The 43,966-nt window shown below is 70.6% G+C and carries 41 protein-coding genes (1 of these 41 only partly in view); 18 read left to right on the forward strand and 23 right to left on the reverse strand.

What is annotated here, in order from left to right; translation table 11 throughout:
• From AB0F17_RS48145 to AB0F17_RS48165, 5 genes are all read right to left on the reverse strand, one after another.
• Nucleotides 1-281 carry the 5' portion of a response regulator transcription factor gene (locus tag AB0F17_RS48145; RefSeq protein WP_246650632.1) on the reverse strand. It extends 376 nt beyond the left edge of the window, so the window shows 281 of its 657 coding nt (coding positions 1-281); the start codon lies at nt 279-281; the stop codon falls past the left edge of the window.
• Between the two features lie 65 nt (nt 282-346).
• Nucleotides 347-1,768: a HAMP domain-containing sensor histidine kinase gene (locus tag AB0F17_RS48150; protein WP_358037876.1), complete on the reverse strand. Its 1,422-nt coding sequence runs from the start codon at nt 1,766-1,768 to the stop codon at nt 347-349.
• Entirely contained in the window at nt 1,768-2,463 is a 696-nt protein-coding gene (locus tag AB0F17_RS48155) for a response regulator transcription factor (RefSeq protein WP_358037998.1), read from the reverse strand. Before AB0F17_RS48155 ends, AB0F17_RS48150 begins: the two co-directional genes overlap by 1 nt.
• 14 nt (nt 2,464-2,477) lie before the next feature.
• Nucleotides 2,478-3,668 carry an L-2-hydroxyglutarate oxidase gene (gene lhgO, locus AB0F17_RS48160; RefSeq protein WP_358037879.1) on the reverse strand — a complete coding sequence of 397 codons (1,191 nt, stop codon included), beginning with the start codon at nt 3,666-3,668 and terminating at the stop codon, nt 2,478-2,480.
• Nucleotides 3,665-4,654 carry an NAD-dependent epimerase/dehydratase family protein gene (locus AB0F17_RS48165; RefSeq protein ID WP_358037882.1) on the reverse strand — a complete coding sequence of 330 codons (990 nt, stop codon included), beginning with the start codon at nt 4,652-4,654 and terminating at the stop codon, nt 3,665-3,667. Before AB0F17_RS48165 ends, lhgO begins: the two co-directional genes overlap by 4 nt.
• Before the next feature lie 72 nt (nt 4,655-4,726).
• On the opposite strand from AB0F17_RS48165, the gene AB0F17_RS48170 reads away from it, so the two are divergent.
• The gene (locus tag AB0F17_RS48170) at nt 4,727-5,224 is read left to right on the forward strand and encodes a GNAT family N-acetyltransferase (RefSeq protein ID WP_358037885.1); all 498 of its coding nucleotides are present in this window, start codon (nt 4,727-4,729) and stop codon (nt 5,222-5,224) included.
• Between the two features lie 91 nt (nt 5,225-5,315).
• Here the strand turns inward: AB0F17_RS48170 and AB0F17_RS48175 are convergent, their stop codons facing one another.
• Both AB0F17_RS48175 and AB0F17_RS48180 read right to left on the reverse strand, forming a co-directional pair.
• Nucleotides 5,316-6,143: an NAD(P)H-binding protein gene (locus AB0F17_RS48175; RefSeq protein ID WP_358037888.1), complete on the reverse strand. Its 828-nt coding sequence runs from the start codon at nt 6,141-6,143 to the stop codon at nt 5,316-5,318.
• Between the two features lie 45 nt (nt 6,144-6,188).
• Nucleotides 6,189-7,007, reverse strand: a complete 819-nt coding sequence (locus AB0F17_RS48180; RefSeq protein ID WP_358037891.1) for an NAD(P)H-binding protein — start codon at nt 7,005-7,007, stop codon at nt 6,189-6,191.
• 91 nt (nt 7,008-7,098) lie between these two features.
• Between AB0F17_RS48180 and AB0F17_RS48185 the strand changes: the two genes are divergently transcribed.
• Together AB0F17_RS48185 and AB0F17_RS48190 are read left to right on the forward strand one after the other, a co-directional pair.
• A complete protein-coding gene (locus AB0F17_RS48185; protein ID WP_358037894.1) occupies nt 7,099-7,503 on the forward strand; it encodes a helix-turn-helix domain-containing protein in 405 nt (134 codons plus the stop codon).
• An 83-nt stretch (nt 7,504-7,586) separates the two neighbouring features.
• Nucleotides 7,587-7,961: a hypothetical protein gene (locus AB0F17_RS48190; protein WP_214644251.1), complete on the forward strand. Its 375-nt coding sequence runs from the start codon at nt 7,587-7,589 to the stop codon at nt 7,959-7,961.
• A 53-nt stretch (nt 7,962-8,014) separates the two neighbouring features.
• Here the strand turns inward: AB0F17_RS48190 and AB0F17_RS48195 are convergent, their stop codons facing one another.
• The gene (locus AB0F17_RS48195) at nt 8,015-11,242 is read right to left on the reverse strand and encodes a BTAD domain-containing putative transcriptional regulator (RefSeq protein ID WP_358037897.1); all 3,228 of its coding nucleotides are present in this window, start codon (nt 11,240-11,242) and stop codon (nt 8,015-8,017) included.
• A gap of 193 nt (nt 11,243-11,435) precedes the next feature.
• Between AB0F17_RS48195 and AB0F17_RS48200 the strand changes: the two genes are divergently transcribed.
• Nucleotides 11,436-11,996 (forward strand): hypothetical protein, encoded by a 561-nt coding sequence (locus tag AB0F17_RS48200; RefSeq protein WP_358037900.1) that lies wholly within the window; start codon nt 11,436-11,438, stop codon nt 11,994-11,996.
• A gap of 114 nt (nt 11,997-12,110) precedes the next feature.
• On the opposite strand, the gene AB0F17_RS48205 is transcribed toward AB0F17_RS48200, so the two are convergent.
• The gene (locus tag AB0F17_RS48205) at nt 12,111-12,968 is read right to left on the reverse strand and encodes a helix-turn-helix transcriptional regulator (protein WP_358037903.1); all 858 of its coding nucleotides are present in this window, start codon (nt 12,966-12,968) and stop codon (nt 12,111-12,113) included.
• Between the two features lie 162 nt (nt 12,969-13,130).
• On the opposite strand from AB0F17_RS48205, the gene AB0F17_RS48210 reads away from it, so the two are divergent.
• Nucleotides 13,131-14,054, forward strand: a complete 924-nt coding sequence (locus AB0F17_RS48210) for an NADP-dependent oxidoreductase (protein WP_358037906.1) — start codon at nt 13,131-13,133, stop codon at nt 14,052-14,054.
• An 11-nt stretch (nt 14,055-14,065) separates the two neighbouring features.
• Here AB0F17_RS48210 and AB0F17_RS48215 read toward each other — a convergent pair whose 3' ends face one another.
• Nucleotides 14,066-15,073 carry a hypothetical protein gene (locus AB0F17_RS48215; protein ID WP_358037909.1) on the reverse strand — a complete coding sequence of 336 codons (1,008 nt, stop codon included), beginning with the start codon at nt 15,071-15,073 and terminating at the stop codon, nt 14,066-14,068.
• A gap of 7 nt (nt 15,074-15,080) precedes the next feature.
• On the reverse strand, nt 15,081-16,355 hold the full coding sequence (locus AB0F17_RS48220; protein ID WP_358037912.1) for an MATE family efflux transporter: 1,275 nt from the start codon (nt 16,353-16,355) through the stop codon (nt 15,081-15,083).
• 52 nt (nt 16,356-16,407) lie between these two features.
• Between AB0F17_RS48220 and AB0F17_RS48225 the strand changes: the two genes are divergently transcribed.
• Complete coding sequence (locus AB0F17_RS48225) at nt 16,408-17,376, forward strand: aldo/keto reductase (RefSeq protein ID WP_358037915.1); 969 nt, start codon at nt 16,408-16,410, stop codon at nt 17,374-17,376.
• Nucleotides 17,377-17,471: 95 nt separating this feature from the next.
• Here the strand turns inward: AB0F17_RS48225 and thpR are convergent, their stop codons facing one another.
• The 4 genes from thpR to AB0F17_RS48245 form a co-directional block, all read right to left on the reverse strand.
• Nucleotides 17,472-18,029, reverse strand: a complete 558-nt coding sequence (gene thpR, locus AB0F17_RS48230; RefSeq protein ID WP_358037918.1) for an RNA 2',3'-cyclic phosphodiesterase — start codon at nt 18,027-18,029, stop codon at nt 17,472-17,474.
• Between the two features lie 22 nt (nt 18,030-18,051).
• Complete coding sequence (locus AB0F17_RS48235; protein WP_358037921.1) at nt 18,052-19,275, reverse strand: MFS transporter; 1,224 nt, start codon at nt 19,273-19,275, stop codon at nt 18,052-18,054.
• A gap of 23 nt (nt 19,276-19,298) precedes the next feature.
• Entirely contained in the window at nt 19,299-19,751 is a 453-nt protein-coding gene (locus AB0F17_RS48240) for a MarR family transcriptional regulator (RefSeq protein ID WP_358037924.1), read from the reverse strand.
• Nucleotides 19,752-19,866: 115 nt separating this feature from the next.
• Entirely contained in the window at nt 19,867-21,309 is a 1,443-nt protein-coding gene (locus tag AB0F17_RS48245; RefSeq protein WP_358037927.1) for an NCS2 family permease, read from the reverse strand.
• A gap of 82 nt (nt 21,310-21,391) precedes the next feature.
• Between AB0F17_RS48245 and AB0F17_RS48250 the strand changes: the two genes are divergently transcribed.
• Nucleotides 21,392-21,607 (forward strand): DUF2530 domain-containing protein, encoded by a 216-nt coding sequence (locus tag AB0F17_RS48250; RefSeq protein ID WP_358037930.1) that lies wholly within the window; start codon nt 21,392-21,394, stop codon nt 21,605-21,607.
• A 91-nt stretch (nt 21,608-21,698) separates the two neighbouring features.
• The gene (locus tag AB0F17_RS48255) at nt 21,699-23,201 is read left to right on the forward strand and encodes an alpha/beta hydrolase (RefSeq protein ID WP_358037934.1); all 1,503 of its coding nucleotides are present in this window, start codon (nt 21,699-21,701) and stop codon (nt 23,199-23,201) included.
• 12 nt (nt 23,202-23,213) lie between these two features.
• Here AB0F17_RS48255 and AB0F17_RS48260 read toward each other — a convergent pair whose 3' ends face one another.
• On the reverse strand, nt 23,214-26,270 hold the full coding sequence (locus tag AB0F17_RS48260) for a hypothetical protein (protein ID WP_358037937.1): 3,057 nt from the start codon (nt 26,268-26,270) through the stop codon (nt 23,214-23,216).
• A 101-nt stretch (nt 26,271-26,371) separates the two neighbouring features.
• Entirely contained in the window at nt 26,372-27,172 is an 801-nt protein-coding gene (locus tag AB0F17_RS48265) for a DUF3027 domain-containing protein (protein WP_358037939.1), read from the reverse strand.
• A 168-nt stretch (nt 27,173-27,340) separates the two neighbouring features.
• On the opposite strand from AB0F17_RS48265, the gene AB0F17_RS48270 reads away from it, so the two are divergent.
• Nucleotides 27,341-28,987, forward strand: a complete 1,647-nt coding sequence (locus AB0F17_RS48270; RefSeq protein WP_358037942.1) for an MFS transporter — start codon at nt 27,341-27,343, stop codon at nt 28,985-28,987.
• Here the strand turns inward: AB0F17_RS48270 and AB0F17_RS48275 are convergent.
• A complete protein-coding gene (locus tag AB0F17_RS48275) occupies nt 28,984-29,379 on the reverse strand; it encodes a cold-shock protein (RefSeq protein WP_358037945.1) in 396 nt (131 codons plus the stop codon). The two genes, AB0F17_RS48270 and AB0F17_RS48275, sit on opposite strands and share 4 nt — an antisense overlap.
• Before the next feature lie 91 nt (nt 29,380-29,470).
• Complete coding sequence (locus AB0F17_RS48280; protein WP_358037948.1) at nt 29,471-30,091, reverse strand: HAD hydrolase-like protein; 621 nt, start codon at nt 30,089-30,091, stop codon at nt 29,471-29,473.
• 102 nt (nt 30,092-30,193) lie between these two features.
• Here AB0F17_RS48280 and AB0F17_RS48285 point away from each other — a divergent pair, with 102 nt between their 5' ends.
• Both AB0F17_RS48285 and AB0F17_RS48290 read left to right on the forward strand, forming a co-directional pair.
• Complete coding sequence (locus tag AB0F17_RS48285) at nt 30,194-30,628, forward strand: hypothetical protein (protein ID WP_358037951.1); 435 nt, start codon at nt 30,194-30,196, stop codon at nt 30,626-30,628.
• 35 nt (nt 30,629-30,663) lie between these two features.
• Complete coding sequence (locus AB0F17_RS48290; protein ID WP_358037954.1) at nt 30,664-31,281, forward strand: helix-turn-helix domain-containing protein; 618 nt, start codon at nt 30,664-30,666, stop codon at nt 31,279-31,281.
• 108 nt (nt 31,282-31,389) lie between these two features.
• On the opposite strand, the gene AB0F17_RS48295 is transcribed toward AB0F17_RS48290, so the two are convergent.
• Nucleotides 31,390-32,502: a hypothetical protein gene (locus tag AB0F17_RS48295; RefSeq protein WP_358037957.1), complete on the reverse strand. Its 1,113-nt coding sequence runs from the start codon at nt 32,500-32,502 to the stop codon at nt 31,390-31,392.
• Between the two features lie 44 nt (nt 32,503-32,546).
• Between AB0F17_RS48295 and AB0F17_RS48300 the strand changes: the two genes are divergently transcribed.
• Both AB0F17_RS48300 and AB0F17_RS48305 read left to right on the forward strand, forming a co-directional pair.
• Nucleotides 32,547-34,928 carry a helicase-associated domain-containing protein gene (locus tag AB0F17_RS48300; RefSeq protein WP_358037960.1) on the forward strand — a complete coding sequence of 794 codons (2,382 nt, stop codon included), beginning with the start codon at nt 32,547-32,549 and terminating at the stop codon, nt 34,926-34,928.
• Nucleotides 34,929-34,959: 31 nt separating this feature from the next.
• Nucleotides 34,960-36,438, forward strand: a complete 1,479-nt coding sequence (locus AB0F17_RS48305) for an AMP-binding protein (protein ID WP_358037963.1) — start codon at nt 34,960-34,962, stop codon at nt 36,436-36,438.
• On the opposite strand, the gene AB0F17_RS48310 is transcribed toward AB0F17_RS48305, so the two are convergent.
• Nucleotides 36,435-37,361: a hypothetical protein gene (locus AB0F17_RS48310; RefSeq protein WP_358037966.1), complete on the reverse strand. Its 927-nt coding sequence runs from the start codon at nt 37,359-37,361 to the stop codon at nt 36,435-36,437. The genes AB0F17_RS48305 and AB0F17_RS48310 overlap by 4 nt on opposite strands.
• 1 nt (nt 37,362) lies before the next feature.
• Complete coding sequence (locus tag AB0F17_RS48315) at nt 37,363-37,863, reverse strand: SigE family RNA polymerase sigma factor (RefSeq protein WP_358037969.1); 501 nt, start codon at nt 37,861-37,863, stop codon at nt 37,363-37,365.
• Nucleotides 37,864-37,989: 126 nt separating this feature from the next.
• Here AB0F17_RS48315 and AB0F17_RS48320 point away from each other — a divergent pair, with 126 nt between their 5' ends.
• On the forward strand, nt 37,990-38,358 hold the full coding sequence (locus AB0F17_RS48320; RefSeq protein ID WP_358037972.1) for a hypothetical protein: 369 nt from the start codon (nt 37,990-37,992) through the stop codon (nt 38,356-38,358).
• 62 nt (nt 38,359-38,420) lie between these two features.
• On the forward strand, nt 38,421-40,073 hold the full coding sequence (locus AB0F17_RS48325; RefSeq protein ID WP_358037975.1) for a DNA repair helicase XPB: 1,653 nt from the start codon (nt 38,421-38,423) through the stop codon (nt 40,071-40,073).
• A 228-nt stretch (nt 40,074-40,301) separates the two neighbouring features.
• On the opposite strand, the gene AB0F17_RS48330 is transcribed toward AB0F17_RS48325, so the two are convergent.
• Entirely contained in the window at nt 40,302-40,637 is a 336-nt protein-coding gene (locus AB0F17_RS48330) for a hypothetical protein (RefSeq protein ID WP_358037978.1), read from the reverse strand.
• A 111-nt stretch (nt 40,638-40,748) separates the two neighbouring features.
• On the opposite strand from AB0F17_RS48330, the gene AB0F17_RS48335 reads away from it, so the two are divergent.
• From AB0F17_RS48335 to AB0F17_RS48345, 3 genes are all read left to right on the forward strand, one after another.
• On the forward strand, nt 40,749-42,749 hold the full coding sequence (locus tag AB0F17_RS48335) for an AAA family ATPase (protein WP_358037980.1): 2,001 nt from the start codon (nt 40,749-40,751) through the stop codon (nt 42,747-42,749).
• Between the two features lie 84 nt (nt 42,750-42,833).
• On the forward strand, nt 42,834-43,364 hold the full coding sequence (locus AB0F17_RS48340; RefSeq protein ID WP_358037983.1) for a YbhB/YbcL family Raf kinase inhibitor-like protein: 531 nt from the start codon (nt 42,834-42,836) through the stop codon (nt 43,362-43,364).
• On the forward strand, nt 43,364-43,807 hold the full coding sequence (locus AB0F17_RS48345; protein WP_358037986.1) for a GNAT family N-acetyltransferase: 444 nt from the start codon (nt 43,364-43,366) through the stop codon (nt 43,805-43,807). Before AB0F17_RS48340 ends, AB0F17_RS48345 begins: the two co-directional genes overlap by 1 nt.
• The last annotated feature ends 159 nt before the right edge of the window (nt 43,808-43,966 follow it).

Consider the following 43,966-nt stretch of genomic DNA (forward strand, 5'->3'; position numbering starts at 1 on the left):
AACGGCTTGGTCACGTAGTCGTCGCCCACACCCAGCCCGAGGATCTTGTCCTCGGTGGCGTCACGGGCGGTCAGGAAGAGCACCGGCACGCCGATCCGCTTGGCCACCTCGAACCCGTCGAGATCGGGCAGCATGACGTCGAGCACGACCAGGTCCGGCGTGGTCCGCTCGGCCACTTCGACGGCCTCGTAGCCGTCGGCGGCGGTCAGCACCTCGAAGCCGGAGAAGCGCAGGCTCGCGGACAGAAGGTCCCGGATGCTGGGCTCGTCGTCCACCACCATGATCAGCGCCTCGGGTTTAGTCACCTACCCAGAGTGACTCAGGAGGCTGAGGAATAGCTGAATGCTCACTCCAAGGCGAGTGGGAGTTCGACCCGGAACGTGGAGCCCGAGCCGGGCGCGCTGTCGAGCAGCACCGTGCCGCCGTGCGCCGTCACCAGCGCCTGCACGATGGCCAGGCCGAGCCCGCTGCCCCGGTCGTCGCCCGAACGATGCCGCGACCTGGCCGAGTCGGCCCGGTAGAACCGCTCGAACACCCGCTCGACCTGCTCGGGCGTCAGACCGGGCCCCTTGTCGGCCACTTCCAGGAACGCCGTGTCGTCGCCTGCCCCGACTCTTATCGCCACCGGGGTGGCCGGCTCGGTGTGGGTCAGGGCGTTGGTCATGAGGTTGGTGACCACCTGGCGCAGCCGTACCTCGTCGCCGGAGACGATCAGCGCCGCGCCGCCGACGACGTCCAGGCTGATCACCCGGTCGGGCGCCAGGATGCGCGCGTCGTGGACCGCGTCGGCGGCCAGCGCCAGCATGTCGACCGGCCGCATGCGCAGCGGGCGCTGCTGGTCGACGCGGGCGAGCAGCAGCAGATCGTCCACGAGCAGGCTCATCCGGCCCGCGGCCTTCTCCACGCGCTGCATCAGCTCGGCGGCGTCGGCCTTCTGGTTCTGCCTGGCGTACTCGGCGAAACCGCGGATCGAGGTGAGCGGGGTGCGCAGCTCGTGCGAGGCGTCGCCGATGAACTGGCGCATCCGGTCCTCGGAGCGGCGGGCGGCCGCCTCGGACGCGGACCTGGCGGCGAACGCGGCCTCGATCTGCGCGAGCATCCCGTTGAGCGACAGGGCCAGGCGGCCCACCTCCGTACGCGGGTCGCCGGCCGGCACCCGGCGGCCGAGCTCGCCGCCCGCGATGGCCTCGGCGGTGCTCTCGATCTCGGTCAGCGGGCGCATGCTGCGCCGGACCATCGCGACGCCCACGACGGCGAGGATGAGCAGGATGCCGCCGCCGCCCAGCAGCTCGATGAGGCCGAGCCGCCGGGTGATGTCCCTGACCTCCTCCAGGTCCGCCGCGATCACGTAGTCGCCCGCCGGTATCGAGGTGTGCAGCACCCGCCACTCGCCGTCGCCGCTGACCGCCCGCGTCGTGTAGAGGCTCGGTCCCGGCGACTGCGACAGCACCGGCCTGGGCCTGGCGTCCACGTCGCGGTCGCCGAACACCGGGGCCAGCGTCCCTCCCGGCGGCTGCACCAGCACGATCGTGTCGGACTCGATCAGCGCCATCTTGTCGTTGGTCTCTTTGCCCCGTTCCCGCTTCTCCTGGTCGTGCTTGAGTTTGTTCTCCACGCGTACGGCGAGCAGCTGGATCTGGCTGTCGACGCGGTTCATCAGGTAGCCGTGCAGCACGGAGACGCTCACCACGCCGATGAAGGTCAGCCCGAGGCCGAGCAGCGCCAGCATCGCGGCGATCAGCTTGATCCTGAGCGGCAGGCCGCGCATCACGGACTCGGCGGCAGCCGCAGGACGTATCCGACACCGCGCAACGTGTGAATGAGCCGCGGGTTGCGGTTGTCGATCTTACGGCGGAGCACCGACACGTAGGACTCGACGATTCCGACCTCGCCTCTGAAGTCGTAATCCCAGACGTGGTCGAGGATCTGCGGCTTCGACAGCACCCGGCCCGCGTTCGTCATGAAGTAACGCAGCAGCTTGAACTCGGTCGGCGACAACGACACGGCGTTGCCGCCGCGCCACACCTCGTGGCTCTCCTCGTCGAGCTCGATGTCGGCGAACGTCAGCCTGGGCGGCGGCGCCTGCAATTCTCCACTGGTACGGCGGAGCACCGCGTGGATCCTGGCGACCACCTCTTCGAGGCTGAACGGCTTGGTGACGTAGTCGTCGCCGCCGATCGTCAGCCCGCGGATCTTGTCCTCGGTCTCGTCGCGGGCGGTCAGGAAGACCACCGGCACGTACACGCCTCCGCCGCGCAGCCGCCGCACGATCTCGAAGCCGTCGAGGTCGGGCAGCATGACGTCGAGGACGACCAGGTCAGGACGGTGCCGTTGAACGGCGGTGACGGCGTCCAAGCCGTTCTTGACCGTGGACACGTCGAAACCCGCGAACCTCAGGCTCGCGGCGAGGAGTTCGAGGATGTTGGGGTCATCCTCGACGATCAGTAGTCGCGCTTCCATCATCTCCAAGCATGCACTCAACGGACGAGTGCTGGGACAATTCCGGCGATGTGCCTGGCAATCGCCAGGCTGGAGGTGGCCGCGGGAGACGGCGCGTTGCGTACCAGCACGACCCTGCCCTGTACGTCCACGGCGAAGTCGTCGACCAACCGGCCGTCCTTCGCCACGGCCTGGGCGCGTACCCCGCCCTCGGTTCGCCGCAGGTCGGAGGCGGTGAGCTCGGGCACATAGCGGCGCGCGGCCCGGACGAAGGCCCCCTTGACCAGCGAGCCGTGAACCTCCTTGAGCCCGGTGCGCCAGTGCTGCCGGGCCATGCGCAGCGTGCCCGGCCAGCGCAGAATCTGCCAGGAATTACGGAGGTTTAGTCCCCGATAGCCCTCGTATGCGAGCGCCAGCACCGCGTTCGGCCCGACCAGGACCTCACCGTCGATGTGCCTGGTCAGATGGACGCCGAGGAACGGGTATCGAGGGTCGGGCACCGGGTAGATCAGGCCGCGCACCAGGTCCCTGGCCGCGCCCTCGAGCGCGTAGTACTCGCCCCTGAACGGCACGATCCTGATGTCGCCCGGCCGTCCCGCCATCCTGGCCACCGCGTCGGTGCTCAGTCCCGCGCAGATCACCAGCCGGTCGAAGGCGAACCGCCGCCCGGCGGCCAGCACCTCGACGCCCCTGGAGGTCTCCCTGATCGCCCTGACCGGGTGCTCGAGCCGTACCGAACCGCCCAGCTCGGCCACGTCGAGCGCGAGCCGGCGCGCGACGGCGGGGAAGTCGGCGATCGCGGTGTGCGGCGAGTGGACCGCGCCGACGCCGACCGCGTGCGGCTCGATCTCGCGCAGGGCCAGCGCGTCCAGCTCGACGATGCCGGGGACGCCGTTCGCCCTGGCCCGCTCGGCCAGCGCCGCGAGCCGCGGCCGCTCGGCGCCGGTGCAGGCCACGACCAGCTTCCCGACCTCCTCGTACGGCAGGCGGTGGTGCGCGCAGTACTCCTTGAGCAAGGCGACGCCCTCCCGGCAGAGCCTGGCCTTGAGCGAACCCGGCGGGTAGTAGATGCCCGCGTGGACGACGCCGCTGTTGTGGCCGGTCTGGTGCGCGCCGACGCTGTTCTCCTTTTCGAGAACGGTCACCTCGGCACCCCTGGAGGTGGCGAGCTCGCGGGCGACCGCCAGGCCGACGATGCCGGCCCCGATGACGCCGATCTTCTCTGTCACGGCGCCAGTCTGCCGACTCTGCGCGAATCCAGGTGGCCTTCAGCGGCAAGCCACCGCAATGTATCCGAAACGGTGTCTTCCACCGGGCGCAGGGTGAGCTTGAGGTCCTTGAGCGCGGGGCCGTCGTCGGTGGGGACCAGGGTGAGCATGAAGTCGGCCGCGTCACGGGTGAGCGGGTAGTCGATGGGCACCAGCCGCTTGAGCCCGTCGAGCGTCGCGGCCATCCCGCGCAGCAGTCCACCGGGCATCCGGTAGGTCCGGCCCGCCCGCCCCGTCACCTCCGCGCATATTTCTGCCAACTCCCCCCAGGTACAGAAATGTCCCCCCAGCAGGTAGCGGCGATCCCGGCGGCCGGGTGTGAAACAGCGGGCCAGCGCGACGGCCAGATCCCGGACGTCCAGCACGCTCACGCCGCCCGGCACGACCGGCCACCCCCACCGCAGGCCGGCGCGGAGCCCCTCGTTGAGCGCGTCGAGCGTCGGCTGCCCCGGCCCGGCGATGCCGCCCGGGTACACGATGGTCACGCCGCCCAGCCCCCTGGCGTACCGCTCGCCCTCGACCTTGGACCGGCCGTAGGCGTTCCTGGGGCTGGTCAGCGGGCTGTCGGCGGTGATGAGCGGCTCTGCGGGCGGCACGAACACCGCGATCGTGGAAACGTGCACGATCGGATCCAGCCCCAGCTCGGCGGCCTGCCCGAGCACGTTGCGCAGCCCGACGACGTTGGACCCGTGCAGGTCGGTCCCGTGCCCGGTGACCCCCATGTCGGCGGCGGCGTGCAGCACCGCGTCACACCCGTCCAGAGCGGCTCGTACGGCCGGCGCGTCGCGGATGTCCCCCTGACGGACCACCCACTCCCCGACTCCCAGCACACGCCGCACTTTTTCCGGACTTCTCGCCAAAAGGCAGGGCTCATGTCCGGCAGCGACCAGGGCCGCGACCGCATGCGACCCGACGAACCCCGAGGCACCGCTCACCAGGACACGCATGCCAGGAAAGCTAGCGCTTACTTGGTATTACATCAACCGACCGAAGATCGAACCTCCCCTAAAATGGGCAGAGTGCAGGAAATCGTGACATACGTCGAGATGACCGCTGCCGATCAGCTGAATCCAGGCGCGGCCGTACCCGGTCTCGCCTTGGAGCCCTTGGACCGAGGCTCGCCGCTGGTCATCGACCTCCAGTCCCGGATCGGTGCGCCCTATGGCTGGCAGAGCACGCGACGGAGCGAACACCAATGGGCCACCTGGTTCGCTCAGCACCCTGCGCGGATGTTCTCGCTGCTGTCCCTGAACGATGAACCGATAGGCACGGCCGCCTACGACGGCCACCCCGGCGAGGAGGTCGAGATCGAGACCTTCGGGCTGCTGCCCGAGTTCACCGGCAAGGGCCTGGGCGGATACGCGCTGACGCTGACGGTCCAGCGCGCATGGCGGTCGACCCCCTCCGTGCGGCGGGTCTGGCTGCACACCTCCAACCTGGATCATCCCCACGCGCTGCCCAACTACCATCGGCGCGGCTTTCACACGTACAAGACCGAAATCGGCGAACGCGGCTGATCCACCCGAAATTGGTAGGTGGTGCGGGCCGGCCGACGTCGCGTTGTGCTCGCGGCCGGCCGTGCGAGAACGCCGTCCTCACCCGGACGCGTTATTTGAAGGCCGCGATGTTGCGCTCCGCCCACTCGGCGAAGGTGCGTGGCGAACGACCGAGGAGCCGCTCGACGTCGGGGCTCACCTGCTGTTCGGCTGCCTTCGGCTTGCCCAGGATATCGAGGGTGGACTCCACGATCGGCTCGGGCATGAACTGCAGCATCTGCGCCCGAGCCTCCGCCCGGCTCTGCTCGACGAACTGAACCGGCTCCCCCAGCACGTCGCCGATCGCCATCGCCTGCCGGCGAGGGGAGATCGGTTCCGGTCCGGTCAGCACATACGCCTTGCCGACATGACCGGCGTCCAGCAACACCGCTGCGGCGACCTCGGCGATGTCGGCCGGATCGATGGTCGGCAGTGCGACATCGCCGAACGGCGCGGTGACCATCCGCTGGGTGCGGACCATCTCGGACCACTGCAACGTGTTGGAGTCGAAACCCCCTGGCCGCAGCAGGGTCCATTCGAAATCCGACTGTGTCAGCGGGTCCTCCAGCGTCGAGGGGTGGCTTCCTGTGGCGACGCCCTGGGAGGACAGCAGGACGATCCGGCGAATTCCTCCCGCTTTCGCGACGTCGAGGACATCGCCCACGTTGCCACCGGCCGCCACGAAGTCGCCCGAGGTCAGCAGAAACAGCACTTCGGCACCATCGAGGGTGGGCGCGAGGCTTTCCGGCCGGGCCAGGTCGGCCTGCTGATGCCGTACTCCGGTCGGCACATCCTGCGGTGAGATTTTCCGCGACACGGCGGTCACCTGTTCACCGGCCCCAACCAGCGCCCGCACGAGCGGCTGTCCGACGTTGCCTGTGGCTCCCGTCACCACGATCATGTTCTCTCCTAGATGTCGATGTATGTGGACTCGATGAAGCTCGCGTTATTTGAAGGCCGCGATGTTGCGCGCCGCCCACTGGGCGAAGGTGTGAGGCGAACGACCGAGGAGCCGCTCGACGTCGGGGCTCACCTCCTGCTCGGCGGCGGACGGTGCGCCGAGGGCGCCGAGAGTGGCCTCCACGACCGGCTCGGGCATATATCGCAGCATCTGGCTCCGCGCCTCCTCGCGGCTCTGCTCGACGAACCGCACCGGCTCGCCCAGGGCGTCCCCGATCGCCGCGGCCTGCTGCCGGGGTGAGATCGGCACCGGTCCGGTCAGCGTGTAGACGTTGCCCTCGTGGCCCGGCTCGCGCAGTGCGACGGCGGCGACCTCGGCGATGTCGGCCGGATCGATGGCCGGCACCGCGACGTCGCCGAACGGCGCCCGGACCACCCGTTGCGCGCGGACCGAATCGGCCCACTGGAACGCGTTGGAGGCGAAGTTGCCCGGCCGCAGCATCGTCCATTCCAGCCCCGACTGCTTGACCGCGTCTTCCAGACGCGAGGGGTGGCGTTTCGTGCCCACGCCATGGGAGGACAGCAAGACGACCCGCCCGACGCCGGCCGCCCGCACGACGCTCATGACGTCACCGAGATCGCCGTTCGCCATGAAGTCGGGGGAGGTCAGCAAGAACAGCGCTTCGGCTCCTTGCAGGGCCGGCTTGAGGCTCGCCGGCTCAGCCAGGTCGGCCTGCTGGTGCCGCACCCCCTCCGGCACGTCCGAGATCTTTCGCGACACCGCCGTCACCTGCTCGCCGGCCGCGACAAGCGCCCGCACGAGCGGCTGCCCGACGTTACCCGTGGCTCCAGTCACCACAATCATGTTCACTCCCAGTTCCTTTGTGGACTCGATGGAAGCTACTAGCGCTGTGATAGTAGGTACCTAGACGAAAGTATTGGCAGGAAGGCTTATTGTGACCAACGACACAGCTTGGGCGACCCCGGTCGACGTCCTCCCGGAACAGGCGTGCCCGATCGCCCCGGTGGTCGACATCGTCTTCAGCCGCTGGACCACTCCGATTCTGTGGGTGCTCAACGAGTACGGGCGGCATCGGTTCGTAGAGCTGGAACGCCGGATCACCACCATCACCCCCAAGGTGCTGACCGAACGGCTGCGGCGACTGGAACGCGACGGGCTCGTCGTGCGCACCTACTACCCCGAGGTACCGCCGCGGGTGGAGTACGAGATCAGCGAACTGGGACGCAGCCTCGCGCCGCTGTTCGCAACACTCGCCGAGTGGTCGGTCAACCTGGGCCAGGTCGAGCAGGCTCGGCTGGACTACGACGCCAGGAAGCCGATCAACAGCCGTCGAACCTGACCCGAAGACCGCGGAAAGCCACGATCGCCACCGTGGTCGGGGCGTCCTCCCGACATGAAATCGAACGTGAGTACGATGGATTCATGTATCTCCCGCCGGAGTGGCCGCCCGAGGTCCGTCCGCCCAGCGTTCCAGAGTGGGAGACCTCGGCCGTGTCCTGGTTGCTCGACGCCGTCCCGCCCGACTATCGGGCGTATGAGGTGCTGCGGCGCCACCCGATAGCGCTGGCCAGAATGGCGCTTCATCACGTCAATTCGGCTATTGAGGCGGCCAGGGCGGGATACCGGGGTGCCGCCGTGGAACTCAAGCCCAGCCTCCCGCCCCATGCTGTTGAGGCAGTACTCGACGTCTATCGCCAGGAAGGTCCGCGGCTGGTCCGCTTGGCCCGCTCCATCGAAGTCGTCGAACGAGCTCTCCGCGGCGAGGGTTTCACCGCGTTGCTGCGCGATCCCCGCTAAGGAGATCGCAGGTCGTCAGCCCGGCGAGCGTCGGCGACGCCACCAAGCCCGGATCACCCTGTACGCACCGGCCGAGACCTGAGCAAGGGAGTGACGGCGCCTTGGCATCGGGTGAGCGATGAGGCCGCTCGTTCGAGCGCCATCGCTGCCTTGTCTGCCAGACCCGCATGGCGATAAGCGGGGACCGCGCAGGTCGCGGTCTCGGCGGCGAGCAGGTGGTGACCGAGCTGGGCGAGGGCCTCGGTGGCGGCCGAGAGTGCCGCGCCGTCGGCGTGTTCGAGCCCATGGGCCGCTCTCACCAGCACGTGGCTCATGGGTGTGTCGAGCTCGTCGAGCCGGTGGAGCTCGCCCTCTCCGCCGAGGCGGAGCACGTCGTAGCGGGCCATCGCCTCGACGCTGGGGAGTCCGATGCCGCGGGCCAGGCCGGCCGCGTACCGGGCGGTACTCACCGCGTCGGTGAGCCGGCCTTCCGCCGCCAGTGTCCAGGCGTTGCCGAGCACGATCCACGGGGAGAAGAGCCGGTTGGCCTCGTTGCCGGTTTGGTCGGCGCGGTCCATCCAGGCTCGCGCGCCGTCCGCCGCGCCGCCCAGAGCGGTGGCCATGGCCAGCCCGGCCAGGAAGAGATGGGTGAGCCGGAGGGTGTCGCGGCCGTCGAGCGCGTTGATCGCCTCCCTCAGGGATCGGCCGGCGTCGGCCGGTCTGCCCTGCGCGCATTCCACGAGCCCGCGGAAACCGAGGTGGCCGGCCGACATCATCGGGCTCTGCCCGGCCAGCACCTGCCGATATCCGTCGTCCGCGACGCTCCAGGCCGCGTCCAGCTCGCCCATGGCCAGGTACGCCAGAGACCGGGCGACACCGAGCTCGACCACGCCCCAGGGCAACTCCGCCTGGCGCGCCTCGGCCAGGGCCAGCCCCCGCTCGTGATAGCCGGTGGCGTCCACGACCCGCCCGAGGAAGCCCGCGGCCCCCGTGGCCGCCGCGGTGGCCCAGATCATGGCCTGCGCACTCGCCGAGTCCGAGGCCAGCAGCCGGTCGGCGACATCCAGCACGGCCGCGCAGCGCCCGTCGAACAGCAAGATCCATGTGCGGATCCCCTCGGCCAGATCCTCCCCCGGCCGGCCGCGCAGGAGATCCAGCGTCTGTTCGGCGGCGACGGCGTCGCCGTTGCCCCAGTACATGGTCTCGGCTCGGGCGAGGGCCCATGGGAGCAGTTCGTCGCCGGGCGGGGGCTGCTCCGGTAGCACGGCTGCCGCCTCGGCGCTGCGGCCACGGTATTCGAGCACCTCGGCAAGCAGCGCGTCGGCGTCCACGGAGGGCTCGGCGTCTCTGGCGGCTCGCGCGAGGCGTTCGGCCAGGGCGAGATCCGCCCGGTTGATGGCCTGGCGGGCGCCGGTCCGCACGATGTCGGCGCGTACCACCGCGCCGCCTTCGACCTGCCAGAGCGCGGCCCGCAGCAGGTCGTCGCGACGGCGCAGCGGGGTGTCCAGCAGCGCGCTCGCGAGCCGCCACCACAGTTGCCGGGCGCGGCCGGCCGATAATCGGGCACGCAGCACCTCACCGTAGAGCGGGTGTGCGAGTCGTACCTGGACGCGGTTGCCCGCGCGTCCGGACACGGCCAATCCGTGTGCCTCGGCCTCGTCGATCGACGCCGGATCCACCAGCCGTGCCAGCAGCGCCAGCGGGAGCGGCTCGCCACACGCCAGCAGCTCCAGCACCAGCGGGGTTCGCGAGCCGAGCGGGCGCAGGCGATCGGCGAGCAACTGCTGGATCGCGCCACGGGGACGGTAATCGCCCGCGAGGTGCCACACGCCATGCGTCTGGCGCAGTGCGTGGTCGGTGATGGCTGTCGACAGCAGCTCGCGCAGCGCGAGAGGGTTGCCCGCGGCGAGGTCGCCCAGCCGGCGCCGGGTGACCCCGTCGACGTCCCCCATGAGTGTGTGGTCGAGGAGCCGGTCCACGGCAGCCGCCGGCAGGCTCCCGAGATCGAGCCACGGCGCCTGGCCGTCCTTCCACAGCATCGTGAACGTGTCGGGGACGGGCGCTCCCGCGCGGCAGGTCGCCACCACGAAGGCCAGGTGCTGGGCCGCGAGATGGCCGATCAGGGCCGCCGATCCCGTGTCGAGCAGGTGCGCGTCGTCGACGCCGATGACCACGCGCTGATCCCGGCCGTACTCCCGTATCCGCGCGGCCGCCGCCGCCAGCACCGGCAACCCATGGCCTGCTGGAATCCGGTCGGCGGGAAGCAGGTTGGCCACCGCGCCGAACGGGATCGCGGCCAGCGAAGCCGTCGCCGCCACCCACTCGGTGCGGCAGCCCTGCGCCAGCGCCTGCTCCAGGATCTCCCGGGCCAGCCGGGTCTTGCCGATGCCCGCCTCGCCCGAGATCACCACGCCCTTCGCAGCACCCCGCCGCAGACACGACCGGATCGTGTCCAGCTCTTCGTCCCGCCCCACGAACGGCCAGCCCTCTGTGAGCCCCACCGTCGGCGCGGCCGGCAGCCGGCCCGGCACCGCCCGCGGCATGGCCGCTCTTCCCGCGATGGCCTCGTTCTCCATGAGGATCGCCTGCTGCAGCTCTCGCAGCCGCGGCCCCGGCTCCAGTCCCAGCTCGGTCCGCAGGACGCGACGCGCCCTCTGGTAGGCCTCCAGAGCCTCGGCGCGCCGCCCGCACCGGTCCAGGGCCGTCATCAGCAGGGCCCAGCGCCGTTCGCGCAGCGGATTCTCCCGCACCAGGCGATCCAGCTCCTCGACGATGTCGGCGTGCCGGCCCAGCCGCAGCCGGGCGTCGGCGTGCTCCTCGACCGCCCCCAGCCGCAGTTGCTCCAGCTGGGTCGCCCGCGCCTCCACCCATCGCGTAGGCGGCACATCCGCCAGCACCGGCTCGGGAGTGTGCCACACCGCCAGCGCCCGCCCCAGCCCTGCCACAGCGCTCTCGAGACGGCCCGCCTCCAGCTCGCGCCGCCCTGACGCCACGCCTCGTTCGAACACCACCGCGTCGATATCGCCATCGTCGTCGGCGAGGAGCTCGTAGCCGCGCCGTCGCCCGGCCAGGACGTCGCCGCCCACGAGCCGGCGCAACCGCGTGACGTACGCGGCGATCGTGTTGACCGCCGTTCTCGGCGGCCGCTCACCCCACACCGCGTCCACCAGCCTGTCCGTGCTCACCACTCGCCCGGCCTCGACCAGGAGCACCGCCAGGACCACCCGCTGCTGCTCGGCGGCCACCCGTGCCCATCTGTCGCCTGTGTGGACCTGTAACGGGCCCAGCATCCGAAACCGCATCGCCCCGCGCCTCCCCATCCGACACCGCCGCGGACATTTCGTCAGAAGAGGGCGTGCGGATGACGGGCGGAGTCATCGCCAGGTCATAGCCACGTCATGCCATCGCCGTAGCGTCCCCGGCAGTCAGGTGATCGCGCCACGTCGATCACCTGCCCGGTCGGCGACCCGCGCCGACTCGACCCAGGAGGGAAGAATGCTCATGAAGATCCGCCGGCAACACCGATCCCATGTAGTCATCGCCCGAGCCGCTCTGCTGCGTGTCCTGAGCGTGCTGGTGCTGGCCGTCGGCCTCGGGACGGCGGTGGCGGCCGAGACCTCCACGGCGGCCTCCGCAGCACGGTGCAACACGGCCGCGCACGTGTACATCAATGGGGGATACATCAAGTACGAGACCGACCCCATCGACGGCCCCATCGCCGACTTCACCGTCCGAAACGGCCAGAGCTACAACGTCGGCGGCAACGGCATCACCCCGGGTGAGGACCCCTTCTGGGCCTTCTACCGCGTGTCCGACGGTGCCCACGTGTCCACCATCATCGGTAACCGGACCAACGGCAACTGCGTGTCCAACCAGAAGACGTACATCTCCTCGCTGACGCCCGACACCTACATCATGCGGGCCTACTACTACGGCGGAAACAGCGGTAGGACCATCTCCGGTCAGGCCCAGCTCCGCATGATCGTGCTGCCCGCGCTCAGCGCCACCGCCCGGCAGTCCGGTACCGCGGAGCTCGACGGCAACGCCTCGCGATAGCCCACCACTCGCCAGTCCGCCGTCCCTCCCGTGGTTCGAGGGGCGGCGGTCTGACGTGCGTACACATCGCGAGGAGGGTCCGCGGCGAATGTCGCGTGATCCCCGACAGAGAGATCAGCGGCGTTCGGGGGCCGCGGGGGTGAAGTCGTCGTGGCCGAGGACGCGGAGCAGGCTCAGGTGGTCGATGTTGGGTGTGCCGGGCGGCGGGGTGAAGATGAGGAGTTTCTGGTCTTCGGCTGGGCTGAGGAGCGTTTCGCATTCGAGTTCGAGCGGCCCGATGGCGGCGTGGTTGACGCGCATGCGGCTGCTGCGCCGTACGGCGACCTCGTGCAGATCCCACAGATCGGCGAACTCGGAACTGGCGGCCCGCAGTCTGGTGACGAGCCCGGTGGAGGCGGCGTCGCTGCCGCGCCGGGCGACGGCGGCGCGCAGGTCCGCGACGTGGGCGCGGCTGTGCTGCCGGCGTTCGTCGGGTGAGTAGATCTGGCGGATCGTGGGGTCGGTGAACCAGCGCCACACGAAGTTGCGGTCTTGTTCGCGGACCGAGCAGACACAGCCGAGGAGCGCTTCGGCCATGGTGTTGTGCGCGAGGAGGTCACCGATGTCGTTGGTGATGTGCGCCGGGGTCTCCTTGAGCTGGTCGAGCAGATACAGCAGGCCGGGCCGTACATGGTCGCCCGCAAGCCGGCCGGCCGGCGGCCGGTGCCCCGCCAGCAGGTAGAGGTGGTCGCGCTCGTCCTCGGTCAGGCGTAGCGCACGGGCGAGCGAGGCGAGGATCTGGGTCGAGGGCTGGGGACTACGGGCCTGTTCGAGCCGCATGTAGTAGTCAGCGGACATCCCGGCGAGCTGGGAGAGCTCCTCACGCCGCAATCCGGGCGTGCGACGTCGTGGCCCGGCCGGCAGACCTACCTCCTGAGGGCGTAGCCGTTCCCTGGAACGACGCAGGAAATCGGCGAGCTCAGGGCGGTCCATGTCCATCTCACCATCATCGCCGAGACTTCCCCCAGGTCAGCATGGCCAGCCTGGGACTGCCGATCCTAGGGAAGACCGTCCGCTCGTGCCCGCCGCGGACCCCTGGCAACGTGGTCAGTACCGGCCCGAATGGGCGGAAGACACCAGTTCAGGGAGCATGGGATGTCCAAGGCAGTGAGATTTCAGGAGTACGGCGGCATCGAGGTTCTGCGGGTCGTCGAGGTGGACCGGCCGGTCCCCGGGCCCGGCCAGGTCCTGGTGCGGGTCGAGGCGGCGGCGATCAACCCGGGTGAGGCGATGATCCGTGAGGGAGTGATGCATGACCGTTGGCCGGCGACGTTCCCCTCCGGTGAAGGCAGCGATCTGGCCGGGGTGGTGGCGGAGGTCGGCTCGGGGGTCGAAGGGTTCATCAGCGGTGATGAGGTGATCGGGTTCACCCACAACCGGGCTAGCCACGCCGAGTTCGTCGTCGTGGAGGCCGCCGATCTCATCCACCGGCCCGCCGACGTTTCCTGGGAGCAGGCCGGATCGCTGTTCGTGTCGGGAACGACGGCCGTCGCGGCGGTACGGGCCGTAGCGGCAGGTCCGGGCGACACGGTGGTGATCTCCGGTGCCGCCGGTGGAGTGGGGTCGATCGCGGTCCAGCTCGCCCGTGACACCGGCGCCACCGTGATCGGGCTAGCGAGCGAGGCCAACCACCAGTGGCTCGCCGACCATGGCGCGATCCCCGTCGCCTATGGAGAGGGTGTCGCCGACCGCATCAGGGCCGCCGCCGGTGGCAGGAAGGTCGACGCCTTCATCGACACCTTCGGCGCCGACTATGTCGAGATCGCACTCGACCTCGGAGTGGCTCCTGAGCGGATCGACACGATCATCAACTTCCAGGCCGTCGAGAAGTACGGGGTCAAGGCCGAGGGGAACATGGCCGCGGCCAGCGCCGCGGTGCTCGCCGAGCTGGCCGCGCTGATCAGCGCGGGGCGGCTGGAGATCCCGATCGCCGGTACGTACGGCCTGGACGAGGTCCAGGACGCCTACCGCGAACTGGCGAAGCGCCACACCCGCGGCAAGATCGTCCTCAGGCCTTGAGCGGTGGCCGCCTACCGGGTGCGGCGGGCGACTAACGCGATGACGCCGGTGGCGCCCACGGCGGCGGCCAGCCAGATCAGCACGTCCCTCGGGCTGAGCCCCTTGGCCGGCGCCGGTCGGGCGGACGGCGAGGCGGCCGCCTCCGAACGGCGAGACGGCGAGCTGGAAGGCCGGGCGGACGGCAGCGCGGCCGCGGGCAGCGCCACCTGATAGACCGGGCTGCGGACGCCCTCCGAGCCGGTCAGCAGGCTCATGCCGTCGCGCGTGTAGGCGATGGACTCGGCCTGTTTCAGCTCCGGCATCGACATCTTGGCGATCGACTCACCCGTGGGCCGGTAGACCGTGGCCGAGAAGTACGTACGGATGACGTACGACGTGCCGTCAGGCGCGTACGCGGCGTCCGTCGCCATGATCGGGGCCGCGCCCACCTTGCGGAGCACGTTGACCCGGTCGGTTCTGAGCTTCTTGGGCGCCTGGTAGACCGACCCGGAGAACTCCTTCGACACCACGAAGAGCCGTCCGGTCAGCGGATTGACCATGATGCCTTCGGCGTTCCTGGCGCCGTCCGCGTACCGGAACCGGTAACGGACCGCCGGAAGGGTGGCATCCTTCAAGCTCGACGGCTCCATCACCTTATAGACGGAGACATCCGGCCAAGCCCCGTTCAGGTTGTCGCCGATGTCGGCGAACCACAGCACCCCGCGCCCCGTGGCGGGATCCTTGCTCGCGGCCATCGCCTCCCAGTCGCGAGCCTGCGCCCCCTGGAGACGGAACCTCGCCCGTGTCCGCCCATCGGCCCCGACCGCGTAGAACGTCGGCGACGCGGAGCTGTCGTTGTGCGTGTAGAAGACGCCCTCCAGCGTCGGCGACATGGCCAGCCCGCTCGACTCGGTGATCCGCGGATCCTTGAACGTGAACAGCTTCTTCTCGCCGTCATCGGCGAAGGCCGGACTCGCGGCCATGAAAACGGCGAACACCGCGATACCCCCGGCGGTCGTTCGCAGCAAAAGATCCCCCACCCCGCCATCATGCCCCAACGGAGGTCGCGACCACCCGCGCGCTGTGCCGGTGGAACCCGGTGCCCTGCAGCACCACCAGCACGCCGTTGGTCACCGCCATGAGCCACCACAGCCCCACGAGACCCCAGGCGGCGGCCACAGGTGCGGCGACGGCCACCATCACCCCGTAACCGGCGGCGAAGTAGATCAGACTCGCCCCCGACCGCTTGAGCGCGGTGAGCCCGATGCCCTGCACCGCCTGCGCCCCATCGGCCGTCGAGGCCAGCAGCATCAGCGGCAGCAGCGCCGCGGCCCGCTCCCGCACGCTCGGGTCATCGCTGAACAGCACCAGCACCGAGTCACCGGACCCGAGCAGCACGGCCGCGGCGACCGCCGTCCCCGCCAGGGCGAGCAGCGCCGCGGTCCGGTTGGCCCGGCGCGCCTCCGTCACGTCCCGGGCCCTGGCCACCTCGGGCACCGACGCCTGCGCCACGGAGATCGAGAACAGCATGATGAACGCGGTGAGCGTGCTCAGCACCGCGTGCGCGGCCACGTCACGCGTGCCGGTCGCGCTCGCGGCGAAGGTGACCACCCCGAGGCCACCGAACTTGATCAGGACGGTCCCGGCCAGCGGGATGCTCACCCGGCCGAGCCGGACGATCTCCTTGATCCGCGGCCGGGCCTGGCCGACGCGCGTGCCGAGGGCGCGGCGCAGGCAGAGGTTCGAGACGGCCACGCCCGCGACGCCCGACAGCAGCCAGGCGACGCCCACGCCGGTCAGGCCGAGCGGCGGCACCAGGGCGACCGTGCAACCGATCATCGCGGCCGTGGCCGCCAGACTGGACCAGAGCACCTGGCGGCTGTGGCCGAGCGCCACGAGCACGGTGTTGGCCCCGCCACCCGAGGCGAACACCAGCAGGTAGAGCGCGAGAAGCCAGGGCAGCGACCCCAGCTCGGCCACGACCTCGGCGGGCGCCCCGGTGGCGCGGGCGAGCACGGGCACGCAGAGCACCGCGAGCGCGCCGGCCGTACCCACCAACAGGGTGAGCCAGCGCGCGTCCCGCAGGATCGGCACGGCCGCCGCGGGCGAGTCCTTGTACGGCGCGACGAACGGCGCGAGCCCGCGCAGAGCGCCCACGACAGCGGCGGCGGCGGGGTTCAGCACGGCCGACATGACCGCGAAGGCAGCCAGCGTGACGGTGGCGTGCCTGCCGAGCACGGAGGTGACCACGAGCGTGCCGAGCGTGGTGGTGACCATGGAAAGGAACAGGGGCACCGCGGCGCGTAGGATGCCCGACCTCACCCGGCAGACCCTACTTGGCTGGAGTGCACTCCAGGTATTTAGGGTGGAGGTCATGGATTATGTGAACCTCGGACGCAGTGGCCTCCGGGTCAGTCCACTCTGCCTCGGCACCATGAACTTCGGCCCCGTGACCTCGGAGGAAGACTCCTTCGTCATCATGGACAGGGCCCATGAGCTGGGCATCAACTTCTTCGACACGGCCAATGTCTACGGCTGGAAGCAGGGCGAGGGGATCACCGAGCAGATCCTCGGCCGCTGGTTCGCCAAGGGCGAGGGCCGCCGGGAGAAGACGGTCATCGCGACCAAGCTCTACGGCTCGATGGGTGACTGGCCCAACGACAACCTGCTCTCCGCGCTGAACATCCGCCGCGCCTGCGACGCCTCGCTCAAGCGCATGCAGACCGACTACATCGACATCTACCAGGCCCACCACGTCGACCGGAACACGCCGTTCGACGAGTTCTGGGAGGCCATGGACGTGCTCAAGCAGCAGGGCAAGATCCTGTACGTGGGCTCGTCCAACTTCGCGGGCTGGCACATCGCCAAGGCCCAGGAGACCGCGGCGCGCCGCAACTCGATCGGGCTCGTCAGCGAGCAGAGCCACTACAACCTGCTCACCCGCGCGGTCGAGCTGGAGGTGCTGCCCGCCTGCCAGGACTACGGCCTCGGCGTGATCCCGTGGAGCCCGCTGGCCGGCGGCCTGCTGGGCGGCGTGCTTCGCAAGATCGACAAGGGCCGGTCGGCCGCCGACCGCATGGTCACGGAGCTCGAGAAGCACCGCGACAAGATCGAGCAGTACGAGAAGTTCTGCGACGAACTCGGCGAGGACCCCGCGCACGTGGCGCTCGCCTGGCTGCTGAAGCAGCCCGCGGTCACCGGACCGATCATCGGCCCGCGCACGCTGGAGCAGCTCGACGGCAGCCTGCGTACGCTGGAGATCGAACTGGACGAGCAGGCGCTGGCCCGCCTCGACGAGATCTTCCCCGGGCACAAGACGGCTCCTGAGGACTACGCCTGGTAGCTCAGGTCAGCAGGGCGCCGAGCACGACGATCAGCAGCAGGAGGCCGAGCACTACGGGCAGCAGCCATTGGCGAGGACGGTCCACATGGTGGAGCCTAATCCCGCTCGGCGAGTGCCAGGTCCCATGCGGCCAGTGACTCGTACCTCACCTGCGCGCCCTGATGGCTGCGTACGAGATGCACGGACCCCGCCCGCCAGGTCGAGCCACTGAACCCGGACAGTGACTCGACGAGCGGGCGGAGGTCCAGCTCCGTCTTCGCCCGCGCGAGCGTCAGGTGCGGGTGGAAGTGCTTCTCGTCGGTCTGTACGGCCCCCGCCCGGCGGGCGCCCGCCTTGACCGACTCCGACAGCCGGATCATCGGATCGCCGGAGAGCCCGGCCCAGAACACCCTGGCCCGGCGGGCGGACGAGAACGCCCCGAACCCGGTGAAGGCCAGGTCCAGGCTGGTATGCCGGCGCACGGCGCGGGCCAGTCGTTCCTCCAGCTCCGGCAGGACACCCTCGGGCACCTCGCCGAAGAAGGCCAGCGTGATGTGCCAGGTGGCGCGGTCCGGCCAGCGCAGGCCCGGCACCTGCCCGACATGCGGCTCGATGGCCCGCTCGATCTCGTCGAGCACCTCATCGGGCGGCATCAGCGCCGCGAATAACCTCATGCCACCCGATTCTGCATCCTTCTCAGGCGACAGCCAGCACCGGCTCGCTCACCCGGGCCGCGATCAGCTTCGTCAGCATCACCGCGACCCCGGTGCCGACCAGCACGAGCACCCCGGAGAGCATGACGCCCGCCCTGGGGCCGCCGAGCTCGGACAGCCAGCCGACCAGCGGGGCGCCGATGGGCGCGCCACCGGTGAAGACCAGCATGTAGATGCCCATGACGCGGCCGCGCATGTCCGGTGCGGTGGCGAGCTGGACGCTCGCGTTCGCGGCCGTGTTGATCGTGATCAGCGCGATGCCGGTGGGGATCAGCAGCAGCAGGTACACGGGGTAGAACGGGGCGAGCCCGGTCGCGATCTGGAACAGTCCGAACCCGATCGCACCGGCGATCAGCATCTTGCGTGACGGGCGGGCCCGGCGCGCGGCGAGCAACGCCCCGCCCAGCGCGCCGACGGCGAACATGCTGGAGGCCAGGCCGAACGACGAGGCGCCCGCCTTGAAGACCTCGCGGGCCATGAGCGCGATCGACATCGAGAACGACTGCGAGAACATCGACACGAATCCGATCAGCAGCACCGGCATCAGCAGCTCTTCGCGATGCAGCACGTAGCTCAGCCCCTCGCGGAGCTGGCCCTTGGCTCTGGGCACGGGAACGGAGAGGTTCAGTTCGGACTTCCGCATGAAGATCAGGCTAGAGATCACCCCGGCGAACGTGACCGCGTTGATCAGGAAGAGCGGTCCGGTGCCGCCGAACAGGAAGATGAGCACCCCGGCGATCGCCGGTCCCATGACGCGGGCCAGGTTGAAGATGGAGCTGTTGAGCGCGATCGCGTTCGACAGGTCCTGGCGGCCCACCATCTCGACCACGAACGCCTGCCTGGTCGGCACCTCAACGCAAGAAATCAGGCCCAGCGTGAACGCCATCAGGTAGACGTGCCATACCTGGGCGGCACCCGTCATCGTCAGGATGCCGATGACCAGGGCGAGCACGGCCATCAGCGACTGCGCCACGATGAGGATCGGGCGTTTGGGGTAGCGGTCGGCGAGTACGCCGCCGAAGAGGCCGAACAGCAGCATCGGCAGAAACTGCAGCGCGGTCGCCAGGCCGAGTGCCGCCGCGCTGCCGTGGGTCAGATCGAGCACCAGCCAGTCCTGGGCGGTGCGTTGCAGCCAGCCGCCGACGTTGGACACCGCGCCACCGGCTGCGAACATGCGATAGTTACGTACCTTGAGTGACCGGAACATCCCGGTCTTGGGTTCTTCAGGCTCTAGATCCTGCTGAGCTTCTCCAGAATCGGCGCCGCCTGGCGGAGTATTGACCGCTCCTCCGCCGTCAGCTCCTTCAACCGCTGGCTCAGCCAGGCTTCCTTGAGACGTCGTTCCTCCCTCAGCAGCTTCTGGGCGGGCTCGGTCACGGTCACGGTCACTTGTCGCCGGTCGGTCGGGTGCGGGGTACGCGTCACCAGACCGCGTTCCTCTAGCGCGGCGATCACGCGAGTCATCGAGGGGGGTTGCACCTTCTCGAGCTCGGCCAATTCGCCGGGGGTTATCGCGGAATGCCGTTCCACCGCGGCGAGCGTCGCGAACTGCGTGGGAGTCAGCGAGTGCGCCGCCGCTTGTCGTCGTAGCCGCCTGGTCAGCCGCGCCAGCGACACGCGCAGGGCTGTGGCCAGGCCTGCGTCGCTGCGCAGGTTTATCTGGGGCTGGTTCTTGGTTAGCATGAGTCATTACCTTTGCTAACTATACTGCATTCCACGTTATTTCCCTACCTCACGTTTCATCTCACTCCTTGATACCCCGAGGCCGCCCCTCATGCGACGGACGGCCTCACCAGCATCAGACCCCGAAAAGTACCCTGATCGGGCCGAGGGCGAAGTAGACCACGAACAGCGCCGCGACGACCCACAGCAGCGGGTGGATCTCCCGCGCCTTGCCCTTGACGATCTTGATCAGCACGTAGCTGAGGAAGCCGGCGCCGATGCCGTTCGAGATCGAGTACGTGAACGGCATGACGACGATCGTGAGGAACGCCGGGATGGCTATCTCGAAGTCAGTAAAATCGATCTCCCGGATCGAGGTCATCATCAGGAAGCCCACCACGATCAGCGCGGGCGCGGCCGCCTCGTACGGCACGATCTCGACCAGCGGCGCGAAGAAGATCGCCACCAGGAAGAGCAGCCCGGTGACCACGCTGGCCAGCCCGGTCCGCGCGCCCTCGCCGACCCCGGCGGCCGACTCGATGTAGGTGGTGTTCGAGGAGACCGAGCCCGCGCCGCCGGCCGCCGCGCCAAGTGAGTCGACGAGCAGGATCTCCCGGGTACGCGGCAGCATCCCGTCGGCGTCGACCAGACCGGCCTGGCGGCCGACCCCGACGATGGTGCCCATCGTGTCGAAGAAGTCGGTGATGAGCAGCGTGAAGACGAACAGCACGGCCAGGATCACCGAGATCCGGCTGAACGCGCCGAACGGGTCGAACTCCTTGAACAGCACCAGCGGGTTGTGGAAGCCGATGATCTGGTCCGGCAGGGCGGGCACGTTCAGCATCCAGCCGCCGGGGTTCTTGTCGGAGACCTGGCCGGCCTTCGCGATCGACTCCACGATGACCGCCAGCACGGTGGTGCCGACGATGCCGATCAGGATCGCGCCCTTGACCTTGCGGGCCACCAGCGCCGCCGTCGCGAGCAGCCCGACGACGAAGACGAAGATCGGCCAGGAGGTCAGGGTGTTGTGGATGCCCATCTCCAGCGGCGGACCCGCGGCCACGCGGCGGACGAAGCCCGCGTCCACGAAGCCGATCAGCGCGATGAACAGCCCGATGCCGACGCTGATGGCGGTCTTGAGCTGGCTCGGGATGGCGTTGAACACCGCCACCCGGAAGCCGGTCAGCACCAGGATGCCGATGATGACGCCCTCAAGGAAGACCAGCCCCATGGCCTCCTCCCAGCTCATCACCGAGGCGATGTTGAAGGTCACGAAGGCGTTGAGCCCCAGCCCGGCCGCCATGGCGAACGGCACCCGGCCGATCACTCCCATGAGGATGGTCAGAACGCCCGCCACGAACGCCGTGCCCGCGGCCACGAGGGGCAGGTTGGGCGACGAGCCGTCACCGATGAACTGGTTCTGGACGTCCTTGCCGGTGGCGATGATGATCGGGTTCAGCACGACGATGTAGGCCATCGTGAAGAACGTGGCCAGCCCGCCACGGACCTCACGGGAGACCGTCGAGCCTCGTGCGGAAATTGCGAAGAACCTGTCGATACCGCTGCTTGTGTCACTCACGGGCGAAGAGTGACAGTCTGCGTCATCTGCGAAAAGTGGCGGTGATCGGATCGAGACCTGATTGGAAGCTAGGCTGGATCCTGTGAAGCAGGAATGGCATCCGGACCCGGAGCCGATCGAGACCAACGACATCGCGACGGTCGCCGCGGGCACGGTCGCGTGGGCGGTCGCGCTGGTCGTGCTGCTGATCTTCCGCCCCGCCGCCGAACAGTCGTGGTGGATCTGGACCTGCGTCGCCGGGGTCGTGCTCGGGCTGATGGGCCTCTGGTATGTGCACAGGCGGGCGTCCCGGAGCTGACATTCGTCATCTCCGACCGATCCTCGAAGTCAGCTGAAAGTGCTGTTTTACCGCACTACCTGGGGAAAAGCCGTCTGATCATGCTGTAGGCATGAAGAAGACCTCATTCCCCGCGCTTCTGTGCGCGTCGGCCCTCGCAAGCACCGCCATCGCGGGCTGCGGGACAGCGGACAAGCCCGACGTCAAGCCAACGGCGAGCACCGCCGCACAGTCGGTGAAGGACGCCGGCACCGTCGCCTGGAGCCCGTGCACCGGCCTGACCGGCCCCGACGGCAAGCCCGCCGCGCCCGACCCGGCCGTCGCATGCGGCAAGCTCGCGGTACCGCTCGACTACGCCAAGCCGGACGGCGCGAAGATCGAACTGGCGCTGATCCGGATCAAGGCCTCGGGCGACCGGCTCGGCTCGCTGGTGTTCAACTTCGGCGGCCCCGGCGGCGACGGCGTCGAGACCATGGCCATAGCGGCCAGGGCGTTCGGCAGCCTCGGCAGCCGCTACGACCTGGTCAGCTTCGACCCGCGCGGTGTGGGGCGCAGCGCGCCCGTCAAGTGCGGCAGCATCGAGAAGTGGCTGTCCATGGACCCCCGGTCCACCGCCGCCGAGAAGGCCGCCAAGGAGTTCGCCGCCACCTGCGCCAAGAGATCCGGCAAGCTCCTCCCGCACGTGGGCACCGTGGACGCCGCCCGGGACCTCGACGAGATCCGTACCGCGCTGGGCGAGCGGCGCCTGAACTACTTCGGCATGTCGTACGGCACGCACCTGGGCGCCGTCTACGCCACGCAGCACCCGAAGACGGTCGGCAGGTTCGTCCTCGACGGCGCACTCGACCCGACCGTCACCTTCGCCGAACGCGCGGTGGGCCAGGCGACCGGGTTCAGGAACGCCTTCGAGGCGTTCGCCGCCGACTGCGTGAAGCAGGGCTGCGACCTCGGTGCCAGCCCCGCGAAGGTGCGGAAGAACGTCGAGGCGATGGTGAACCGCCTGAAGGACAAGCCACTCAAGGTGGGCGAGCGCCGGCTCACCGACGGCCTGGCGCGGATCGGCGTCATCACCCCCCTCTACGCGAAGGCGGCCTGGCCGGAGCTGGAGAAGGCGGCCGCGGCCGCGATCAAGGGCGACGGCGCCGAGCTCCTGTCGTTCGCCGACGCCTACACGGGTCGCAAGCCGGACGGAACGTACTCGACGCTGATGACCAGCTTCGTGGCGATCAACTGCGTGGACAGCGCCGAACGACCCAGCCCCGCCGAGATGGACAAGGTCGAGCGCCGGACCGCCAAGATCTTCCCGATCCTGACCTCGGGCGGGCTCGGTTCGGTCTGCGCGTACTGGCCGGCGCCCGGCAGCGACGAGTCCAAGAAGATCGACGCCACCGGCTCCGCGCCGATCCTCGTGATCGGCGGCAAGGGCGACCCCGCCACGCCGTACCGGTGGGCGCCCAAGCTCGCCGCACAGCTCAAGACCGGGGTCCTGGTCACGTACGAGGGTGAGGGGCACGGCGCCTACCTGAGCGGCAGCACCTGCGTCACCCGCCTGGTCGACGCCTACTTCCTCACCGGCAAGAACCCCGGCGCGAACGCCACCTGCCCGGCGGCGTGAACCCTCGTGACGCTACGACAGGTCGGCCTCGGCCAGCAGGAGCGGCACGGCCGTGGGGTCGTGCAGCAGCGCGGCCACCGCGAGCCGGTCATTCCACTGGCCCGTCGCCCAGGCCAGGCCGCGCGCCAGGCCGTCGAAGCCGGTGCAGTGCACCGAGCCCTCGAAGAACCGCCACGTGCAGGCGACACCGTCCACCAGCAGCTTCTCGTGCTCGACGTAGGTCTCGGGGGCCGTCGGGAGCAGGGAGCGCACCTCGGCCGGCACGGGACGCCTCTCGCCTTCGGAGGTGACCTCGCCCTGGGCCAGCTCACCGGCCAGCGGCAGGTCGAGCAGCTCGGACAGCGCCTCGGCCAGGTCGTAGGGGGCCAGCACCAGCGGCCGGTCGGTGACGAGCTGGAGCAGGTCGGGGGCCTCGACCACGACGGCGTCGTCGGCCGCGGCCACCACGATGTCGCCACCGAGCACGGCCCGCACCCTGCCGGGCGGCGCCACCCGGGAGGGCTCCACGGCCCCCAGCGCGATCCACAGGGCCCGCAACTGGGCCCTGTCGACCTCGATGGACTCGTCCGCCATCAGGTCGAGCAGCTCTTCGGGGCCGCCATGCCCGGCGAGCAGCTCGGCCAGCGTGGTGCGTACGCCGAGCATGCCCAGCGCCATCTCGTCGAGCCCGCCGGGGGCGTCGCCGTAGAGTCCTTGGAGCAGCGGGTCGGCACCGGGCAGCCGCAGCTCGCGCGGCCGGTGACCGTCCAGCACGGGGTGGGTGGCCAGCCACCACGCAGTGTAGGACGGGACCTCGACGCCCTCGACCCGCAGCGGGTGCAGGGCGGCGCGCAGCGGCGGTCTGGTCAGCAGCGCCAGCGCGGCGGGCCAGTCGGCGACCAGCTCCAGATCGCGCACCGCGGCGAACTCCGGCACCACGGGCGGCACGTCGAGCTCCGGCAGCAGGTGGAGCACGTGGTCGAGCCAGTCGTCCTCGCCGTCGAGGTCGTGATCGCAGTCGTCGTGGTCGAGCAGCACGTCGGAATCGTGAGCCACGGCGAACCCGTCGAGCACGCCCACGGCTTCGAGCACCCGCGAGCCGTAGGTCTCTTCCAGCTCCGGCGCGGCCACGCCGAGGTGTGTGTCGGGCTCCAGCAGCCCGGCCAGCGCGCCGTCGGCCAGCATCAGCTCGCCCGCCGCGTAGAGCTCGCCGTCGCTGCCGCGCAGCGCCAGCTCGGCCAGCCACGGCGCCTCTCCGGGCACCAGCGAGGCGGCCGCCACCAGGGAGAGCACGGCCCGCGCCACGGGCTCGGGGTCGGCGCTGTCGAGAGACTCCCCGACAGCGGCCTTGGTGAGCGGGTCTTCGAGGATCGTCCGGGGCGTGGCCTCGGCGGCGCCGAGCCGGAGCAGCGCCGCGTGCGCCGCCTCCGGATGCACGATCCGCAGCCCCAGCGGCGTCAGATCGAGCCCGTCTCCGGACAGGTCGAGGCGGGTGCCACCGAGGTCGAGGATGAGGGTGCCACGCGGGCCGCGGACCAACCGGCCGTCGGCGAGCGGCACCGGTAGCGCGCCCAGCGACTCGGGGTCGTCGGCCGGCAGCACCTCATAGAGCGAACGCCACCACGACGGATCCCGCGCCTCGACCGCCTCACCGGACAGCAGGTCGACGACGTCGGCCAGCTCGACCCGGCGCACGCCGAGCGAGCCCATCGCCGGATGCCGGGCGGGCCACCCCGCGGGCAGCAGGCCGGGCACGAAATCGGCGATGGCGGCCAGCAGCTCGCTCGACCCGGCGACCACGGCCGCCTCCTGGCCGGCGACGACCCAGCCGTCCTCCTGCGGCTCCCTGGCCGGGTGCTCGACCTGCCACTCGGCGTCGGGCTCGTAGACCTCGGCCTCGGCGAACGACGGTGTGTGCACGGCCGGGGCCGGCGCGGACAGGGCCGGGAGCAGCGGGGTGGCGGGCAGGCGGCGCAGAATGGCCCGCCGGATCCTGGCGTCGAGCTCGCCCTTGCCCATCAGAGCGGGGACCAGGTCGAGCAACTTGGGCGTGCGCGGGAGCTCGCCGAGCAGCCTGACGTAGGCGTCGGCGGCCCGCTCGACCAGGAAGTCGGTCAGCGGCCCCTTGGCGACGTGCCGCCGGTCGGTGGCCATCGGGAACGACGCGATGAGCAGCGCCGGCAGGTCGAGCGGCTCGTCGCTGGGCGTCGGCGCGTGCACCACCGGCGGCACCCCGGCGGGCAGCGGGCGGGGCTCCTGGAGCTCCGTGCCCGCGACCGGGACGGCCCAGCGGAGTGACCAGTAAGGGCGGGCGCGCTCTTCGGTGGGCCGGTCGGCGAACAGGGCCGCCACCTCGTCGGGGGTGAACTCGCCCGACTCCGACACCAGGCGCCACCCGTCGGCCGTCACCTGGCGCACCGAGCCGTCGAGGTCGATCTCGATGGTGGTCAGCGCGGGCATGCCGAGCAGCAGCGCGGGGCTGGTCTCCGCCAGCATGCGCCGGACCGCCGCGATCGAGGCGTCGTCGCGCAGCGGCAGCCGTACGAGCGTGTCGAACCCCTGGGGCACGTCGAACGGCTCGGCCGCGAACGGCAGGCGCAGCAGCGGCACGTGTCCGCTCCGGGAGTCGAGCTCGGCGGCGAGCCCCGGCACCGAGGCCACCGCGGCGGCCGTCTCCGTGCGCGACCAGCGGACGGCGCCCGTCTCGCGCGAGCTGATCGACGGCTCATCGCAGACCGACACGACCGCGGCGAACCCGACACCGAACCGGCCGGCGGCGCCCGCTTCGTCACGCTTGCCGGAGACACGCAGCGTCGACAGCCCCTCCACGCCGGTCGCGTCGAGCGGGGCGCCCGTGTTGGCGGCGGTCAGCACGTCATCGCGCAAGGTCAGCCGGAGCACCCCTGGCACGCCGGCGCGCAGCGCCGCGTCGGCGGCGTTCTGGGCCAGCTCCACGATCAGCCGGTCGCGGTAGCCGCCGAGGGCGAAGTCCTCCTCGGCGTTGGCGTCCTCGCGGAACCGGGCGGTCGAGGCCGTCCACGCGGCGAGCACGGCGGCTCGCGTCCGGTCGGTGCCAAAGGTGTCGGTCATCTGTCACGATCCTGGTCGCAGGTGTGGCGGGCGCCGGCACATGTCCGGGACCCGCCGATGGGGGGCCACCGTAGGGTAGCGGCCCTCACCGACATTCGCGGTCAGGAGTGGCCGAGCTCCTCGGTGGCCGTTCCGTCGACGGAACCGGCCTCCTCCTCCATCAGGTCGAAGCCCATGTCGTCGAGGATGGGCATGGCCTGCTCGACGGACGGCGGCATGACCGCCGCCTCCGAGTGAGCCCCGCAGCCGTGGTCGGCGGCGACCACCTTGCCGTCGTCGGGGGCGTACTCATTGGCGCATACCCCGAACACCTGCCGGAGCCCACCCGCGAGCGGCCAGTAGAAACCACAGGTGGAACACTGCGCGGGTGCGGCGTGTGCGATCGGCGTATGCGGCCCGTGCTCGCCCGAGTGCCAGCGTCTGGCAGCGCGGTCCTTGCCGATGGCCGAGAGCACACGTGCCCGGCCCAGGCCGTACTCGAAAATCGTCTGATGATCGGTCTCGTCGTCGGTCTTGACGAAACCCGGCTCCAGCCGGTCGTCGTCCTCCGGGCTCGGCAGCAGGTCGCCGACGCCCAGGTCGCCGGGGCGCAGGCGCTCGCTCCAGGGCAGCCACTCGGGCGCGAGCAACGCTCCCGCCCCGGGCAGCAGGACGGCCTCGCTCACCGTGACGTTCTTCGCCCGCGAGGCACGGGTCACGGTGACGGCCCAGCGCCAGCCGCGGTAGGCCCGGTCGAGACAGGCGAAGTAGTGGGTGACGATGCGGTCGCCCTCGCCCTCGTAACCGAGGTGCTCACCCGGCTCGCCCGGCCGCGCGAGCTCCTCCGCGGCGGCGCGCGCCAGATCCACCGCGGCGGCGCACGCCTGGTCGGGCGGGGAGACGCGGGTCCGGGTGCGGGTCATCGGTCCGCCTCCGCCGCAAGGTGCTGTTGGCTCACACCTCATTCTCACCCATGGCCGGACCCGAAGGTGCCCACACCGACCATCCCGGACCCACTTGAGACTCATCAAACGCCCATCCCGGGCGATCCGCCGCCGTGAGTGAGCGCGGATCGGGTAAGACTGGTAAGCGTGCAAGGAGGCTGGGACACGGCTCGCGAGATCTCGCGGCGCGTGGGGCGAGGTGTCGCCGACGCGGGCCGCGCCACCGCGCGCGCCGGCCGGGCCACCGTACGCGCGGGAAAGGCGACCGCCGGCGGCACCGCGCGGGCGGGCAAGGCGACGGCCAGGGGCACCGCGCGGGCGGGCAAGGCCACGGCCAGAGGCGCGCAGAAGGTCGGGCAGGCCACCCGCCGCCTCACCTACGCCAACGGCGCCGACCGCACCGGGCTCGGCCGCCTGATCGAGCTCACCGCCGGCCACAGCGGCGGCGACGCGCTGGTCACGGTCGCGCTGGCGAGCACCGTCTTTTTCGGCGTGCCCGTCGGCGAGGCCCGCGGGCCCGTGGCGCTCTACCTGGTCATCACGATGCTGCCGTTCGCCCTGCTGGCGCCGTTCGTGGGGCCGATACTCGACCGGTTCAGGTCGGGCCGCCGCTACGTCATGGCGGGCACGCTGTTCGGCCGCGGCCTGCTGTGCTTCGCGATGGCCGCCGCCGTGGGGCCCGGCGACCTGCCGACGCTGTTCGTCGGGGCTTTGGGCGTGCTGGTGCTGTCGAAGGCGTACAACGTGTCACGCGCGGCGATCATGCCGAACGTGCTGCCCGCCGACATCACGCTGGTCTCGGCCAACGCGCGGGTGGCGCTGTTCTCGCTGATCTCGGCGGGTGTGATGGTGCCGGTCGCCGCGGGCCTGACCGCGTGGCTGGGCAGCGCCGCGGTGCTGCGTACGGCGATGGTCGCCTTCCTGCTGATCGGCGTCCTCGCCGTACGGCTGCCGCGCCACATCGACTCTCCCGAGCTGGAGGAAGAAGAGGCGGGGGGCAGGCCGCTGCGCTGGCGGACCCTCCTGAACGTGGGCCCGGCGGTGGCCGAGGCGGTCTGGGCGAACGTGGCCATCCGCCTGTTCTCCGGCTTCCTGCTGTTCTTCCTGCTGTTCCTGGTGCAGGACAAGGGCGTGCCGTGGCTGGCCGTACCCGACCCGTTCTTCGACACCACCAAGACGATCGCGCTGCTCGCGGCGGCGGCCGGGCTGGGCGGCCTGGTCGGCGCGATGGTCGCGAACTGGACCCGCAACCACTCCCCGCAGCTCATCACGCTGCTGACGCTGGCCGTGACCGGCGCGACCACGATCGTGGCCGCGGTGTTCTTCGGCCTCTGGACCGCGGTCGCGGTCTCGCTCGTCACCGCGTTCGCGCAGGAGCTCGGCAAGCTCGCACTGGACGCGATCGTGCAGCGGGAGATCGGCGAGGAGGTGCGCTCGTCCACGTTCGGCGTGGTCGAGGCGTTGCTGCAGCTCGCGTGGGTGTTCGGCGGGCTGGTCGGGCTGGTGCTGTCACTGGCCGAGAGCAGCGCGGCCGGGCTGATCACGCTGGCCGTGGCGCTGACCGGCGCGTTCGGCTGGCTGATCGTCCGCCGACGTCAGCGGATCCGCGCGGCCAGACTAGGCGCCGATGCCGAGGGCCAGGATCAAGGCGTACGGGACCCCGACGCGCAAGACACCGACGTGCAGGATCGGGGCGCGTGGGACCAGGACGCGCGGAATCAGCGCGCTGATCGGCGGGATCAGCGCGTCGACACGATCGACTCGACCAAGCCGCTGACGAACCCCCACGGCTAGGCGTCGAGGTCGTCGGCCACCGCTCTGAGCACCTGCGCGATCTTCTTGGCGTGCGACGCGTCAGGGTGCTTGCCCCGCTGGTAGGAGGTCGAGACGTCGTCGAGGAGCTTGATCAGGTCTTCGACGATGACCACCAGCTCGTCCGGCTTCTTGCGCTTGGCCTTGGGCTTGGGCTTGGCCAGCGTCGGCGGCTGTTCGAGGATCCGCACCGAGAGGGCCTGCTGGCCGCGGCGTCCCTCGGCCACGCCGAACTCGACCTTCTGGCCGGGCTTGAGCGGACCGGCGCCAGTGGGCAGCGCGGAGGAATGCACGAAGACCTCACCGCCGTCGTCGCGGGTGAGGAAGCCGAAACCCTTGTCGGCGTCGTACCACTTGACCTTGCCACTCGGCACAGGAGGAACCTCGTTCAAACAGTCGTAAAAGATGAATGGATGTAGGTTATGCCCCGCGAGGCTCGGTAGCGACCAGGAATATTCATCGCATTTAACAGAGTTGGCCGGCCGAACGCCAGCCGGCGAACCAGTCGGCGAATTCCGTCAGGTCCCCAAGTGCCACATCGGCTCCATGGTCACGCAGTTCTCCCAGCGTGTAAGGGCCGGTCGCGACCGTCACGCTGACGGCTCCCCCGGCCCGCGCGGCCTCGATGTCCGCGACATGGTCACCAACATAGGCGGCGGCGCCGAAGCGCGCGAGTGCCGAACCCTTGGCCGCCCCGAAGACCGCCCCGACGACCTCGTCGACGGCGAGCCCGAGCATTTCGACGGTGCTGGTCGCGTCACGCAGGTTCTTGCCGGTCACGACGATGATCCTGCCTCCCTGCGCGCGTACGGCCTCGATGGCCTCCGTGGCTCCGGCCATGGCCGTGTGCACGGGCACCCCGAGTTCCGGATAGAGCTCCCTGAAAAGGAGCACCGCCTCGGGAATCGCCTCGGGCGGCAGCCAGTTCGCCAGCTCCTGTTCGAGTGGCGGGCCGAGTCTGGTGATGATCGCCTTGCTGTCCATGAGCACGCCGAGGCGCGCCGAAAGCTCGTCGTAGACGGCCGCGATGCCCGACCGCGTGTCCGCCAATGTCATGTCTAGGTCGAAACCAACCGATGTCTGCACAAGGTGGAGGATGCCAAACGCGGCCGCATTACGGGTAACGGCCCCTTGTTGTGGGACTGTTGGGAGTGGGAAGAAAGGAATTACTTATCGGGAGGAGTGGCCGTGACCGAGCCCCCCAAACCGCCGGAAGCGGGAGATCGGCTAGTCGCCGCCAACCGGCCCAGACCTCTGGAACAGCCCGTTTCGCTCACCCAGCCGCGGCCGCACCGGCCCGCGCTGCCGCGACAGGTGACGGGACCGGTCAGGGTGTGGCGAGGCGTGGTGGTGTTCCTGGCCTCGGCCGTCCGGCTGGCGTCGCGGCTGGCCGCGCTGGTTCTGGCGCTGTACGCGGTCTTCACGGTGTTCCGGGCCAACCCGGCCAACGTCTGGTACCAGTTCGTCGCGTCGCTCGCCTCGTCGTTGTCGGTGGGTCTGGCCAACCTGTTCCAGCTCGCCGACATACGGTGGACGACGCTGGTCAACTATGGGCTCGCGGCGCTGGTGTGGCTGATCGTCGGCTCGGTCGTCGCGGGGCTGATCCGCCGCGCCGCGCCGTGACGGCTACGCTCCTTTACGGAGGTATCAGGAAAGACATGACCAGATCGACGCGTGAGCGGATCATCGACGAAGCCCTGCGGCTCTTCGCCGAGCGGGGCTACTCCGCCACTTCGGTGGCCGAGATCGAGGCCGCGTCAGGGCTCTCGCCGGGCGCCGGAGGGCTCTACCGGCACTTCAAGTCGAAGTACGAGGTGCTCTCCGCGGCGATCAACGAGCATGCCACGCGCACCCGTACGCAGGTGGCCGACAGCCTGGCCGAGCTCGGCGACATGGAAGCCTCGGCCGACCTGGAGGTGCGGCTCTCGCACCTGTGCCGGGCCGGGCTGGCCAAGGTACGCGAGGAGTCGGAGCTGACCCGGGTGTTCTTCCGCGACCTGAGCCAGTTCCCCGAGCTGGTGGCGGTGGTGCGCGAAGGGCTGCTGCAGCCCATGTTCGACGCCATCACGACCTGGTTCCGCGCCCAGCCCGAGTACGAGGACGCCAAGCTCGACTGGAACGGCATCTCGGCGGTGCTCGGCGGCTCCGTGGTGCACTACCGGCTGTTCCAGGAGACGGTCGGCGAGGCGCCGGGACACGCGGAGAAGGACCAGTTCGTCACCGCCTGGGTACGCCTGGCCGTGGGCCTGCTGCCAAGCCCCGCCCCGGTCAGCTGACCGAACCGCGGCCGAATAGCACCCAGTTGAGCCCACCGACGCCGGCACTCAGCCGAGCCCACCGATGCCGGACAGCATTCAGCCGACCGTGGCGGTGCCAGGCGGCGGTCAGCGGGCGCCCAGCAGCCGGTAGGCCAGCCAAGCCACGCCCAGCCCGGTGCCGATCATGAACATCAGGCCGCTGGCGTCGAAGAACTGGACGACGAACGCCTGCACCCCCGGCTCCGCGCCCACCCGCAGGCCGCCGACGAGCGCGCCGCCGAGCGTGTAGCCGAGCAGCGGCGCGCCGACCCCGAGCAGCCGGTCCCGCAGCACCCAGCCCTCCGAGAACACCACCAGCAGCGCGCCGAACGCCCACACCAGCACCGGCACCCGGAAGATCGCCACGGCCGGCAGGCCGAACGGGATCAGCAGCGCGGCCAGCACCAGGATCGCCATCGCCGCGGTCTCGCGCGGATACTCCTTGACGATGGTGGTGGCGTCCCGGCCGCCGGTGGCCATCGGGTTCGCGCTGGACATGGCCCTCTGGCGCAGCCGCGCGAACGGCAGGCCGCGTACGGGCCGCCCGGCCAACCGGTCCTCCGCGAAACGCCAGCCGGTCAACCGGTCCTCCGCGAGACGCCGCCCGGCCAGCCAGCCCTCCGCCAGACGCCGCCCGGCCGGACGATCCTCCGCCAGACGCCGCCCGGCCGGACGATCCTCCGCCAGACGCCGCCCGGACAACCAGCCTTCCGCGAGACGGCGGCCGAGCTGGACTCCCGGGGGCGGGGGCGCGTCGTCGACGATCTTGGGGAAGAACGGCGTCGCCCCTCCGGCCCCCGCGACCCGCTCCGCCTTGGCCACGGCGCCCGGTGTCACGGTTCCCCGCGCGGCCCCGGGGGCGACTCTGGGCGCCGTTCCGGACGGGGTGCCCAGGTGGGCGCCGGACGCGACGTCAGGCCCCGCCTCGGCCGGTCTACGGGCCTGGGCGCCGGACGCGGCGTCCGGAGCCGTCTCGGCCAGCCTGCGGGCCTCACGTTCGACCAGCGCCACCGGGTCGCCGAACCGGGCGAGTACCTTGACCACCTGGCGCGGGTTCTGGCTGCCCTGCCGTTCGACCTCGATCCTGGCCCGCAGCCGCTTGGCGAAGTCGAGCCGCTGGTCGGACTTGAGCACGCCGTGAGCCGCGTCGGCGGCGGCGCTGACGTAGTTGAGTATGAGCTGGTCGGCTCGCTCAATCACGTGAGCCATGCTGCCCCAATCAGGGGGGACATACCATGGCAACGATGGAGTTCACGGAGTGGATCAGGGGGCGCACCGACGAGCAGTTGCGGGCGCTGGTCTCCGCGCGTCCCGAGCTGATCACCCCGGTGCCCGCACATCTGGAGGGCCTCGCCGTACGGGCGGGCAGCCCTTCGGCGATCGGCCGGGCGCTCGACCGGCTCGACCGCTTCACGCTCGCCGTCCTCGAAACGCTGGCCGTCGCCGAGACACGCGCCACCGCCACCGCCACCGCGGAAACAGCGCCCGTACGACCGGAGCCCGTCACGAAGGCCGCCCTGCGCGTGCTGGTCCGCGGGGCGCTCGCGACGGGCAAGCCGGAGCCCGCGCTGTCGGCGGCGCTCGACCACCTGCGCGACCTGGCCCTCGTCTACGGCCCCGACACCTCGCTCGGCCTGGCCCCCGGCGTGCGGAAGGTGCTCGACGACCCGGCGGGGCTCGGCCCCCCGGTGGTCGAGGCGTTCCGGCACCACGCGCCCGAGCAGCTTGAAGAGATGGCCGACGACATCGCGCCGGGCACCAAGGGCTCGGGCAAGGAACGTCTGGCCGCCGCCCTGGCCCGGCCCGGGAAGCTGATCGAGGAGGTCTCGCCCGAGGCCAGGGCGGCGCTCGACCAGCTCACCTGGGGGCCGCCGACGGGCCGGGTGCCCAACGCCAGGCGCGAGGTGCGGATCGCCTCCGCCCGCTCGCCCATCGATCAGCTGCTCGCCCGCGGCCTGCTGGCGGCGACGGGTGAGGAGAGCGTGGCCCTGCCTCGGGAGGTCGGCCTCCACCTGCGCAACGGCCTCGTACACCGAGATCTGTACGCCGTGCCTCCGGCCCTGGAAGGGGCCACGCGGGACCAGAAGCTGGCCGACCGCACGGCGGCGGGGCAGGCGTTCACGTTCGTGCGGACGGTCGAGGAGCTGTGCGAGCGGTGGAGCGCCGAGCCGCCGGGCGTGCTGCGTACCGGCGGGCTGGGCGTACGCGATCTGAAGCGCACCGCGACCGAGCTGGACGTGCCCGAGTGGGCCGCCGCGCTGACCGTGGAGGTCGCGCACGCGGCCGGGCTGGTCGCGGCGGGCGGCAGCGTCGACGGCGAGTGGCTGCCCACCACCGGCTACGACCTGTGGCGGATCCGGCCGACCGCCGACCGGTGGGCGGCGCTGGCGGCCACCTGGCTGCACACCGACCGCGTCCCCGGCCTGGTCGGCGAGCGCGACGACCGTGACCGGCCGCTCAACGCGCTGCACGCCGACCTGCGCCGCTCGTCCGCGCCGGCCGTAAGGGCGGCGGCGCTGGGCGTGCTCGCGTCGGCGCCCGGCCTGGCGCCCACGCGCGCGTCCGTGTTCGATCGGCTGGCCTGGGAGCAGCCGCGCCGCCGCGGGCCGCTGCGCGAGCAACTGACGGAGTTCGCGCTGCGGGAGGCCGAGCAGGTCGGCGTCACCGGGCTCGGCGTGCTGTCGGGACACGGGCGGGCGCTGCTGGCCGGCGAGGACGCCGCCTCGGTGCTGGCGCCGCTGCTGCCCGATCCGGTCGATCACGTGCTGCTCCAGGCCGATCTGACCGCCGTCGCGCCTGGTCCGCTCACCAGCGAGCTGAACCGCTGGATGACGCTGGCCGCCGACGTCGAGTCCAAGGGCGGCGCGACCGTCTACCGGTTCGGCGAGGGCTCGATCCGCCGCGCGCTCGACGCGGGCCAGGGGGCCGAGGAGCTGCTGGCCATGCTGGAGCGCCACTCGGCGACGCCGGTCCCGCAGGCGCTGTCGTACCTGATCGCCGACGTGGCCCGCCGTCACGGGCGGATCAGGGTCGGCACCGCCGGCGCCTACGTCCGCTGCGACGACCCGGCCCTGCTCGACCAGATCACCGCCGACCGGCGCTCGGCCGCGCTCCGCCTGCGCAGGCTGGCTCCGACGGTCATCGCCTCCCGCTCCTCGCGCGCCGCGCTGGTCGACGGGCTGCGGGCGATGGGGTACGCCCCGGTGGCCGAGTCGCTCGACGGCGATGTGATCATTTCCCAGCTCGACAAGAGGCGCACCGAGGGCCTGCCGCCGGCCCGGTCCGTGCCCTCGCCCAACGGCCTCGACGCCGAGGTGACGACCGCCGCCGTACGGGCGCTGCGGGCGGGCGACGCGGCCCACCTGACGCGGCGCGAGCCCGCCGACGCCCCCGCCGGCCAGATCCCGCGCGGCCCCGCGACCGCCACGATCTCGGCGCTGCAGGAGGCGATCAGGCAGGGCGTACGCGTGTGGATCGGCTACCTCGACTCCCAGGGCAACGCCACCTCGCGCATCCTGGAGCCCGCCCGGATGGAGGGCGGCTATCTGACGGCGTACGACGAGACCAGGGCCGCCGTCCACCGCTTCGCGCTCCATCGCATCACCGGAGTCGCCGACCTGTCTTGACGTCAGGTGTTGATCAGGCGAGGTTGAGACCGTGAGCGAGCTGACGTTGGGCCGGTTGGCCGAGGAGTCTTGGGGCAGGTTCGACGACTTCGACGCGGTTTTCTACGAGGGGGTCTGGCACCGCGGCCACACGCTGGCCGAACGGGCGCGCAAAGTCTGCGGCGGGCTGGCCGAGGCGGGGGTACGCCCCGGCGACCGGGTCGTGGTGATGATGGCCAACTCGCCGGAGGTGGGCCTGATCTACCAGGCGATCTGGGCGGCCGGTGCGGTGGTGACGCCTGTGGTGTTCCTGGTGGGGGCGGAGGAGTTGCGGCACATCCTGGTCGACAGCGGCGCCACCGCCGTCGTCACCTCGCCCGAGCTGGCGGAGACGGTCCGGGCCACCGACGTACAGGTCCCGATATTTGTGGATACGGGAGAGCTGGAGCGGGCGGCCGAGCGGGGGCCCGTCGAGCGGGACGCCACCGATCTGGCGGCGGTCATGTACACCGGGGGCACGACCGGCATGGCCAAGGGCGTCATGCTGAGCCATCGCGGGCTCTGGCAGGTGGCCAAGGACGCCTACGAAATTTCCCACCAAGAGGGGAAAAATCGCGCGATAGTGCCGGTGCCCCTCTCCCACGCGTACGGGCTGATCCTCACGGTCGCCTGGATGCACGCCACCGCGCCGCAGCAGACGGTGCTGATGCGCTGGTTCGACCCGAAGGCGTTCCTGGAGCTGGCCGCCGCGCAGCGCGCCCAGTACGGGGCGGTCGTGCCCGCCATGCTCCAGATGCTGCTGGCCGAGCCCCTGGAGTCGCACCCCTTGCCCGACCTGGCCTTCCTCACCTGCGGGGCGGCGCCGCTCGGCAAGGAGACGCTGGAGGAGTTCGAGCGCCGGATGCCCGGCGTGCAGATCCTCGAAGGCTACGGGATGACCGAGACCAGCGCCGTGACCACGTTCAACCCGCCGGGCCGGCGCCGGGCCGGCAGCGTGGGCCTGCCGCTGCCCGGCTACACGATCACGATCCGCGACGCCTCGGGCGACAAGGCCGAGCCGGGGGACGTCGGGGAGATCTGCGTCAGCGGTGACTCGCTGATGCTCGGCTACTGGGGTGAGCACGCCACGGACTCCACCGACACCACGCTGGCCGGGGGCGAACTGCGTACCGGTGATCTCGGCTGCGTGGACGACGACGGCTACCTCTACGTCGTCGACAGGAAGAAGGACCTCATCATCCGCGGCGGGTTCAACGTCTTCCCGCGCGACGTCGAGGACGCGCTCAACGAGCACCCCGACGTGGTGCTGTCCGGCGTCGTGGGCCGTCCGGACCCGCGTGTCGGCGAGGAGGTCGTGGCCTTCGTGCAGCTCGGGCCGGGCGCCACGGCCACCGCCGACGAGCTGATGACCTGGGCCCGTGACCGGGTCGGCCGGGTGAAGTATCCCCGTGAGGTGATGTTCGTCGACGCGATCCCGGTCACGAGCGTGCTCAAGCTCGACCGCAAGGCGCTGCGGTCGAGGCTCGGCTAGTCGTTCTCGTCGATGGCTCCCATGGGGCGCCACGCGATGCGCTTGACCTCGCCCAGCGCCTGCCCGCCGGAGTCATAGGCGGTCACCTTGCTCAGCAGGACCGGGCGGTAGCCGTTCTTCTGGTTGGGATACATCCGCGTCCGGCCGACGTAGAAGCCGTTCCGCACGTTGACCGTCATCTTCCGCCCGTCCACCCACTCGACCTCCACCCGGGTCGCCCGCGGAGCGGCGCGACCGGCCACCACCAGGAAGTACGGGTCGCCGTCCCGGCCCGGGTCGATCTCCGACTGCATCTCGCCGCTGTAGGCGTCGACGCTGAGCGCCCCGCGCAGGGCCAGCTTGCCGGGCGGGTCCTGGCCCCAGTAGGAGAAGATCGGGTCCGTCGGGTAGCTGACCAGCCGGATGCCCGGGGTGCACAGGACGAACCCCTTCCGGCTGCCGACCAGCCGCGTCACACCCAGTTTGTCCTTGGCCTCCCCGAGCCAGCGATAGTCCTTGACGCCCCCGTACTTGGGCAATCGCCGGTCGCCGTCCATGTTGTGCACCGGGCCGCCCTTGGGCATGCAGTCCTCGACGGTCGCGAACTGCGGGATCGTGTTCCGCGGCAGGCCGGGGATGTCCGGGACGTACCCGGTGGCAGGCGGGCTCGCCGTGGACGACGCGCTCGCTGTGGGCACCGCGGGCGCTGTGCTCGCCGTGGGCGGGCTCGCGGGAGAGACCGCCAACTGGTCGTGCGTCCGCAGCGCCACCACCGTGATGGCCACCACGCAGGCCGCCGCCACCATGGCCAGCCCCCATCTCGGCCACCGCAGCCGTGTCCGCCTCCGTAGGACACGCGCCATGAGCAGCTCGGGATCCACGGGCCGGGCCCGGTCGGCCAGCCGGGTCAGGGCCTCGGCGACCGCACGTTCGTCGACCGGCATCTCATGCCTCCAGATTGACGAGTTCGCTCACCAGTCCGCGCAGCCGCTTCACGGCCTGGTGGGTCTGGCTTCGTACGGTGCCGATCGAGCACCCCATGATCCTGGCGACGTCGGACTCCGGCAGATCCTCGAAGTAGCGCAGGACCAGCACGGCCCGCTTCTTGGCGGGCAGCCGGCGCAGGGCCTGTTCGAGCGTGAGCCGGTCGTCGACCTGCGCGGTGTCGTCGCTCGCTATCCGCTCAGGCGGCGCCTCGACCACGCGCTCGCGGCCCCAGCGCGGGCTGCGCCACCGGCCGACCTGCTCGTGGTACATGACCCGGCGGACATACGCCTCGGGATCGCCTCTGATGCTCCGCCATCGGTCCGCGGTCCTGGCCAGCGCGCTCTGGAGCAGATCCTCCGCGGCGTGCTGGTCGCCGGTGAGCACGTACGCCAGACGAATGAGGCTGTCCGACCGCGTCGTGACGAACGCCGTGAAGACTCGTAGGTCGTCCGGGTGCAACACGCCTCCCTGCTCGGGGTCCCGCCCTCTAGAGACGTGTGAGAGGGTCCATATCTATGGCGAGCCCGCAGACCTGGCCGGGCGCGTGGCCATTCCGTGATAAATGTTGACCTGTTGGGAGGTGGCATGAGCCAGCACGATCCATCGGGCGAATATCCGTACCAGCCCTACGGCGCACCATACGGCCAGCAGCCGCCACCGCATCATGGCTCCGGCTATGGCTACGGCTATCCCCCGCCACCTCGGCCATCCGAGGGGCCGAGGGCCACAGCCATCGTCGCGCTGGTGCTCAATCTCCTCGCGGTCGTCTCCTGCTGCAACATCCTGGCCATCCCCGGGGCCGTCCTCGCGGGCCTGGCACTCGGCCGGTCGAGCACGGAGCCGGCCAGCGCCAAAAACTTGCTCGTATGGAGCTGGACCCTGTTCGCGGTGGGCTTCGTACTGACGCTCGGCACCTTCGTCTTCCTCGGCGTCAACGGCTATCTCGACGACTGATTACCTGTTCGGGGACTGTTCTTGCCGTCGCGTGTGTTGGATAGGCGTCAACCGTAGAAGGGATGTCCGTGAACGACGGCCCGCTCATCGTCCAGTCGGACAAGACGCTGCTCCTCGAGGTCGATCATGAGAACGCGGGCGATTGCCGCAAGGCCATCGCACCGTTCGCCGAGCTCGAGCGCGCCCCCGAACACGTGCACACCTACCGCGTCACCCCGCTGGCGCTGTGGAACGCGCGCGCGGCCGGGCACGACGCCGAGCAGGTCATCGACGCGCTGATCAGTTTCAGCCGCTACCCGGTGCCCCACGCGCTGCTGGTGGACATCGCCGAGACCATGGACCGCTACGGCCGGCTCAAGCTGGAGAAGGACCCGGTCAACGGCCTGGTCCTGACCTCCACCGACCGGGCCGTGCTCGAAGAGGTGCTGCGCTCCAAGAAGATCCAGCCCATGCTGGGCGAACGCCTCACCGGCGACTCGGTGGCCGTGCACCCGAGCGACCGCGGCAACGTCAAGCAGGCGCTGCTCAAGCTGGGCTGGCCCGCGGAGGACCTCGCGGGCTACGTCGACGGCGAGCACCACAAGATCGAGCTGGTGCAGGAGGGCTGGAGCCTGCGGCCCTACCAGCAGGACGCGGCCGACTCCTTCTGGCACGGCGGCTCCGGCGTTGTCGTGCTGCCCTGTGGGGCCGGCAAGACGATCGTCGGCGCGGCCGCGATGGCGCATGCCCAGGCCACCACGCTGATCCTGGTCACCAACACGGTGAGCGCGCACCAGTGGAGGCAGGAGCTGCTCAAGCGCACCACGCTGACCGAGGACGAGATCGGCGAATACTCCGGCAGCAAGAAGGAGATCCGCCCGGTCACCATCGCCACCTACCAGGTGATGACGACCAGGCGGAAGGGCGTCTACAGCCATCTGGAGCTGTTCGACGCGCGCGACTGGGGCCTGGTCGTCTACGACGAGGTGCACCTGCTGCCCGCGCCGATCTTCCGGATGACCGCCGACCTGCAGGCCCGCAGGCGCGTCGGGCTGACCGCGACGCTGGTGCGCGAGGACGGCCGCGAGGGCGACGTGTTCTCGCTGATCGGCCCCAAGCGCTATGACGCGCCCTGGAAGGAGATGGAGAACCAGGGCTGGATCGCCCCCGCCGACTGCGTCGAGGTCCGGGTCACCCTCACGGACGAGGAACGGCTGGCGTACGCGATGGCCGAGTCCGAGGAGCGCTACCGGTTCTGCGCCACCACGCCGTCCAAGACCCGCGTGACCGAGGCGCTGGTCCGCCGGCACCTGGGCGAGCAGGTCCTGGTCATCGGCCAGTACATCGACCAGTTGGACGAGCTGAGCGAGCATCTCAACGCGCCGGTGATCAAGGGCGAGACCCGGATCAAGGAGCGCGAGCGGCTCTACCAGGCTTTCCGCGACAAGGAGATCCAGGTCCTGGTCGTGTCCAAGGTGGCGAACTTCTCCATCGACCTGCCCGAGGCGGCCGTGGCCATCCAGGTGTCGGGCACGTTCGGGTCGCGCCAGGAGGAGGCGCAGCGGCTCGGCCGGGTGCTGCGGCCCAAGGCCGACGGCGGAGGCGCCCGCTTCTACACGGTGGTCAGCCGGGACACGGTCGATCAGGAGTTCGCGGCGCATCGCCAGCGGTTCCTGGCCGAGCAGGGTTACGCGTACCAGATCATCGACGCCGACGACGTGCTCGGCGGCGTGTAGACCCGTTTTCCTCAGGTGCGTGAGGCGAAGGCCCGGCCGCTCACCCTCCGAGCGGCCAGGCTCCGACGTCGATTACGTCCACGAGACTCCGCGGGCTGTCGACAATCGAACCACCCCCCTCACCAGCGTGCTATCGCCGCCGCACCTCTCAAGTAGCCAGCGACATACCCCCATGATCCGGCAAATCCACCTGATATGCCCGAATTCTCGGTTATTGGCAGGTTGTCGTTATCTTGCCAGCATGCCGCCCAGGAAGAGCACCCCTTCGGCGGCGATCCAGGCGGCCACACTCACGCCCATGAATCGGGTGAACACCCGTGGATCGTTCCTGGCCGAGGGCACCAACCAGGCGCCGGCCGCGCAGCAGGCGGCGGCCACGGCGAACAGCCCCGACACCGCCGAGACCGAATCGAGCCGTTGAGAGCAGCCCGCCGCGGACTCCCCACCCGCGCAGAACGCCTCCAGCCCCCACCCCGCGAACACCGACAAGGCCCACAACGCCGCCAGCAGGAAGCTCGCGACCGTCGGAATGATCGGAGAGATACCGATCCGCACCCTTGCCACAGTCTCTCCCTACCCCGGGTAAATGCTGTGGAAGCCTGCCGGGCGCCGCACTAAACTGGTCGATTCGCTGCCTACACCACCTCCGTTCTCTGACCAGGGAGGCACTTTCGCATGCCCGCACACCAGTTGGCCCCCGACATACCCGCCGACGTCCTCGCCGCCGAGCAGGCCCACCTGGCCGAGTCGAGAGCCGCGCTGCAGGCCATGCGCCTGCACGCCCAGTCACTGTCGGCCGACGCGGCCGGCGACTGGGTGTCGCAGCAGATTCTGCAGTCGCTGCTCGACAAGCGGGTGGCCGCGCTGGCCGACCACCCCGACACCCCGCTGTTCTTCGGCCGCCTCGACCGCTCGGCGGATGACGATCTGCCCGGCACCATCTACGTCGGCCGCCGCCACGTGCACGACGGCACCAGCCGCCCGCTGGTGATCGACTGGCGCGCACCGGTGTCCCGGGCGTTCTACCAGGCCAGCCCCGCCGATCCGATGGACGTCGCACGGCGGCGCCGGTTCGGCTACCACGGCGGCCTGCTGACCGCGTTCGAGGACGAGCCGCTCGGCGAGGGCGGCGACATCGGCCCCTCGAAGATCCTGACCGAGGAGATCGAGCGCCCGCGCACCGGCCCGATGCGCGACATCGTGGCCACGATCCAGCCCGACCAGGACGAGATCGTCCGAGCCGCGCTCGCCCAGACCGTCTGCGTCCAGGGCGCGCCGGGCACCGGGAAGACCGCCGTCGGCCTGCACCGGGCCGCGTACCTGCTGTTCACCCACCGCGAGCGGCTGGCCAGGTCGGGCGTGATGATCGTCGGCCCCAACCGGGCCTTCCTGTCCTACATCTCCTCCGTGCTCCCCGCCCTCGGTGAGGTCAAGGTCGACCAGACCACGGTCGCGGGCCTGCTCGGCGAGCACGCCACGCCGGAGGATCCGATGGTGTCGGCGCTGAAGGGCGACGCCCGCATGGCCGCCGTGCTGGAACGGGCGCTGTGGCTGCACATCGTGAAGCCGGAGGAGGGCGTCGTCTACAGCAAGGGCGCCTACCGCTTCCGGGTGGCCGACTACGAGGTACGCGAGATGGTCGCCTCGCTGCGCGGCACCACCCGCTACGGGCCCGGCCGGGCGGCGCTGGCGCAGCGGCTCGCGCACATGGTGCTCGTACGCATGGAGCAGCGCGGGGAGTCGCCCGACGACCGGGTGCAGGACGCCGTGGCCAGGTCCAAGCCGGTCAAGCAGCTCGTCGACGTGGTCTGGCCCAAACTGGTGCCGCAGCAGGTCCTGTTCAAGCTCCTCTCGGACCCCGATTTCCTCGCAAAAGCCGCCAAATCTGATTTGTCGCCCGAGGAGCAGGAAACATTGCTCTGGCGGAAGCCGTACCGAGGCTGGAAGTCCGCGAAGTGGTCGGCGGCCGACGCCGCGCTGCTCGACGAGCTCGGCGACCTGATCGAACGCACGCCCTCGCTCGGCCACCTGATCGTCGACGAGGCGCAGGACCTGTCGGAGATGCAGCTACGCGCGCTCGGCCGGCGCTGCCGCAACGGCTCGGCCACCGTGCTCGGCGATCTCGCCCAGGGCACCACCCCGTGGTCCACCAGCTCGTGGGAGAGCGTGCTCAAGCATCTGGGCCAGGACGGGGGCGAGGTCACCGAGCTGACGCTGGGCTTCCGCGTGCCGCGCGAGGTGCTCGACTACGCCGCCCGCCTGCTGCCGTCGATCGCCCCGGCGCTGGCTCCACCGCGCTCGCTGCGTCCCGGCGTGGGCTCGCTGTCGGTACGCCCCGGCGGCGCGGTCGCCGACGCGGCGCGCGAGGCTCTGGCCCGGGAGGGCTCGATCGGCGTGATCGTGCCCGACACGCTGGTGGCGGAGGTGTCGCGGCAGCTCGACGGGCTCGACCACGCCGTGCTCGACCCCGACACGACCGAGGAGCACCGGCTGCTGATCGTCCCGGCGACGCTGGCCAAGGGCCTGGAGTACGACCACGTGATCGTCGTCGAGCCGGCCGACATCGTGGCGGCCGAGCCCCGCGGCCTGACCAGGCTGTACGTGGTGCTCACCCGCGCGGTCACCTCGCTCACCGTCCTGCATGGAAAGGCACTGCCCGCCCAGCTGACCGCCTGACCGCGAGCGGGCGCGTCGTCCCCCGAGCCCGGGGCACTCCTAGGATGGCGAGGGTAGTGGAGGATCTCAACCAAGGAGGACGCCGTGCCCGCACCGCTTCCACATGAACACCTGCCGTCGGTCCCCCCGCTCACGGTCCAGAGCAACGACATCGCGGACGGGGAGAGGCTGGGGGACCTCCACGTCTTCAATGACTGGGGCATGACCGGACAGAACCTGTCACCTCACCTCCAGTGGTCCGGCGCCCCGGCCGAGACTCAGAGCTACGCCGTGACCTGCTACGACCCCGACGCGCCCACGGGCAGCGGGTTCTGGCACTGGGTGCTCTTCGACATCCCGGCCTCCGTCACCGAGCTCCCCACGGGCGCGGGCACCGCCCCCGAGTTCAAGGGCCTGCCCGCGGGGGCGACGCACGGCCGCAACGACTACGGCGGCAAGGAGTACGGCGGCGCCGCTCCCCCGCCCGGCGACCCGCACCGCTACGTCTACACGGTGCACGCGCTCGGCGTGGCGGAGCTGGGCGTTTCCAGTGACGCCAGCCCGGCGGTGGTCGGCTTCAACATCACCGCCAACACGCTCGCGCGCGGCCACATCGTCGCCCACTTCGGCATCTGATGACCGTCGACCAAGAGTCCGCTTCGGGGATGAAGATCCGGCACGCCGAGCTCGGCGACGTGCCCGCGGTGCTCGACTTCTGGCTTCTGGCCGCCGAGGGCACCGACCGGCGCGACTCGCCCGACAAGGTGGTCGCGCTGATCGAACGCGACCCCGAGGCCCTGATCGTCGCCGAGCTCGACGGGCAACTGGCAGGCACGGTCATCGTGGGCTGGGACGGCTGGCGAGCGCACCTCTATCGCCTCGCCGTCCACCCGTCCCACCGCCGCAAGGGCATCGCCACCACGCTCCTGGCCGCGGCCGAGGCCCGCTTCACCGCCGTCGGCGCCTTCCGCGCCGACGCGATGGTCCTGGACTCCAACCTCTCCGCCCAGGGGGCCTGGTCCGCCGCGGGCTACACGCCGCAGCCCGAATGGTCGCGCTGGGTCAAACCCCTCAAGTAGTCATTCGCCGCAGAAAACACAGATCGGCCCGGGCGACACGCGCCCGGGCCGATCTGATGAAAAGCGGCCTAGAAGTCCATGTCTCCGCCACCCGGCATGGCCGGGGCGGCAGGGTTCTTCTCGGGCTTCTCGGCGATGACCGCCTCGGTGGTGAGGAAG

Origin of the sequence: Nonomuraea sp. NPDC026600 (genome assembly GCF_040638335.1) — a bacterium.
In the GTDB taxonomy this organism is placed as follows: Bacteria; Actinomycetota; Actinomycetes; order Streptosporangiales; family Streptosporangiaceae; genus Nonomuraea.

Excerpts from the sequence above, each read along its gene's own strand:
- AB0F17_RS48150 (WP_358037876.1), bottom strand. The coding sequence starts at position 1,768 with ATGCGCGGCCTGCCGCTCAGGATCAAGCTGATCGCCGCGATGCTGGCG.
- AB0F17_RS48155 (WP_358037998.1), bottom strand. The coding sequence starts at position 2,463 with ATGATGGAAGCGCGACTACTGATCGTCGAGGATGACCCCAACATCCTC.
- AB0F17_RS48165 (WP_358037882.1), bottom strand. The coding sequence starts at position 4,654 with ATGCGTGTCCTGGTGAGCGGTGCCTCGGGGTTCGTCGGGTCGCATGCG.
- AB0F17_RS48175 (WP_358037888.1), bottom strand. The coding sequence starts at position 6,143 with ATGATCGTGGTGACGGGAGCCACAGGCAACGTCGGACAGCCGCTCGTG.
- AB0F17_RS48180 (WP_358037891.1), bottom strand. The coding sequence starts at position 7,007 with ATGATTGTGGTGACTGGAGCCACGGGTAACGTCGGGCAGCCGCTCGTG.
- AB0F17_RS48190 (WP_214644251.1), top strand. The coding sequence starts at position 7,587 with ATGTATCTCCCGCCGGAGTGGCCGCCCGAGGTCCGTCCGCCCAGCGTT.
- AB0F17_RS48195 (WP_358037897.1), bottom strand. The coding sequence starts at position 11,242 with ATGCGGTTTCGGATGCTGGGCCCGTTACAGGTCCACACAGGCGACAGA.
- AB0F17_RS48200 (WP_358037900.1), top strand. The coding sequence starts at position 11,436 with ATGCTCATGAAGATCCGCCGGCAACACCGATCCCATGTAGTCATCGCC.
- AB0F17_RS48205 (WP_358037903.1), bottom strand. The coding sequence starts at position 12,968 with ATGGACCGCCCTGAGCTCGCCGATTTCCTGCGTCGTTCCAGGGAACGG.
- AB0F17_RS48210 (WP_358037906.1), top strand. The coding sequence starts at position 13,131 with ATGTCCAAGGCAGTGAGATTTCAGGAGTACGGCGGCATCGAGGTTCTG.
- AB0F17_RS48225 (WP_358037915.1), top strand. The coding sequence starts at position 16,408 with ATGGATTATGTGAACCTCGGACGCAGTGGCCTCCGGGTCAGTCCACTC.
- thpR (WP_358037918.1), bottom strand. The coding sequence starts at position 18,029 with ATGAGGTTATTCGCGGCGCTGATGCCGCCCGATGAGGTGCTCGACGAG.
- AB0F17_RS48235 (WP_358037921.1), bottom strand. The coding sequence starts at position 19,275 with ATGTTCCGGTCACTCAAGGTACGTAACTATCGCATGTTCGCAGCCGGT.
- AB0F17_RS48240 (WP_358037924.1), bottom strand. The coding sequence starts at position 19,751 with ATGCTAACCAAGAACCAGCCCCAGATAAACCTGCGCAGCGACGCAGGC.
- AB0F17_RS48255 (WP_358037934.1), top strand. The coding sequence starts at position 21,699 with ATGAAGAAGACCTCATTCCCCGCGCTTCTGTGCGCGTCGGCCCTCGCA.
- AB0F17_RS48260 (WP_358037937.1), bottom strand. The coding sequence starts at position 26,270 with ATGACCGACACCTTTGGCACCGACCGGACGCGAGCCGCCGTGCTCGCC.
- AB0F17_RS48265 (WP_358037939.1), bottom strand. The coding sequence starts at position 27,172 with ATGACCCGCACCCGGACCCGCGTCTCCCCGCCCGACCAGGCGTGCGCC.
- AB0F17_RS48290 (WP_358037954.1), top strand. The coding sequence starts at position 30,664 with ATGACCAGATCGACGCGTGAGCGGATCATCGACGAAGCCCTGCGGCTC.
- AB0F17_RS48300 (WP_358037960.1), top strand. The coding sequence starts at position 32,547 with ATGGAGTTCACGGAGTGGATCAGGGGGCGCACCGACGAGCAGTTGCGG.
- AB0F17_RS48310 (WP_358037966.1), bottom strand. The coding sequence starts at position 37,361 with ATGCCGGTCGACGAACGTGCGGTCGCCGAGGCCCTGACCCGGCTGGCC.
- AB0F17_RS48320 (WP_358037972.1), top strand. The coding sequence starts at position 37,990 with ATGAGCCAGCACGATCCATCGGGCGAATATCCGTACCAGCCCTACGGC.
- AB0F17_RS48325 (WP_358037975.1), top strand. The coding sequence starts at position 38,421 with ATGTCCGTGAACGACGGCCCGCTCATCGTCCAGTCGGACAAGACGCTG.
- AB0F17_RS48335 (WP_358037980.1), top strand. The coding sequence starts at position 40,749 with ATGCCCGCACACCAGTTGGCCCCCGACATACCCGCCGACGTCCTCGCC.
- AB0F17_RS48345 (WP_358037986.1), top strand. The coding sequence starts at position 43,364 with ATGACCGTCGACCAAGAGTCCGCTTCGGGGATGAAGATCCGGCACGCC.